General features: G+C 53.0%; 42 protein-coding genes. 18 read left to right on the top strand and 24 right to left on the bottom strand.

Annotation, left to right across the window (positions count from 1 at the left end):
- Positions 1-42: 42 nt before the first annotated feature.
- Positions 43-810 carry a ParA family protein gene (locus J4D97_RS20240; RefSeq protein WP_208309152.1) on the bottom strand — a complete coding sequence of 256 codons (768 nt, stop codon included), beginning with the start codon at positions 808-810 and terminating at the stop codon, positions 43-45.
- Positions 811-1,435: 625 nt separating this feature from the next.
- On the opposite strand from J4D97_RS20240, the gene J4D97_RS20235 reads away from it, so the two are divergent.
- The 5 genes from J4D97_RS20235 (at position 1,436) to J4D97_RS20215 (ending at position 8,672) form a co-directional block, all read left to right on the top strand.
- Positions 1,436-1,756 (top strand): MobC family plasmid mobilization relaxosome protein, encoded by a 321-nt coding sequence (locus J4D97_RS20235; protein WP_208309151.1) that lies wholly within the window; start codon positions 1,436-1,438, stop codon positions 1,754-1,756.
- Positions 1,753-2,703 (top strand): relaxase/mobilization nuclease domain-containing protein, encoded by a 951-nt coding sequence (locus J4D97_RS20230; protein ID WP_208309150.1) that lies wholly within the window; start codon positions 1,753-1,755, stop codon positions 2,701-2,703. Before J4D97_RS20235 ends, J4D97_RS20230 begins: the two co-directional genes overlap by 4 nt.
- 124 nt (positions 2,704-2,827) lie before the next feature.
- Positions 2,828-4,843: a conjugal transfer protein MobC gene (gene mobC, locus J4D97_RS20225; RefSeq protein ID WP_208309149.1), complete on the top strand. Its 2,016-nt coding sequence runs from the start codon at positions 2,828-2,830 to the stop codon at positions 4,841-4,843.
- A gap of 493 nt (positions 4,844-5,336) precedes the next feature.
- A complete protein-coding gene (locus J4D97_RS20220; protein ID WP_208309148.1) occupies positions 5,337-7,112 on the top strand; it encodes a DUF3945 domain-containing protein in 1,776 nt (591 codons plus the stop codon).
- Positions 7,113-7,241: 129 nt separating this feature from the next.
- Positions 7,242-8,672 carry a toprim domain-containing protein gene (locus J4D97_RS20215; RefSeq protein ID WP_208309147.1) on the top strand — a complete coding sequence of 477 codons (1,431 nt, stop codon included), beginning with the start codon at positions 7,242-7,244 and terminating at the stop codon, positions 8,670-8,672.
- A 426-nt stretch (positions 8,673-9,098) separates the two neighbouring features.
- Here the strand turns inward: J4D97_RS20215 and J4D97_RS20210 are convergent, their stop codons facing one another.
- The 8 genes from J4D97_RS20210 to J4D97_RS20175 form a co-directional block, all read right to left on the bottom strand.
- Entirely contained in the window at positions 9,099-10,739 is a 1,641-nt protein-coding gene (locus J4D97_RS20210) for a hypothetical protein (protein ID WP_208309146.1), read from the bottom strand.
- A gap of 441 nt (positions 10,740-11,180) precedes the next feature.
- Positions 11,181-12,194, bottom strand: a complete 1,014-nt coding sequence (locus tag J4D97_RS20205) for a hypothetical protein (RefSeq protein ID WP_208309145.1) — start codon at positions 12,192-12,194, stop codon at positions 11,181-11,183.
- 27 nt (positions 12,195-12,221) lie between these two features.
- Positions 12,222-12,887: a hypothetical protein gene (locus J4D97_RS20200; protein WP_208309144.1), complete on the bottom strand. Its 666-nt coding sequence runs from the start codon at positions 12,885-12,887 to the stop codon at positions 12,222-12,224.
- Between the two features lie 10 nt (positions 12,888-12,897).
- Positions 12,898-13,959 (bottom strand): DUF3644 domain-containing protein, encoded by a 1,062-nt coding sequence (locus tag J4D97_RS20195; RefSeq protein WP_208309143.1) that lies wholly within the window; start codon positions 13,957-13,959, stop codon positions 12,898-12,900.
- Positions 13,956-14,066: a class I SAM-dependent DNA methyltransferase gene (locus J4D97_RS23785; RefSeq protein WP_208309142.1), complete on the bottom strand. Its 111-nt coding sequence runs from the start codon at positions 14,064-14,066 to the stop codon at positions 13,956-13,958. The genes J4D97_RS20195 and J4D97_RS23785 overlap by 4 nt, the downstream gene beginning before the upstream one ends.
- Positions 14,063-14,311 (bottom strand): hypothetical protein, encoded by a 249-nt coding sequence (locus J4D97_RS20185; RefSeq protein WP_208309141.1) that lies wholly within the window; start codon positions 14,309-14,311, stop codon positions 14,063-14,065. The genes J4D97_RS23785 and J4D97_RS20185 overlap by 4 nt, the downstream gene beginning before the upstream one ends.
- 80 nt (positions 14,312-14,391) lie before the next feature.
- Positions 14,392-18,390: an Eco57I restriction-modification methylase domain-containing protein gene (locus tag J4D97_RS20180; RefSeq protein WP_208309140.1), complete on the bottom strand. Its 3,999-nt coding sequence runs from the start codon at positions 18,388-18,390 to the stop codon at positions 14,392-14,394.
- A gap of 23 nt (positions 18,391-18,413) precedes the next feature.
- Positions 18,414-21,908: a helicase-related protein gene (locus J4D97_RS20175; protein WP_243900427.1), complete on the bottom strand. Its 3,495-nt coding sequence runs from the start codon at positions 21,906-21,908 to the stop codon at positions 18,414-18,416.
- 437 nt (positions 21,909-22,345) lie between these two features.
- Here J4D97_RS20175 and J4D97_RS20170 point away from each other — a divergent pair, with 437 nt between their 5' ends.
- The 7 genes from J4D97_RS20170 to J4D97_RS20140 all read left to right on the top strand — a co-directional run bounded on the left by J4D97_RS20170 (position 22,346) and on the right by J4D97_RS20140 (position 31,155).
- Positions 22,346-23,503, top strand: coding sequence for an AAA family ATPase (locus J4D97_RS20170; RefSeq protein WP_208309139.1), 1,158 nt, complete (start codon positions 22,346-22,348; stop codon positions 23,501-23,503).
- Between the two features lie 6 nt (positions 23,504-23,509).
- Positions 23,510-25,888: a S8 family peptidase gene (locus J4D97_RS20165; RefSeq protein WP_208309138.1), complete on the top strand. Its 2,379-nt coding sequence runs from the start codon at positions 23,510-23,512 to the stop codon at positions 25,886-25,888.
- A gap of 293 nt (positions 25,889-26,181) precedes the next feature.
- Positions 26,182-26,403, top strand: coding sequence for a DUF2188 domain-containing protein (locus J4D97_RS20160; protein ID WP_208309137.1), 222 nt, complete (start codon positions 26,182-26,184; stop codon positions 26,401-26,403).
- A 116-nt stretch (positions 26,404-26,519) separates the two neighbouring features.
- A complete protein-coding gene (locus J4D97_RS20155; RefSeq protein ID WP_208309136.1) occupies positions 26,520-27,518 on the top strand; it encodes a hypothetical protein in 999 nt (332 codons plus the stop codon).
- A complete protein-coding gene (locus J4D97_RS20150) occupies positions 27,511-29,631 on the top strand; it encodes a ThiF family adenylyltransferase (RefSeq protein WP_208309135.1) in 2,121 nt (706 codons plus the stop codon). Before J4D97_RS20155 ends, J4D97_RS20150 begins: the two co-directional genes overlap by 8 nt.
- On the top strand, positions 29,628-30,368 hold the full coding sequence (locus tag J4D97_RS20145) for a DUF6602 domain-containing protein (RefSeq protein ID WP_208309134.1): 741 nt from the start codon (positions 29,628-29,630) through the stop codon (positions 30,366-30,368). The genes J4D97_RS20150 and J4D97_RS20145 overlap by 4 nt, the downstream gene beginning before the upstream one ends.
- A 124-nt stretch (positions 30,369-30,492) precedes the next feature.
- Positions 30,493-31,155: a recombinase family protein gene (locus tag J4D97_RS20140; RefSeq protein ID WP_208309133.1), complete on the top strand. Its 663-nt coding sequence runs from the start codon at positions 30,493-30,495 to the stop codon at positions 31,153-31,155.
- Positions 31,156-31,386: 231 nt separating this feature from the next.
- On the opposite strand, the gene J4D97_RS20135 is transcribed toward J4D97_RS20140, so the two are convergent.
- Positions 31,387-34,995, bottom strand: coding sequence for a hypothetical protein (locus J4D97_RS20135; protein WP_208309132.1), 3,609 nt, complete (start codon positions 34,993-34,995; stop codon positions 31,387-31,389).
- Positions 34,996-35,505: 510 nt separating this feature from the next.
- Here J4D97_RS20135 and J4D97_RS20130 point away from each other — a divergent pair.
- The 5 genes from J4D97_RS20130 (at position 35,506) to J4D97_RS20110 (ending at position 40,529) form a co-directional block, all read left to right on the top strand.
- Positions 35,506-35,868, top strand: coding sequence for a hypothetical protein (locus J4D97_RS20130; protein WP_208309131.1), 363 nt, complete (start codon positions 35,506-35,508; stop codon positions 35,866-35,868).
- A 307-nt stretch (positions 35,869-36,175) separates the two neighbouring features.
- Positions 36,176-37,150 (top strand): ArdC family protein, encoded by a 975-nt coding sequence (locus J4D97_RS20125; RefSeq protein ID WP_208309130.1) that lies wholly within the window; start codon positions 36,176-36,178, stop codon positions 37,148-37,150.
- A gap of 766 nt (positions 37,151-37,916) precedes the next feature.
- Positions 37,917-38,222, top strand: coding sequence for a hypothetical protein (locus tag J4D97_RS20120; protein WP_208309129.1), 306 nt, complete (start codon positions 37,917-37,919; stop codon positions 38,220-38,222).
- Between the two features lie 168 nt (positions 38,223-38,390).
- On the top strand, positions 38,391-39,389 hold the full coding sequence (locus J4D97_RS20115) for a hypothetical protein (protein WP_208309128.1): 999 nt from the start codon (positions 38,391-38,393) through the stop codon (positions 39,387-39,389).
- A gap of 825 nt (positions 39,390-40,214) precedes the next feature.
- On the top strand, positions 40,215-40,529 hold the full coding sequence (locus tag J4D97_RS20110) for a hypothetical protein (RefSeq protein ID WP_208309127.1): 315 nt from the start codon (positions 40,215-40,217) through the stop codon (positions 40,527-40,529).
- A gap of 12 nt (positions 40,530-40,541) precedes the next feature.
- On the opposite strand, the gene J4D97_RS23780 is transcribed toward J4D97_RS20110, so the two are convergent.
- Positions 40,542-40,667 carry a hypothetical protein gene (locus tag J4D97_RS23780; protein ID WP_279592467.1) on the bottom strand — a complete coding sequence of 42 codons (126 nt, stop codon included), beginning with the start codon at positions 40,665-40,667 and terminating at the stop codon, positions 40,542-40,544.
- 6 nt (positions 40,668-40,673) lie between these two features.
- Complete coding sequence (locus J4D97_RS20105; protein WP_208309126.1) at positions 40,674-40,847, bottom strand: hypothetical protein; 174 nt, start codon at positions 40,845-40,847, stop codon at positions 40,674-40,676.
- A 386-nt stretch (positions 40,848-41,233) separates the two neighbouring features.
- Between J4D97_RS20105 and J4D97_RS20100 the strand changes: the two genes are divergently transcribed.
- Positions 41,234-41,764, top strand: a complete 531-nt coding sequence (locus J4D97_RS20100) for a hypothetical protein (protein ID WP_208309125.1) — start codon at positions 41,234-41,236, stop codon at positions 41,762-41,764.
- Positions 41,765-42,066: 302 nt separating this feature from the next.
- Here the strand turns inward: J4D97_RS20100 and traN are convergent, their stop codons facing one another.
- From traN to J4D97_RS20040, 12 genes are all read right to left on the bottom strand, one after another.
- A complete protein-coding gene (traN, locus tag J4D97_RS20095; protein ID WP_208309124.1) occupies positions 42,067-43,050 on the bottom strand; it encodes a conjugative transposon protein TraN in 984 nt (327 codons plus the stop codon).
- On the bottom strand, positions 43,047-44,354 hold the full coding sequence (traM, locus tag J4D97_RS20090; protein ID WP_208309123.1) for a conjugative transposon protein TraM: 1,308 nt from the start codon (positions 44,352-44,354) through the stop codon (positions 43,047-43,049). Before traM ends, traN begins: the two co-directional genes overlap by 4 nt.
- 12 nt (positions 44,355-44,366) lie before the next feature.
- Positions 44,367-44,984 (bottom strand): conjugative transposon protein TraK, encoded by a 618-nt coding sequence (gene traK, locus J4D97_RS20085; RefSeq protein WP_208309122.1) that lies wholly within the window; start codon positions 44,982-44,984, stop codon positions 44,367-44,369.
- A 21-nt stretch (positions 44,985-45,005) separates the two neighbouring features.
- Complete coding sequence (gene traJ, locus J4D97_RS20080; protein WP_208309121.1) at positions 45,006-46,091, bottom strand: conjugative transposon protein TraJ; 1,086 nt, start codon at positions 46,089-46,091, stop codon at positions 45,006-45,008.
- Positions 46,092-46,099: 8 nt separating this feature from the next.
- Positions 46,100-46,741, bottom strand: coding sequence for a hypothetical protein (locus tag J4D97_RS20075; RefSeq protein ID WP_208309120.1), 642 nt, complete (start codon positions 46,739-46,741; stop codon positions 46,100-46,102).
- A complete protein-coding gene (locus tag J4D97_RS20070) occupies positions 46,741-47,394 on the bottom strand; it encodes a hypothetical protein (RefSeq protein ID WP_208309119.1) in 654 nt (217 codons plus the stop codon). The genes J4D97_RS20075 and J4D97_RS20070 overlap by 1 nt, the downstream gene beginning before the upstream one ends.
- 38 nt (positions 47,395-47,432) lie before the next feature.
- Complete coding sequence (locus J4D97_RS20065; RefSeq protein WP_208309118.1) at positions 47,433-47,990, bottom strand: hypothetical protein; 558 nt, start codon at positions 47,988-47,990, stop codon at positions 47,433-47,435.
- A gap of 47 nt (positions 47,991-48,037) precedes the next feature.
- Positions 48,038-50,506 (bottom strand): TraG family conjugative transposon ATPase, encoded by a 2,469-nt coding sequence (locus J4D97_RS20060; RefSeq protein ID WP_208309117.1) that lies wholly within the window; start codon positions 50,504-50,506, stop codon positions 48,038-48,040.
- Positions 50,503-50,823 (bottom strand): DUF4133 domain-containing protein, encoded by a 321-nt coding sequence (locus J4D97_RS20055; protein WP_208309116.1) that lies wholly within the window; start codon positions 50,821-50,823, stop codon positions 50,503-50,505. The genes J4D97_RS20060 and J4D97_RS20055 overlap by 4 nt, the downstream gene beginning before the upstream one ends.
- Before the next feature lie 4 nt (positions 50,824-50,827).
- Positions 50,828-51,094 carry a DUF4134 domain-containing protein gene (locus tag J4D97_RS20050; protein ID WP_243900428.1) on the bottom strand — a complete coding sequence of 89 codons (267 nt, stop codon included), beginning with the start codon at positions 51,092-51,094 and terminating at the stop codon, positions 50,828-50,830.
- A 134-nt stretch (positions 51,095-51,228) separates the two neighbouring features.
- The gene (locus tag J4D97_RS20045) at positions 51,229-51,882 is read right to left on the bottom strand and encodes a hypothetical protein (RefSeq protein WP_208309114.1); all 654 of its coding nucleotides are present in this window, start codon (positions 51,880-51,882) and stop codon (positions 51,229-51,231) included.
- Positions 51,883-51,974: 92 nt separating this feature from the next.
- Positions 51,975-52,436: a DUF3408 domain-containing protein gene (locus tag J4D97_RS20040; RefSeq protein ID WP_208309113.1), complete on the bottom strand. Its 462-nt coding sequence runs from the start codon at positions 52,434-52,436 to the stop codon at positions 51,975-51,977.
- Positions 52,437-52,482 lie beyond the last annotated feature (46 nt).

Here is a 52,482-nt window from a genome sequence, read left to right as displayed (position 1 = left end):
TGCGCAGGTTGGGAGCTGGTTTAGTGGCCATTGGATAGAACGTTACAGGGCTTCGTTGGTAGTTGAGGCAGTATCTTCAGTGGCTGGGCTGGGAGCTGAATCGGGAAAAATGATATGCGCCATTTCTTCAATAAGGTTGCTGATTCCCAGGCGCATATACTCTTTAGCGAGTGGGAACATGGTGGAGCGCATCGTGTCTTTCTTGTAGTTCACACTCTGTTCAAGCCGGCTTTGCAGGAAGGGAATGCCTTGAGTCGCGAAGACCGCTTCCGTACGGGCGTAGAAATCCTGTTTCTCGCTCTTGTTATGCTTGTTCCAAAAGGCGTAATACTGCTTCAGTCGGCTACCGGGTTGACCGATGATAAACTGTTGCAAAACAGAGGCATACGTAAGCGTAGCCGATATGCTAACCTTGTCAGCTTCTACCGGAATGAAGATGTAGTCCATCTTCTTCCACAACTCAATGATGCCTGGTACATTGATGGTGCCCGGTGTATCAATGAAGACCAGATCGAATTGCCCCTGCATCTGCTGGGCAATGTCTAAGGCGTCCTTTACCTCGCAAGCGACCACTGGATAAGCCTGCCGGCCAAGCGCCTCAAAATCAGCGGCCCGCTGCTCATTTTCCTGCAACAGGGTGAGGTCTTCGTTGCGCAATCCTTCTAAAGAATGCTGGGGGTAGTCGCAGTCGATGACGGCTACTTTCTGATTGGCTAGGAAGTGGAAAGCTGAGGCAGCCAGTATGTTGACTGTCGTTTTTCCGACCCCTCCCTTCTGAGAAGAGATAGAGATGTACTTGGTAGTGCTCATGAGAAGGAAGGGATGATTAGTGGAGAGTAGGCCAACTGTGTAAGCGTGGACCCAACAAAGAAATCTTGTGACTCTTTCACTGTTTACAAATTTAAGTTGTTGATTGAATAAAGCAATAGCTAAAAAAATAAAAATGCATAAATCACTTTACGTGTTTATGTCTTTTCTTAGCTTTGGCCATGCGTATGCATAGGAATACACACTATTATACAGGTTTGGCAGCTTACAAATTTGCTCGCTTACACAGGCATGGAGTTACACGCACATAAAATTATAAAAGTACACACATGTCTAAATGCACAAATAAACAACTGTACAATTGTGCAATTGTGCAATTGTACAGTTACATAAATATTTGTTTGTGCATGCGTACAGTTGTAAAAGTATTCACAGGAAACGGATGGCGTCAGCCATAATCAACGGCATTTAGCGCCAGTAGCACCGGGTGGTTTTTCTCCCGTTTTGCCAATTGTTTTAGATTGACTTTACTACCTCCAACATTGTTCAGCAAGCCATGACTTTGTAGCCACAAACCCTTCGGGTTCGCGGCTACAAAGTCAACGGGGAAATTGACGCAAGCTATTTCCCCTTGTCTTGCTGGGCACAGCCCAAACCAAGCCCCATCATGTTAGAGTTAACGCCGCAACCACCTGAAGAAAGAGAAAATATGCAGGTGGTAAAACGCTTTCGTGCTACGCCTTCGGAAGTAGAGAAGATGAACGAAAAGGCTGCCAAAGCCGGGCTTACCTTCTCCGAATATTGCCGCCGCGCCGCGCTGGATAAGCCAATAGCGGAGGTGCTGCCGCCTGCCGTGCGCCGCGAGATTGCCGCAGTGGGCAACAATTTGAACCAGTTGACGCGCCTGGCCAACTCAGGAAAGCTAGGGCCAGTGGGGCTTGGGATGCTCAACGAAGTGCTGACGCGCTTACTTCAAACGCTCAAATGATAGCCAAGACAGTTACCGGAGCAGACTTCGTAGGTGCCCTGAAGTACGGCGCGGGGCTGCGTTCTGACCGCACTAATAAGCAGGCTGAGCTAATAAGTGTCGCTAATCTGGGGAGTAATGATGCAGTAGGGATAGCAGCGGAAATGCAGGCGGTAGCTGCCCTGAGTCGTCGGACCCAGCAGCCCGTATGGCACACGGTATTGTCGTGGGCTCCCGGCGAGAAGGTAAACCGAGAGCAGAAGATGAAGGCGGCGGCACTCTATTGCGAGTTAATGGGCGCCAGCTTGGAGCGCCACCAGGTGGCGGTTTACGAGCACAAGGACAAGGATCACCCACACATTCACATCTACATCAATCGGGTGCCTACCGATGGTGGGGCAGCCCTTGATACGGCGCAGAATTACGCCCGCAACGTGAAGGTTACGCGTCAGATTCGGGAGCAGCTGGGTATGGCCCCGTTACCGTCACGGCGGCAGAGCACCAAAGACCTCGACCCGCAGAAGCAGGTAGCCCGCGGCTATGTGCGCGAGCAGCTGACGGCTGCGATGCAGGATGCCGGCATTCGCTCCCTCGACCAGCTGATAGCCCGCTTCAACGAAAAGCAGATTGACGTGCACCTGAAGCGCGATGCCAAGGGGGTGCTCGTGGGCACGAGCTTCCGCTACCAGGAAAATAACGTGAAGGGTACCGACGTAGGCGTACGGGCCAAGCAGCTGCGCGACCATTTCAACTCCTACGGCCGCGAGGCCCTACGCACCAGCGACCAGCTTACAACTGCCCGCAATGGTAGTGGCCGTGCCGCAGCCAGTGCTGTCGACGGTGTATTAGGTGGCAGTATGGTTAGCCTAAGTGATGAATCCGGCCCGGTGGATAATAGCCCTGGTCTCGATGATGCCGAGCGCAACGAAAATGAGATACGCCGGCGCCGGCGTAGGCCAAAGCTATAGGGTGCTTCCAGTACACGACGTGCACATAGGAAAGGGGCTATTAGAGTTAAAGAGCGCTGCTTTTACCCGGCCAAATCACATAACAGTCATATAAGTATCCACGCATTAATTCAAATCAACAGTCATGGAAGAAGAAAGAGGCTTGAAGAAGATCATGGACTTTATGCGCCTGATCAGCGTGTTGCTGGTGTTGCTGCACGTGTATTACTATTGCTACGGCTTTTTTACCGAACAGCACCTGACGGCAGCGTGGTCAGGGAAGCTACTGGCTCGCTTCAGCACGAAAACAGCGCTGTTTTATGCCCCCTACGTGACGAAGATAGCGGCAGCAGTCTTTCTAGTGCTTTCGTGCCTGGGTACGCGTGGCAAGCCTAAAGAGGGGCAAACCTGGGCACCTATTCTACTTGGCTTGGTGCTGGGGTGCACGCTGTTCTTTGGCAGTGGACTGCTGCTGGACTTGCCTTACTCTGCGGCCGTGCTCACTAGCTTGTATGCCGGTACTACCGCCGTCGGCTTTCTACTGCTGCTGCGTGCCGGCAACTCGATTAGCCGCATGCTGAAAGTGAACCTGATGGGCGATATTTTCAACGTGGAAAACGAGACATTCCCGCAGGAAGAACGCCTGATGAAGAACGAGTACTCGGTGAATCTGCCGACTACCTACCAGCTAAAGGGCAAGCAGCGCAAAGGTTGGATCAACATTGTGAATCCGTTTCGGGCGACGGTAGTATACGGCACCCCTGGCTCGGGTAAGTCCTTCGCGGTCATCAACCAGTTTATCAAGCAGCACCTGACCAAGGGGTTTGCCATGTACGTGTACGACTTCAAGTTTCCCGACTTGAGCCGTGTCGTCTACAACGAGCTGTTGAAGAATCAGGATAAGTACAAGAATCCGGTTAGCTTCTACGTGATCAACTTTGATAACCCCAGCAAGAGCCATCGGTGTAACCCGCTCATGCCCGCGATGATGACGGATATTGCCGATGCGATGGAATCGGCCAGCAATATTATGCTGAACCTGAATCGGACGTGGATCAGCAAGCAGGGTGATTTCTTCGTTGAGTCGCCCATCAACTTCGTGGCGTCCATTATCTGGTTTCTGAAGCTTTACGAGAAGGGCAAGTACTGCACCTTTCCTCACGTCATTGAGTTTTTGGGGCGCGACTACGAGGAAATGTTTCCTATCCTGCTTTCTTACACAGAACTGGAAAACTACGCCAAGCCTTTCGTGTCGGCTTTTGAAGGGGGCGCAATGGACCAACTGGAAGGGCAAATTGCCTCGGCGCGTATAGGCTTGGCGCGCCTAGCATCTCCCGCGCTCTATTGGGTGATGAGTGGCAGTGATTTCACGCTCGACCTCAATAACCCCGACGCGCCCAAAGTGCTATGCGTAGCTAATAACCCCAACCGCAAAGGGATTTACGGGGCAGCGCTCGGGCTCTACAACGCCCGAATCATTAAATTGATCAACCAAAAAGGTAAGCTCAAATCATCGGTCATCGTCGATGAATTGCCGACCATCTATTTCAAAGGGCTAGAAGACTTGATTGCTACGGCCCGTAGCAACAAAGTATCTACTTGCTTGAGCCTACAAACGAAAGCCCAACTCGATCAGCAATATGGCAAGGCCGAGTCTACCACGCTACAAGAGTTATTTGGTAACCTGATTTCGGGACAGGTGACTGGCGACAGTGCCGAGATGCTGAGTAAACGCTTCGGCCGCATCCTGCAAAAGCGCCAGAGTATAAATATCAACAGCCGCGACACCAGTAGTAGTATCTCCACGCAACTGGACAGCATGATTCCGGCCAGCAAGATTTCCAATCTGACCCAGGGAACCTTTGTGGGGGCCGTAACTGACAATATTGGGGAGGCTATCAGTCAGAAAGTATTTCACGCCGAAATCGTAGTAGATGCTGTTCAGGCAAAAGCGGATGAGGCTGCTTATGAAGAGATTCCCGATATTACTAGCTTCATAGACCCGAGTACTGGCGAGGATAAAAGTGAGGAAGTCATTCGCCGGAATTACAAATCAATCAAGGATGATATAGCTTTGATTGTGAAAACGGAACTCGACCGTATTGCCGCCGATCCTGACCTACGACACCTGATTAAAAACAACAAAGCCAAGCCCAAATGAATAGAGACTTGATAGGCAAGCGACTAGCTCAGTTACGTGACGAACTGGCCTGCCCCGGAGAAGCCAAGTGGAGCCAGGTGCGCCTCGCCACTGAACTAGGGTTGACCCAAAACGTTATCGCTCGCCTAGAGAAGTCAGCCGCTGGCAGTACAGAGTCTCTATTGACCTTGTTATTATTCTACCATCAGCGAGGATATAATATCAGTTGGATTGTGCTGGATGACAACAGGGGCGTATCGAAGCTGCGCATAAACGATACTACTCCTACCCTCGATAAGCGAAGTGTCTTGGATGGACTCGCTGGTTTCAAGGACACGATGAATAAGGGAATTGAACGGTTAATGGAAGTCATAGCAGAATAATTTTTATTGATTTAAGAATTAAGGCGATTTATGCTAGTAAAATAATGAGTTAAAATCGGGCAAATTATTATATTTGTTTATGCTGGCCCTACGCAAGGTGCGAGTGGTATAACTCACTTACTAACAAGAATATGCTTGAGCAAAATCAACCAAAATCCGTTGAGGCGGAGCCCCAAGCTACCCAATCAGTAGGGCCCTCCGTGGTCCCTAAAAAGCCCGCCGCAATAAATGTCGATGAAGCGCGGAATGAGTTTATCAAAAACGCGCAGCCAGTGGCCGATGCGCTACGCAAGAAGGGTAGGGAGCAGGAGGCTACTCAGTTGGAGCAGGCCGCTAAAATCATCGGACTAGCCGTGGGAACCCAACCGCAGCAATCCATTCCAGGCGACGTCTTAAAGGGGGAATCGGTCAGCAACGTGCTCAAGAACATCTGGGACGTGATTGACAAAGATCCAGAGTTGAAGAACATGCCGCAGGCCCAGGCCTTACGCAAGTCAGGCAAAGCCCTGAATGACGCTTCCCTACTCAACATCACTATTCGGAACGGGGTAGTGGTCAGCTTCGTCAGCAACTTTGTTGAGAACTTCAGCTTGGTCCAGAAGGACGTGCCTAAACCAGCCGAAAAGCAGCCAACCGTAGTGAAAGAGTCGGCTGCGTCAGCTGCTCGTGCGCAACAGCCGGCAACTGAGCAGGTCCAGACTACGGCTGTTGTATCATCGGTGGCCACCGAGAAGCCTGCACCGACGCTTTCGTTCACGCAGTACGGCCCCTCCACCGAGACGGGCCGGCTTGAGACGCGGAAGCTGACGGGCCAGCCGCTACCCATTCTAAACATTGCCTTGACCGATACCGGACAATATGCGCTCAATCCTGCTGTCGATCAGAAGCGGTTGTTAGACGATGGTGCGCGGTCACTACGGGCCTTCTTCGACTATCAGGATGTCGGTACTGGCCTCGTGAAGATAGAAGTGGCACAACCCGGGCAGATGGAGCGAACGGCGGACGGGTGGCAAGTAGCGTCGAAAGGTAAACTCAAGCTGACCTACGAGAACGGCTTGACTACCGTGCCCGGCCAGGAACTCCGGCTGCCGGGGATGCCTCCCGCCCAACAAAGTGCTACGGCGCCGCAGGCCCAACCCACGGCCGCACCTGAAGTAAAGCCTGCCTCCCTGCTCGTGCCGGAGGCGTTGGAAAAGGTCAAGGCACTGTACGAGGAAAAAAATGCGGGTGTAACCCAGCCCGGCACCGGTTTTACCAAAGCGGATCTGCCAGTGCAGCTGCTGACTAAAATGGGTATGCAGGTAGACGAGTTGGAGAAGTCAGGGCAGTTGCAGAAGTTGTTGAATGGTCAAAAAACTGACCTCCTTTCCTCTTTCTCCCTACGCAATGAGCAAGGGGAAGCCGTGCCATTTGCCGCGAAGCTAGTGATGCGCCGCGATGCCGCAGGTGCCCCCAGCCTGCAATTTGACCTGCCGAAGCACAAGCTGGTGATTCCAGAGCAGATTCTAGGCAAGGAGCTTACGCCCGCTATGAAGGAGCAGCTGACCAAGCACGGCGTTGTACCATTGGCGGAAGGCTTCCGGGATGGCCAGGGCCAGCCATTTGCTGCTTACGTAGCCATCGACAAGGAAATGAACCGGGTGGTAGCCGTGCGTAAAGAAGGCATTGCTATCCCCAAAGAAGTGTTGGGCGTGTCCTTGAATCCGCAGCAGAACAAAGCGCTACTGGAGGGCCGCCCTACCAAAATGGAGGCCATGCGCAATGACAAAGGCCAACTCTTTGATGCCATGGTGGTGCTCGATCCGGTGAAGCGCCAACTCACCTTCCGTGACGCGAAACCACACGTTACTCAGCAGGTCGAAAAGGTGGAGCCAGTGATTGCCACCCGACCAAAGATGCGTATGTAGCCGATGCGTTTACCTTGAAAATCAGTTTCCGAGCGTTTCGGGAGCTGATTTTCTGTTTATTAGCACTCCACTCTGACTTCCAAGCTTACACACCTCATTTTATGCAACACTCCGAACTCTCTCTCATTTATGCAGCAGCCCAGTGAACCCGAACTCAATTTTAGCCAAGTCAAGAAAGAGATTAATCTGGTAGACTTAGTACTCACTTTGGGGTATCAGCACAATAAGGCAAAGAGTGGTCCTACGCTCGATAAAGGCAAGTTTCACGTCTTTGACTACCGGGGAAATCCGAACCTGGACCAAGTGATTATCTACAAGGCTCCTTCGGGTGACTTTCTGTACTTCAACCGGGCTGACGACCACGACAAGGGCAGTGTGATTGACTTTCTGAAAAACCGGATTGAAAACCCGCGTATTGATGGTATTCAGTCTACCCCCGGCAAGAACATCTGGGCCAGCGTGATTGAGAATGCCCGCAACTTTTTAAACCTCCCCGCCCCGAGTAGGGTCAACACTAGCACTCTGCAAGCAGCTATTCCGACCGTAGAAAGAGGGGATCAATTCGTGCCGGACTTCCTGCGCAAGACTACCCAGCTCACCGATACACGCTACCTCAACAACCGAGGAATCACAGCGGAAACGCTCTCGAACGGATACTTTGCCGGCCGTGTGCTGAATCACGTGCACGAGGGTAAAAACAAGGACGGCCAGCCATACAAGTTCGTGAACACTGCCTTTCCCCAGGTGTACCAGGATAAGATTGTTGGGCTGGAAATAAAGGCGAATGGCTTCAGAGGACAGGCGGCCAATTCGCTCAATTCGGCGGCCCTATGGCTATCGCACAGTGACCCTAAAACCAAAACGCTCATCATCTCGGAGAGTGCCATCGACAGCCTTTCGCACTACCAGTTGAAGCAACCGGCTAACACGATGTATGCCTCCACGTCGGGCAATCTAACTGATAACAAGATAGCAGAGGTGCAGCGGCTGATTGAAAACCTTCATTTGAAGACGGTAAAGTTGGCGTTCGATAATAACATGCAGGGCCACCTATTCGACACGCAGCTGATTGCGGGCCTGGCCCATGCCTCTACCCCAATGCGTATTGAGCGCAACTTGCCTGGTTTCGTCACATTAGGTATCCACTCCGGCCAGGAACAGTACTTTACCCAATTACACAACGCCACGCGCAGCTACAATGAGCAGGTAACAAATGGCTACTATCAAGCTGGCGGAGCCTACCCGGCCATGAGCGCTACCTTGAACACCGAGCTGATTACAGCGACTCGGGATGCAGCGAATAGCTACAAGTTTCACATTCCGAAACGACTGCATGCCCTATCTTTTTTCAATCAGGCATTGATTCAACACTACCCAATGACTGTGAAGCTGGAAATGGAAAAGTCGCAGGCCAACGATTGGAACGACCAGTTGAAGGAGAGCCTGCGGAGCAAGAGCCAGACCGTGGCCACGTCGCAGGTGCCAGCAAAGGCCCAGGCTCCAGGGGTAGAGAAAGAGCCGGTTCAAGAGCCGGCCGTACGGCGGGGCCTCCGGCGATAAGCGGGCCAACGCCTACCAGAAAACGTTCACAAATACTACCAGAACCCCGTTTCCGTGAGGGAGGCGGGATTCTCTTTTATTAGATCATTTCGTGTCTGTACTCCAAAGCCAGGTAGTAAGGGTAGCGAAAGATTAAAAACAGAAATTTCCATTAGGCGGTCCAAACATCAGAACTTAGCATGGAGCAAATATTTTTGTCTCGATAAGTCACGTTTTGCGGCTGGTAAGAACCATTGATTAGCGAGATAATCAAACTAAACAGAGTTGTAGGGCCAAAGCCGCCTGCTGTTCAAAATTTCCCTAGTAGCGTTAAAACGTCCGTTTTGTGAGACGACCGGCCCGCGCAAAGTTTCTTTACTGATACTGTTCTATCCCTGCTCTCGTACTACCCTTTGATCGGACGAAGAAGGATAAGCTAATAGCTGCTTAGCAATAGCTCCGCAATGACTCGACAATTTTCTGCACTTGTGGTGTCCTATCAGGCACATCCAGTACAGTGTAGCCCCCATAGGCTGGATGTAATACGACTAAGTGCATACTCCGTACTCGGCATCCGTACTCAGATTCCAGCAGCCATTTGTATAGGTTCTGTTGAATAGAATACCGGTTAAATCGGCAATCATCCAGGTCATTTAATGGCCCTTCATTGGTCTGGTAGACATTCCGTTGAATACTACTATCCGGATAAATAACTTTTTCACTGCGCTTCCAGTCATAAATCGAAACCGAGCCATCAGCGTGTTGAGCCACGAAATCGACTGTGCCGGCTATCATCAATTCTTCGTTGAATACTCGCCACTCTGTCCGGTGTGGCGTGAGGTGCCCGTGGTCGGCGTGAAAATCTAGAAACTGCCTAAATTCTGTTGTTTTAAAATGAGTAGCGCCGTTGTTGTAGAACTCCTCAATGTGTTCGTGCAGCTGGGTACCCAGGGCAGCAGACGTTTTGCCTTTCGCTTCCCATTCTAATAGAATTTCTTCCGTTGTCATGCCACGCTTTGATGCCGTGCGCGGAGCCCAGTAGTGCTTGTCAAACTCAGGAAAGAACCGGTCTACTAAAGTACTCACTGCTGTGGCCGGCTGGCCGTTGATGAAGTATTGGTGTGCTTCTGGGTCAAACTGCAAACTGGCATCTCGCTTATGGCTGTGGTTCTTCTCCAAGCGTCCTGCTGCACGGTTATGGACCAGCAGTAAAGCGGACTGATCCACCAGTTTTTCTATTTCTGCCTCCACCGCCAGTGCCGCCGGTGCCTGCCACCCCTCCATCTGTTCGCGCCGACCGAAGTTTGTTATACCAAGATATTGCTCCCGATAACGCTGCTTCTGCCACTTCTGGGCTTGAACAACATCCCAGTATTGCTCTGGCTTCAACTGCAGGCTCCGTAATACCGCCGGAATTTCGTAGCTCGGGTCTAGCCGGCTAATCAGAGCCGCCACATAGGCACAACATGCCTCCGGCTGCTGATGCACCTGAATTTCGGCGAAGCGCACCACAATCCAGCCGCGTCGGGTGAAAAACTCATCACGGGCATCATCTTCACCTTGGCAATGAATTGGCTGTCGATGTATGCCGTCGTAGGGCTCATCAATTTCGATGTTGAGAAACAAGTTCAGGCCGTTTGCCTCGTTTAGCAACACCAGGTCAGGCTCGTACGGGCTTTGGGCATTGGGCGTGGGCACGTGCCGGTCATTGTACACTTTCACTGACCCGTTACTTAGCAACCTACTAGCCACCTGCATAAAATCTGCTTCCTTGTAACCGCGACGCCCTGAACGACCTACCCGTGGAAACTTGATTACGCAGCCTGCTTTGGGCATTCTAACCAGTGGAAAGGCGCCCGTATCTACCAGGGCTGAGGGCTGGTAGCCAATGAACTTTGCTGTTGAAGATACCTTTTCTACTTCAGGTAACGGAGCTATTGGGGTGTTGCCTGCACCTGCTCCCGTTTGGTTCTTGCCTGATGCCGACTTAGAGCCAGTTGTATGACCCACTGCCGTGGACGTAGCCGGTGTACGTAGTGCCTTAGTCGTGGCCGTCGAAGCGGGATTAATTTCCAGACGCTTTTCCAATTTCTCCAACGATACTGGCGCAGGCGTTACTACCGGGGTTGGCGGCGGTACCATAGGCAACGCTGGAGTAGGTGACTGGGGGGCAGTCCTGATTGGGACCGAAGACGGTGCTGCCCCCATGCCTGCTACCGAGGACTTCGGCGCGGCTGATGGGGCAGGGGAGGGCGTTGCCGCTGGCGCTGCTGAAATAGTTGACTGGCGGGTCGAGTGCGAATCAGGTGCACCAGGGTCCGCAACTTTGCGGGACCGTAACACCAGCCACAACAAAAAGCCAACGATTGCAGCTCCACTTAGCAGCAAGGCAAAAGGCAGAGAGTCCGTTGATGATTCAGCTACAGCAGCTTGGGCCGTATCTAGTTGTAAGAGTAGAATAGACATGGAATAAAACGACTCGAAATACTTCTGCTAAACATGAATCTTCTATACAAGAAGAAATACTTTCTATTGTAGGTCACTCCAAGCCACGGCACGCAGCTTGGTGGCCAAGTCCTGCACGTCAGTGGGGGCTAGGTCGTGCACGGCGAAGTACCGCTTACTGCTCAACATGCCGCCGTGACTGTCTTTCTCAAAGTAGGTTTCCACGAGCGGACCCAGTACAAACACGCGGGTGGCCCAGTCTTCGTCAGGGTAAAGGGCGACGCGCTTGGCGCGGGCCAAATCTACCAACTCTTGTTCGGGGCGAGTGGTATTATTCCACCGAAGCTTGGCTTCGCCACCAGCACCTTCGGCAATGTCAACCACCGCCCAAACTTCGGCTACCTGGCGCATGGCTTTCCACCAGTACATGCCCAGGTATTGGCACCGGTCGTGCTTGTAGGCACCACCAGCGGCCGGGCAGATGTAGGCGCCGTGCTCCACCAGCTGTGCATGAAAAGCGCCGCAGTTGCACACGTCGAGCCAGTTCTTCCAATTAGGAAGCAGGTTAGCGCCGTTCAAGTATTGCTTAAAGTCCTCAATGGTTTCGCGCAGAGCAGCTGGGAGCGTAGGTTGCTGTATGGCCGCTAGGAAATCTTCAAACGTGACGGCCGCAAACAGAATGCGCCCGTCGTACTTGGTGCGAATGGTTTCTTCAATGCGCTCAAAATCGCGCAACTCCTTGCTCTCGAAGTTCGATAGGGCCAGCAGCACCTTCACCCCGACTTGCTCTTGGTCAAGGTGCTTCATGTAAGTTTCGAGCTGCTGGTCGTAGAACCAATCCCAGCGCTTGGTTTCGACGTACACAGCAAAGGCGGGCTGCATGATGAGGCCGTCGATGACGCTGCCATTACGGCCCACCTGCTGGCGAAAATCGACGCCGATTTGCAGGCCCGAACTGTCGCCGATAAGGCTGGAGAGGGCTGTCGACAGCAGCTTAGGATTCTCCTGGTACAGCATGCGCAGCACGAGCAAGCAGTAGTTGGTGGTGCGGTTCTCGGCTTGGTCGTAGCCGGAGAAGAGGCTGATTTCTTTGCCCATGAGTGGAAGGAACGAACTGACAAATAATTATAACTTGGATTTTGGTGCGCCAGGTAGCACAGGTACTTTCTGTTCGCGTAGTTCGCCCAGGGTAATCCCCAGTTCGGGAATGTACATGGCCTCGAAGGCGCTCCGGCCGGGGGCGCCCGCATTCTGGAAGTAATGCACGTAGGTGTTTTTGATGAGGCTGTTGAGCGAGCGAGCATACACCGGCTCGAAGTACAGCAGGCGGTCTGGAGCGTTGTCGTAGCCGTGGCTGGTGCGCTTGGCACTCACCACCCAGCATCGGCTGTCGACCAGGCTGCCGGGGTCGTCGCTTTTGCCAGGCTTGGCCCGATGGTACACGAACAGCGGCTCATCGAGCACTACTTGGAAGGTGTACTCGGCTACGGCGGCCTCGGGCACCGGGGGCTTCGGCGGGTGCAGGGCGAAACGTAGCTCGGTGCCGGCGGGCAGCAGCAGAAAACAGGCTCCTACTTTGGCATCGTGGGCTAGCTCGCGGCGCATGGCATCCTCGGTGCGCACAGCGTGGGATGGGTAATAGTCGCCGGCGGGCTCGAACTCCAGGAAGGCGCCAGGCGAAGCCGTCAGCTGCAACTCGACTCCGTCGCGCAGCACCGTGCGCTGCCTAGTTTCAGGGTCGTAGAAGTGGCCGTTGTGGTAGTGTAGGGAATAGGAATGTTTGGCGGGCATAAGAATGATATTATTCCTTTTCGTACTCGTCAATCAGCAACTGGTATATCACGTCGCTGTACATTTTTTTGTGAGCTCCACTGTTTTTCTTGGGGTCCAGATAGCGAATGCGCAGGGCATTGGGGTCCGCACCGAGGCGCTTCAGCACCTTCCAAAAATCGTTGTTCAGCGTAACCTGCGGCAGACGCTGACGCATGAAAGTCGTGACATCCTTGGTCGTGAGGTTGAAGATGTCCCACACTTTATCATCTTTCAAATGGACCGCTGGGGCATTCTGGCTGGGAGTTAGCCGCACGGTATCGGCCAGCGTCACGTGCTTCTGCACGGTTAGGGTGGCAGCCTGCGGCTCGGCGTTGTTTACCCCTACTACCACGTCGGCGCGTTTCAGCTTTTTCGCGTCTTCCAACGCGACACTGAACGACACCATCATGGAATATTCCGGGGCCACCCCGGCCTCGTGCAGACGGACGCCGGTATCGTGTAAGGCTTTGAGAAATTGCTTGACCTCGGCCGGAGCGGTGGCGCTGGCGGAATGGTCGCTTAGGAAATCCTGTGGGATTACGGGGCGGCCAAAACCTACCGGGAGCACGCCCAGGTCTCCGGGCGGCAGCAGTTCCCGGTCGAAATGCTGACGGATAAACAGGGCAAACTTGGCGACGCATTCGGAGAAAAGTCCGTGTAGCACGGCATTCATAGACTGGCCGTAGAAATGGGCGCTCTGGTTGCGGTATTCATACGTCAGTTCCAGGTTGGCATGGGTAGCAATAAAGCCGGTATCGGTTGGCTGCACCAGCGCCAGCACTGCATTGCGGCAGGTATTGAAGTCTTTGGTTTTGCCGTCGGGGTAGAAAATGTTGTGCTTGGCCCGGTGCAGGTAGGCTTTCAGCAGCTTTTCCCAGGCGGCCAACGCCAACTCGGCCGCAATTTCGTATCGGTGCGGCTGGGTGGGGCGATTGAAAAACTCTACAGCTGTGTGCATGTGCGACACGGCACTTTCTAGCAGCGACTTCGTCAGGGGTGGGCGGCGCTGCCGGATGGCTACCGGCCGTGCTTTTCTAGCCGGCCGGTTCACGCGCTCCGCCCCTCCACCAGCGCAATTTCCTCATCCGTGAGGTCGTACAGCTTATACACCAGCGCATCTACCTGCCGCTCCAGCGCCGTGGTACCGGGCCTACTCATGGCATCAAAGTGGCGCGAATAGCCACAACCCGGTCATCGAGCACACCAACCCGAAATTCTTTGCGAGACAGAATATTGCCTCTTAAGCGCGAAGCAGGCTGTAGCCTTGTAATGCGCCACGTAGAAGGCTCAAGGGTGGTGCCATTGTCGAGAACTGGGGTAAGCAGCACCCGGCCAACTCGAATAGCCTCGCGCTGGAAAACGGTTTCATCCTGTGGCTGAAACTCAAAAGCTATGTTGCGCATGAGCAAAAGAGAGAAAGGGGGTAGGGGTTGAAATAAGGGCTGTAAACTGATTGGCGAACCAGTTGCGGCAACTGCCCTGACTAGCGGCTGGCAGCCTTATTGAGCCGCTGCTGTACGAGTTCGGCCACGGCCCAGTACACTTCCTGGCGTTCGGGGGCGCTCAGGCCTAGCGCATCAAAAATAAGCCCATCGAGGGCTGCCCGGTCGGGTAGCGGGTTGGGCGTTTGGGCACGGATGGGTTGGGTGCGGTCAAAGCCGAGTTCAGTGAAGATGGAACCGATTGGCCGCATGTTGATAAGATGTTTGGCCGCTTTTGGAATTTCTTGGAGCAGGGCGGGTAATACTGCAAACTCAAAAACCTGAATCTTCTTACCGGTTATAGAGCCAGTCATTTCCCTACCGGTCATTTCCATAAATAGTCGAAATGGGATAGAATTAAAAAACACTGCATTTGTAGCAGCTAGTTTTTTATCAACAAAGGAGATTCCGCCCAAGTTATCACTGATGGCAAACTGGTTTTCAAGATTGAATACCAAATGTCTATCTCCGTTCAAAATGGAGTAAAACAGGTCGAAATCATCTTGTTCTGGCAAGTCATACCAATTTGCTCTGCTTGCACAAGAAGTCCGTTCATGGAAGCTGCCATGCTCTTTGCCTTTGAAAGAAAACTTCGTTTGACCAAATTCAATGTACTCTTTAATTTTTTTACCCTTGACGTTACGGCCTTTTGTGTAAATAATTTTCAAATGCCGATGCGCCGTACTCATGTTGCTCACATCTTTCAGCGAAAGTAATGTGTCACGTGTGAACTCCTTTTCAACCTTCAAGTTATTTGGAAGGTCTTTGTACTTCGGAAGTAGACGATAAAATTCGCCTTCTTCTGTAATGTCAAAGAATGAATTGGGGAGGTAAAAAAAACTATTCGCCCCAGTCATAAAACCTCTTTTGACAGTGGCCAAACTCTCAAGCGGTGTCAAAATAGCTTGAGCCTTATTTAGCATGGTGTAATAAATTTCAGGGGCTCGTAAGTATTTGCCCCCCCATTTGTCGCCACTATAGGTATTAGTCTCTGAATCATACCCGGCTTCGTAAATAGCCTTTTGAGTAATCGGTATGAGACGATAGTGGTCGTGAAAGGTATTGGTTGTCCGCTTTTCTTGGTCTTCCAGCAAAGGTGCATAAGCAGCTAACTCGAAGTCAATCTTATTCATTATAAAAGGCACCAATCGGTTGGGTGGCAATAAGGTGCGATAGTCTACCCGGATACCATCATCCCCTAATGCCGTGCTATCTGCACTAAGTAGTTTGGCCGTATTTATTGGTGCTGAATGCAGGTAAATAATGGTATTGATAGAGGCATCAAATGAGCGAACATTGCAGTCGTAGAAACCATGCAGGTTAGTGTGCTTCAATAGAAATTGCTGCACGAAAGCGCCATATTCTACATCAAGCCATGCACTAGCAATAATGAAACAAAAGGTGCCTTTATTATTCAGGTAGCTTGGACAAAGCAACTGGAAATAAGAATACAAGTCGGAACGTCCTGGCACCTTAGCTCCATAGACTGAAACGCTTTTAGTCTTGGGTTGTCCGTTGGCTTTCATTACGGGCTGTCCCTCTTCGTCTAGAGAAGCAACTAGCTTAGTAGCTCTTAGAAAAGGGTATGTTTTATATACCTTCTCGCTCAAATCCTCCTTGAATTGTTTGTTGGCTTCAGCACGCCGTTCTTTATGCTGAAGTAGCTTTTCCAGCACCTGTCCATCTTCTGACGGGAGCATTGCAATTTGACTGACGTAAGGCGGGTTGCCAATCACGAGGTCGAAGCCGCGGTCGGCTTCGTCGTCGGGAGCCAAGAAGACTTCCATGAAGTCGATGTCATAGGAAAACGGCAAGCGGCTTTGCAGGCGTAGCTGGGTCAGGAGCTGACGGAGCTGAGTGGTGTCGGCCCTGAGGGCGGCTATTTCGCCCGCGTCGAGTGGCAGCGGTGCCTGCTGGCCCCGGCCGGTGTTGAACAAAGCTCCTTGCTGGGTGCGCTGCTGCACGCCGAGTTGCTGAATGCGCTTGTTGTTGGCGTCAATCAACTCATTGAGGAAGGCATCGAATACGGCCAGCTCCTGCGCTTTGAGCTGCTTGGCAGTAGTGCGCGAATCGGGGTCGGCACCCGTAACGAAGGCATTTTTGGCCTGAATAAACTCGCGGAGCTTGCGCTTGGCCCCGGTATTGCCCTTGCGGGAACGCATGAGGTCGGCCACGGTGAAATCGAGCGCACCGAATTTTTGGAGCAGCGAATTGCCCTGGCGCAGCTTGAAATCGAGGTTGGGCAGCAAGGGAGCCTTGCGCAGCACCTCGGCCGGAAAATCAGCCTCGGTTATCATGTAGAGCCAGAGGCGTAGTTCGGCAATGCGCACGGCCCATTCCTTAATATCGACCCCGTAGATGCACTTGGAGATAAGCTGTTTTTTAATGTCGTAATCGTCGGTGCCGGTATGCGGGCGGCCCAGGTAGGTATCGAGGGTGCGCAGCAGCTCCATCTGCACCGTAATTACGCCCAGCAGCATGGAACCCGAGCCGCAGCTCGGGTCGCAGGCTGTGAAAGTGGCAATGGCTGTGCGTAGGGCCTGAGCATCGAAGCCGGAAACCAGCCGGCTTTGGCGACGCAGCAACTCCAACTGCTGGTCGGGCTTATCGAAGATGAAATGGTAGAGAAAGCTACGGTCGTAGATGGTGGGGGCAGCCAGCTTCTGGTCGAGCACTTCCACCAGTGAGCGGCGCACCATGAAGTTAATTTCGGGCCGCTCGGTGTACACAATGCCGTGTTCGGCGTCCACGTCGTCGAGGTCGGTGGCATTAATCATGCCCTCGTACATCTTGCCCAACAGCTCAGGGTTGATTTCGAGGCTCACGTCGAGTGGGGTATCTTCCTGAATGGTGAAGAGGTAGCTCTCGAAGTAGTCAAAGATGGCCGCAAAATCTTCATCGGGCAGCAGAAACTGGTCGTAGGTATCGTGCCGGGCAAAGAGGCCACCGTTGAGAAAGGGAAAGTTGACCAGTGCCGCCTGATAGGACTGGGGAATGTGGGTGAGGCCCTTCACCCCCTCGGGTGAGTAGAGCTTGCCGTTGAAGGCGGCGAAGAATACCGGGTTGAGCCAGTGTTCGTGAAAAGTAAGCTTGTCGGCCTGGGCGGCGGGAAGGGTTTTGCGATGTTCGCGGTAGGCCTGCCAGAAATGGTACAGGAAGTTTTCATTCTCCATCAGCCAGCCTTTCTTCTGCACGAAATACACGAACATTACCCGGTTGAGCAGGTTGAGCACGCCCTGGTGGGCATCAAGCTTGCTGGGTACCTGCGACGGATGCAGACGGCGGATGAGCCGGCGCGAGAGGGCCGAATATTCGCGGTAGAACTGCTGGTTGAGTACATCGGTGCGCATCACCTTGCGCCAGCCAGCCTGCAAGTCGCCGAAGGTCTGGAGGCGGCGGCCCGGGAGTTCGGCCCGAATGGCATCCTGCGAGAACATGTGCAAGATGCGTAGGTGAGCCGTGTGGGGTTGTTGTTGCCGGATGCCGTGGACGTGGGTCACGGTTTCGAGCACGTCCCTGTCCATAAACCGCCGGTTGGGCCGCCGCTGAATAAGTGACAGTGTGAGGCAGCCCCCGTAGCGGAACAGCACGAATACGTGCATGGGGAACGGCTTATTGACTTCGCGCACTATATCGGCCAGTTGGGGCTTGGTATAGTGATTACCGCTCAGATCAATGGCGAAGAAGAGGTAAGAATCGGGGTCGGCTCGGTCAACAGTGGGCTCAAACAGGAGGCCTGTGGCCTGCATTTCGACTGCCGTAAGCTGAAATAGCAAATGAACGGCCGTCCACTCCTGCACCCGCGCTTTGGTCGGATTAAAGTGAAAATCCGGATTGGTAGCATCAAACGCCTGCTCAAAACCGGCGTAAGAATCAGCGGGCAATTCAAGCTGGCGGCTGGTATTGTAGCCTAGTTCCTGAAATAGCTTGGTAGCAGCTTCGGTTAGCGGGGAGGTAGCGAAGGCGCGGAGCGCATCCGCTAGAGCAGGATAAGTAGCCATTAGAAAACGGGAAAGGAGAGCAGTTATTTTATGACCAGCCAGGTCACCAATTCAAAATCGGCCAGATTAGTGGGCAAGGCGCTGGTGGGCAGCGCCACCGCCTGGCCCCTACCAGCCTGTAGCTGACGCAGGTTGGTGTGAGCAGCTTCGGTAGTGGTAGCTTTTATGCCGTTTTGCAGCAGCTTGAAATGAGCATCCATCTGCTGTCCCTCATCGGTTTCTTTGTTGAAGATGTCGCACAGCTCTTGGTCGGCCTCGGTCTGGCCCTGGCAGAGCAGGCGCATGACTTCTAGCACCTGCCGGGGCTGGCTGTAGCCGAAGCGCACGGCCCCGTCGTCGTAGAGGTACACCAGGTAGTAGGGGTGCAGGCGGTTGAGGGTTTCTGGTTTCTGGTTTCTAGTCTCTGGTTGGTCTCCTTGCCCCAGGTGGCTTAGGCAGTAAAGCACGCCGGGGCGGATGGTAGTGCGCTCGGTTTCCTTTAGCTCGGCGTATTCGGCGGCGCGGCGGTGGGCGTGGGGGCCGGTGGGGGCGGCGGCTACGGCGTGCAGGCCCAGGGGCAAGGCGGCCAGCATGGCTTCGTTTTGCTGGAGAAAGCGTAGTAGGTCGAGGCGGAAATCTTCGAGAGAGAAGTCCTGCAAGCTCACGCCGCCCGAGTCGGCCAGCAGGTCTTCGAGGTCGGGAGTTTCGTCGCGCAGGCGCTTGAGCTGCTGGTCGCGGTACTTCAGCTCCTCGGTTATCAGCTCCTCAATCTCGCTACCGTCGGGACTGGCGGGCGTGTGGGCCAGCAGGTTGTCGTCGCCGGTGGCGGTCACGTCCACCAGGGCCATACGGGCTTCCACGCGCACTTTCAGCTTGAGGTAGTGGTCGAGGTCATTGGTAGGCCAGAAGTTCACCATCTGCACCGTTTCGTTCACCGAACCCAGGCGGTCGATGCGGCCGAAGCGCTGAATGACGCGCACCGGGTTCCAGTGAATGTCGTAGTTGATGAGGTAGTCGCAGTCCTGCAGGTTCTGGCCCTCCGAAATACAGTCGGTGGCGATGAGCAAATCAATTTCGCCCGCCCCTTGCGGCATACCGGCCAGCGCGGCGCGGCCCTTGGAGCGGGGCGAGAAGTTGGTGAGGATGGTATTGAAGTCGGTGGGGTGGCGCAGGCCGGCGGGTTGAAAGGTGGTTTGGTTGCCGTTGGTGCCGCCCGTCACGAGGGCGGTGTACAGCTTATTCGATTGGTTTTCCCACTCGTGCGCGTGCAGCTGCGCGTAGAGGTAGCGGGCCGTGTCGGCGTAGGCCGTGAACACGATGACCTTGCGGTTGCCGGGGTTCAGGGGCTCATCGAGCTTGGCCTGAATAAGTTTTTTCAGCTCCGTCAGCTTCAGGTCGCGAGCGGGCACCACGTGGGTAGCGCGCAGGTGCAAAGCGGCTAAGGCTTTGCGGTCGGCCAGCAGAGCTTTGCGCCACTCGGGCAGCTTGAGGTGAGCGAGGTTGAATTTCTTTTTGCCGCCCACGTTGAAGGCCGCGTCCAGGGCCTGTTGCTCGTCGGTCTGGGCCTCGTTCTGCTCGTCGTGGCCGGTGGGGCTGTCGGCCGGGGCCGCGCCGGCCAGGTCGGTGCCCGGGTCGAAGTCGCCGCCGCTACGGCTGGCCTCGTAGGCATCAATGCGGGCCAGCAGGCTATCAATTTTCCCTATCACCCGTTGCATCGACTCTTCGAATGATTCAACTGAGCTTTCCAAGCGCTTGAGAAAGCCCACCTTCATCATGCCGATGAGGAAATCTTCGCGCTTGGCCTGGGAGAAGTTCTGGGTTTTCACGTTGCGCACCCGCTCTTCCTGGTACAACGATTCAAAGGCAGGCTGCACAAACCGCGACGGGTTGTAGAGGCTAAGCTTGAATTGCAGAATGCTTTCGTTGACCTGGTCGTAGGTTGGAAACTCGCCCTTGGCATCGAGCGGCGTCGAAACGGTGAGCGGTGGCCGGCGCGTGGGAAAGCGGCCGATGGCGGCCATATCGTAAAACTGCTGAATCTGGCGGCGCGAGCGGGCAATGGTGAGCTGGTCGAGCAGGCCAAAGAAGCCGGCATCCAGCTTTTCGAGCAAGGCCCGCACCGAGCGGTCGGCGTTGCGTGGGTCGGCCCACTGCGTGAATTGGCGCTGGGCCACGGCCAGCGTGTTGCCGAGGTGGGCCACGCCGGTGCTGCCGTGCAGGGCCGTGTCGGAGCTGCCGCTAATCAGGTACAGCTGGTTGCGCAGGTCTTTGAGCGAGTTGTTGACGGGCGTGGCCGAGAGCAGCAGTACTTTGGTGGTAGCGCCGGCGTTGATGATTTTTTGGGTCAGCCACTCGTAGCGGCTCAGGGCGCGAGTGCCGTCGTCGAGCAGGCGGCCAGCGGCATTGTTGCGGAAGTTGTGGCTTTCGTCCACCACCACCACATCGTAGGCCGCCCAGTTGAGTTGGGTGAGGTCGAGACCATCGGCCCCGGTGCGGCCGTGGCTGCGGCCCAGGTCGGTGTGGTACATCACGGTGTAGCCCAGCCGGTCACGCTGCAAGGGATTGAGCGTGGAGTTCTTTTTAGCCTGATAGATGGTCCAGTTTTCCGACAGCTTTTTGGGGCAAAGTACCAGTACGGTCTTGCCTTTCAGCTCGTAGTATTTGATGACGGCCAGCGCCTCGAAGGTTTTACCCAGGCCCACCGAATCGGCCAGAATGCAGCCGCCATGCTGCTCCATCTTCTGCACCGCGCCCTTCACGCCATCCTTCTGGAAGTCGTAGAGCTTTTGCCACACGGCGCTTTGGGTGAAGGAAGTGGGCAGGTTGTCATCGAGCAGGCTGAACTCCTTGAGCTTGGCCAGGTCGGCCCGCAGCACTTCGTACAACGTTTTATAGTAGATGAGCAGCGGCGAATTTTCGCGGAATAGCTGCTTCAGGTAGTCCAGCACTCGGTCTTTCACGTCTTCCACCAGCCCGGTTTCGTCGTTCCAGAGGCCGTCGAACCATTCCAGCAGCTCACGTCGCTCCCGGTCGGAGTCGACTACCAGGTTCAGCTCGATATTGGGCACATTACCAAACCCCAGCCCCTTGGCGGTGAAGTTGGAGGAGCCCGCCAGCGCTTTGGTCATGCCGCTGGGGTGGGTGACGTGGTAGAGCTTGCCGTGCAGGAAGCGCGGCTTCACCATGGACCGGATTTCCGCTTTCTCTTTTAGCCAATCGTAGCAGGCGCGGGCCACCTTGTTTTGCGGCAGCTTGTCGCGCAGTCCCACGGTGTCTTTGGTCAACTCGAATACCCGCTGGGGCTTGCTGGGGTCGAGCACGAAGTTGGGCTCACCAAACAGAAAGCGCAACTGCTGAATATCGCCCAGCTTTTCGGCCAGGTGCGCGTGGGCGTAGATGGAGAAGTAAGCCGATACAATAGCTAGGTCGGAGCCGGCCATGACGGTTTCGGCCAGGTAGTCACCGACTTTGCCATAGGGTCCATCGGCGCGGTTGTCTCGGATCGTTGAATGAGACGCTAAAACAGAAGTAGAAGGCATAAAAACTGCCGAATATGAAATGAGAATTTTGGGTTGGTGCCTGCTTCAGTGCAGAAGGTCCGCCCTGCTATGTTGCACCGAGCTAGCAAAGTCATGGAACCAAGTGCGCAAAATCGGCGAGTCGCACGAAGCATCTGAAGCTGGGCGGCTTATTAGGCAGTTAATGACGCTACTTGGGCTTAAGCTATTTAAAGAAAGATAAACTGATGTCAATAGGTAGTAACCAAAGTCAAAGCTGTAAATCTATCGAAGCTCATCCGCTTTTCCACACGGTGTAAGCAGCTATAAGCTGTCGAGTACCTTTTTTATCAAAGCATCAATATGATTGAATGATTTACTAATAACGTTGGATATAGGTTGATGTGTGAACCTATTATGTATTATTGTATCTAAAAATGAAATTTTTGATTATAAAAACTTGACTTTTGATATCAAATATGCGTATTTTGATTTTAAATGATACGCAAAACGACTCAAAAACCATTGTCATGTACACCGAGCTGCTAAAAATAATAGAGGGTGGCTTGAATAAAGACCCGCGCAAAGTTGCCAACTATGCCCGGCTGCTGGCCGAAAATCTGTCAAAAGACGGTGAAGCCAAGACCGCTGAGCGTATACTCAAAGTTTTGCAGAGCAATCAAGCTCAACCTGTCTATCTCGATCAGGTTTTCACTCCTCCGGTTGATCAGGAAACGCGTCTTAATATCGCCGATCTTATCATGCCGGCCGCTACCGATGAGGTGCAGTTCATCTTCTCGGATACCATGCGCAGCAAGCTAGATGCTTTCATCGGCCGGCTACAATTCCGTAATCAACTTCATGCGGCTGGCGTCGACCTAGCGGCCTCCCTTCTGCTATACGGCCCCCCTGGTTGCGGCAAAACGTCTCTAGCCTACTACATTTCCCAGCAGACCAAGCTGCCACTAGTAGTAGCCCGCCTCGATTCTATAGTGTCCTCCTTGCTGGGCAATACCTCCAAGAACATTCGCCGGGTATTTGAATTCGCCAGCCGACAGCCATGCATCCTGTTTCTTGATGAATTTGATGCCATTGCCAAGGCCCGCGACGATCAGCACGAACTGGGCGAGTTGAAGCGCGTGGTCAACAGCCTGTTGCAGAACATCGACGAGTTCATCCAGGCCAACCAGTCCAATATTCTCATTGCCGCTACCAATCATCAGGAGTTGCTCGATAGGGCGATTTGGCGCCGCTTCAACAGCATTATCGAGGTAGCCAAACCGGGTAGCCAGGAAATCAAGGCCTTGCTCTCCCTCTACTTACAAAAGGGAAACGTGGATTTTGAGCAGCAGTCCAAGAAATGGGACACGCTGGTTGATCTGCTTCACGGTTGCAGCCCCGCTGATATCAAAGCCATTTGTCAGAACACCGTTGCTCAGTCTATTATGAGTCAACGTAAGGCCGTCACCCATGCCGACGTGCTGCTGCAGTTCTACCACTTCAAGCACCACAACGCTTCCTCTGCCAAGGCTCTGGTCGAGTTCCTATCCCAGCACGACGTAGCGCAGAAAACTATTAGCGACCTAGTGGACATTTCGCTTCGTCAAGTCCAAAATTACCTCAACTCCAATAACTAAAATACCATGGCCGACGAGAAGCTGCCTATCAAGCTGTTCAGCAAGCGCGAAGACCAGGACGAACGACGCACGGAAGGCGGCGGAAGTGGTGACTTGCCAAATTGGGTGCTACCAAATGAGGAGCTTATAGCTAAGGCTGGTGCATTTCGTCAGGCACTGACTAAAACGGCTCAGGTCATTGCCACTCGTCCGCCCGAAAGGGAATTTATTCCAGCAGTGGTGCGGGTAGCGTTCAAGTCCGATGCTTTAGCAAAAGGACACCGCGCAGAAATCGGCCGGTTATTCAACCGCCGCAATGAGTACAATTTCATTGGTCTCTCCGAAGACCTGGAACTGCTACTCAGGGTTGACTCCGCTGAACACCTGGCTTTTATCAACCAGAACCTGGAACAGGCTACGGCATTTCCCGTTGGTATTTCAGCAATTGAAGAAATAGAAGCTTTTAGCCCCGAGGTGGAGCTTCCTGCTGATGCGGAAACTGCTTTGAAGATTAAATTGGTCAACTACCAGGACCGGCAGTTAAATAATGTAGTAGAACGTGTCTTCGAGCAAGATCTGGCTGAATTAGGAATAGAAGTTGTCCGCAAAACGAAATACTCATCGGGGCTGACAGTATTTAAAATACGTCACGTCCGGCCCGACGCGCTGGAACAGCTGCAGGAATTTGAAGCCCTCTATTCCATTACTCCCATGCCTAACTATTCGGTTGGGCTGGATGGTAGCGGGGAAGAACCCAGCGTTCCGGTGAAAGAACCCATACCGGGCCAGACATACCCGACTATCGGCATGTTAGATTCTGGTATTGCTCCTATTGCCCACCTCCGTCCCTGGCTCGAGGCCCGCCGCTTCACGGTATACGACGAAGAAGACACGCACCGCGGCCACGGCACATTTGTAGCCGGTGTTGCTTTGTATGGAGATGAGTTAGAAAGACAGCCATGGGTTAATACCGGCGCTGCCTATTTGCTCGATGCCACCGTTTTCCCCAATCCTCAGGTACCAATCGACGAGGATGAATTAATTGAAAACATTCAAAACGCGGTCCGTCGGCACTCGGATGTTAAAATCTGGAACCTTTCCCTGGGCAGTCGTACCGAATGCCACGCGCTTGAATTTTCCGACTTTGGTAAGGCCTTGGATGCTTTGCAGGAGCAGTACGATGTTTTGATTTGTAAGTCAGCCGGCAACTGCGACAATTTTAAGTACCGCCAACCGAAGCGCCGCATTCCTAACTCGGCTGATTCCATCCGTTCACTGGTTGTAGGTAGCATTGCGCATGCCCAACGGCCGCACGATTTAGCGCGGGTGGGTTATCCTTCGCCCTTCTCGCGCACGGGTTTCGGCCCGAACAACCTGGTTAAGCCTGATCTGACTCACTATGGTGGCAATGGCGGCTTACTACCCGATGGAACGGTCACGCAGACCGGGGTTAGTTCTTTCTCCATCACCGGCGGTGTGGTACAGCAGATTGGTACCAGCTTTTCCACGCCTCGTGTTACTGCTTTGCTGGCTGGGCTCAACCATCGCTTGGCTGAAGATTTTGACCCGCTACTGCTGAAAGCGTTGCTTATCCATTCGGCTAAATACCCCGCCGACTTGGATCTAGAACCTGCCGACCGGCTCAAGGAAATGGGCTATGGTCGCCCTGGGAGCTTGGATGAGATAATCTATAACACTCCGCATGAGATAACGCTCATCCTGCGCGACACCATCGTCCGCAGCAGCTTTATCGAAATATTCGATTTTCCTTTTCCCGACGAGTTGGTAAATGAAGATGGCCAGTATTACGGCGAAGTCATTCTCACGCTGGTAGCCGGCGCCAAGCTCGACGGCACACAGGGAGCGGAATACTGCCAATCTAATATCAAGGTAGCTTTTGGCACGTACGATACCCTGTCTGATCGGGACATGACCAAGCCCGGTATACTCAACCCCAATAAGCGTGAAGGAGGCTTAAACGTGCTGCTTGCGTCGAATTACGCCCAACGTTTTCAGCGGCATCTTGACAATCCTTTCACTCCTGAGCGCCAGTTGCGCAGCTATCAGGGTAAGTTTCACCCGGTTAAGAAGTATGCCGTTAATCTAGGTGAGATGACCGAGAGTAAGCGTCGTAATGGTCTGACAGCGCCGAAAAGATGGTTTCTGAAGCTGGAAGGCTTATTCGCTCAGGCAGCCGAAATTGCTGCTGATCAAGACGGTGAAGAACTTTCTCAGGATTTTGCACTCATCATTACCATTCGCGACCCACGTCGACAGCATGATGTCTATAGCTCAGTTACACGCAGCCTTGTCGATAACAACTTCCAACACAGCAACGTCAGGCTCCGCAATGAAGTGCAAATCAATTTGCGCAACTCGCTTGGCGACTCCGAAACCACCACGTAACATACCACACCAATGCTGTAATTAAGTACTCCAAAAGTAAAAATCAGCCGCCACGGGAGTGTGACGACTGACTTCCGAACTTAGTAGCTCAGCAAGAACCGAGGTTCCAATTCGCACTTGCTGGCTGCGTCCTGGGCTGTCGGGCGAATGCCCTTCAGCTGCTTCTCCACGGACTTTGCAGGCCGCGAAGGTAGCTACATTTTTGTACGCACCAACACCCCCTCCGTTGTCCGTCGACTTGATCTGTTCCATTCTCGGAGCCGTTTTCCACCTGTCTAAACGAGACAAATACCATGGGCAAGAACGTCCACATCACGCCCCGCCCCAACGGCTGGGCCGTCAAATCGGCCGGCGCCGAGCGCGCCGCCGTCATTGCTCCCACCCAGACCGCCGCTGCGGCTATCGGCCGCCAGATGGCCATTAACCGGGAGAGCGAACTGTTCATCCACGGCCGAAACGGCCAGATTCGCGAGCGGAACACCTACGGTTACGACCCCGAATTCAGTAAAGGATAACCCCTCATTTTCAGGCACAGCCCGGCATCACCGTCGTTGTGGTGTCGGGCTACTGCTACTGCTTTCTACAACTGCCGTGGAAAGAGGCTACCTCCTGTGCACCTATTGAAACCATCATGGCTGATTTAAACAAAGACGAATACCTGGGTTGTGTGCACCGTTCCTACGGCATCAACCTGGAAGAAGACCTCATCGAGGACAACGAAAGCCTGGCTGACCGCTACCGCAAGAAGCGTGATAAGGTAAAAGCCGCGTTGGAAAAGCAATATGGCTCCGACATCATCTGCATCCAGCATTCAGGCTCCTACGCCAAGCACACGGCCGTCAACATCAAGTTTGATATGGACCTGTGCGTCAACTTCAAGCGGAAGTCCTTCACAACGCTTCGCAAGATGTACGACGACGTGTACGAGTATCTGGACAGCGACGAGTTCGGCGACGAAGTAGGGGACTTGACGGAAGTTCGCCCGCAAAAAGTATCCATTGGGCTGTTTTTCCTGGTGGATGACGAAGTACTCAACTTCGACATCACGCCCGGCCGACGCATCAGTGACGATGACCCGGATTGCTACGATCTGAACTTGTGCCTCAACGACGAAGATTCGTCCGGGCGCATGAAAACCAACATTGCCAAACAGATCGAGCACATCAAGGGCCGCAAAAAGGAGCGCGAAACCATCAAGCTGCTTAAGGCCTGGAAGTTTGCTCATTTTCCCAAGCTGAAGTCGTTTCTGCTGGAGCTGCTGACCATCGAAGCTTTTGATGAGCAGGGTGAAGGTAACATCCCAAACAGTCGGTGGGAACGGGTAAAGTTTACGATGGAGTTCATCCGCGACAACATCGAAACCATCAACCTGCACGACCCGGGCAATTTGGGCAATAACGTAACCAATAGCCTCACCGACCGCCAGAAAACAAAGCTGGCCAAGGAGATGAAACGGGCGCTGAAGCAGATTGACAAGGACAGCAACAAGCTAAAGTTCTATTTCCCCGTCAATCCGAAGTTCCCCTGTAAGGACGAGGCGAAGGAAAATGAAGAAGCGAAGCCGTCGAACCGCTACGAGCAGAACGCGAGCGTGAGGCAAACCAACTACCCGCCCACTACCTATGGTTGATCCAACTGCGGATGTGTGGTTTTTTAACCAGTTTTTCGCGGCCGAAACCGGCGTGACATTGCTGAAGCCCTTCGTGTTCGAAGCGGCTTCAGCTCACCACGCCGGTGCCATCGGGGTGAGCACGGCCAAAGGGGAAGTTTCAGTGACTGTGCACATTCCCGACGCTTATCCGCAGGGAGAGGCGCTGTTTTATCCGTGGACGCTGGCCGGATACCCGCACCAAAACATTCCTACCCTTAAAGACCACGGCGGTTCACTTTGCTTGTCGACTCCGATTGTGAACCATCTGGCTACGCGTCTGCAACTGGAAATGCAGCAGCTGCACGGGTGGTTGGAGAAGTACTACGTGCGCGAAGACGTAGACGAGCATTATGAGTACGTTCCTGTACGCAGTGCCAAGGGAGCCCATCTTCTGTTTGACGAAGAACCGCAGGATTACACTGCAGAACGTTTCGCGCTGCAGCAAAGCGGTACGTTTACGTACAGCCTGTTGCGCTCGGTGAAAGGTTCAGCACCTGCCTGCCTATGCTCCGGCCTTGGCAATCTACCAGCCCGGTGGGCGCCTGCGGCAAAGGCTGACAGCTATACTGGAATTTGGACGCTACTGAAGCAGGAGCCCGTGTTGCAGCGGAAAGAGCGGATAGAATGTTGGCAGGATCTGCTGCCATTGCTACCCGCCGATTTCTTCGTTCAGCTACGCCAGCTCGGGCTAAGCCATCAGTTCCGTCGCCAGTCGCCACCGGCATTGAGCAATCGTTTCTTACTTGCTGTCGGGTACCCCATACCAAATCAGGAAGGACAGGAGATTACGTGGGATGCCTTGTTGCTGCCGCTTAACCTGCTGCGGCGGGATGCCTCCAGCGTGAAAGTGCAAAATCGTTTCGATGCATTGGGCAGGCAACGGCTGTTGTGGGGGCAGGCTAGTAATGCCGCGTACTCCCGTTTCTTCGGCCGGGGTCAGCTACCCGAGTTGTTTACCAATTGCCGAATATTGCTTCTCGGGGTTGGCGCTATCGGCAGCTGCCTAGCCGAAACCCTGGTGCGGGGTGGCGTGCGCGACTTGACGCTGGCTGATTTTGATGCCGTAGCTCCCGGTAATATTTGCCGCAGCCGCTACCGCTTTCGGGATATTGATGCACCCAAAGTGGCGGCTCTGCAACAGCACTTACAGAACTTGTCGCCCTTCGTGTCGGTGCATATAAGTAGTAGCGTGCCCGCCACCTTGCCTAGAGCCAAAAACTGGGAAGGAACAGTTGAGTTGCTTGGGAAATACGACTTAATCGTTGACTGTTCGGCTAATAACCAGGTGCTGACTACCCTCCGCCATGCCGTGCCTGTCGGGAAGGTCATTCACCTTTCAATCACGGAGGGGGCAGAGGAGTTGATAGCGGTAGTTGATGACGACATATGTCCGCTACAGGAACGCCGTGAGCAGTTGCTGGCGCACATCAGCCGGGCCGTGTATCCTGACTTCCGTGAGGGGGCGGGCTGCTGGCATCCAACGTTCCGGGCGTCGGGCGCCCAGATTGAGTTCATGGTTGGACTTGCCATCAGTGAATTAGCCGAAATGGCCCGTCAGAAAAAAAGATTCCGCACGTTCAGCCTACAGCAGGCAGTGGGGCGTGGCATCCAGGTTAGCGTCGATCAGCAGTATGAGCAGTTGGAGACCGGCTTGAAGCTCCTCGTCACCAGCGAATGCCTCGACCAGATACGGGAGCAGACGCTCCTGCACTATCCGAAAGAATTTGGTGGCGTGCTGATCGGCAATTATTCGGAAGACGGCAGCTGTGCCGTCGTCAGCCGAATCATCATTCCTTCCAAGTACAGGAACTCGCCTACGTCCTTCACGCCGGACCCAACCTGCATCAACCGGCAGTTGCGGCAATTGCCTGACCAGCTGCAATACCTGGGCGACTGGCATTCGCATCCTGATGGTCCTGGTACGCCCAGCCCAACAGATAAAGCTGCCATAGCCAAACTAGCGGCTCACCCCGATGTGCGCACCCGCAGCCCGTTGCTGCTCATTGCCCAAACGCGACGCCACCAAGTAGAGCCACATTTTTTTGTACAACATCAGAGCCAGCTTCTGGTATACTCACCCGCAACAACATGAATCATTTTGACCTGAAAGGGGCATTCAACGCGCTGCAGAAGCAGATGTCGTTAAAGCTCACTGCCAACCGCCAGCTTGTATCCCATGCGCCAACCATGGGAGATGTCACGGAAGAGAGCTGGCGGTTGTGGCTGCAGGAATACCTGCCCAAACGGTACTGCGTCAGCAAAGCCTTTGTTGTAGACCACAACGGCTACATGAGTGACCAGATAGATTTAGTTATCCACGACCGACAGTATTCGCCTTTCGTCTGGACCGTGAATGGAGCTGATCATATTCCGGCCGAGAGCGTCTACGCGGTATTTGAGGTAAAGCAGAACCTCGATAAAGCCATGTTGGAATACGCCGCCAACAAAATAAAAACTGTCCGCCTGCTTAACCGGACAAATGCACCCGTTTACCACGCCGATGGTTGCATCACGGACCCGCGTGAACCCTTCAACATCATTGGTGGCATCCTAACACTGGATTCGACCTGGAGCGACCCCTTCGGCGAACCATTCATCAAGGCTGTTGACGCTCTTGAGCCCCGAAGCCACATTGATATTGGATGCGTGCTGGATAAAGGCGGATTTAACATTTACTATAATGCCGACTCAGGCCACACCCGAGAAATCAGTACCCCGGAGGAAGCACTCATCTATTTCTTTCTCCGCCTTCTTTCTCGCTTGCAGCGACTAGGCACTGTTCCGGCTATCGACATCGAGCAGTATGCCCGCGCTTTAGACTCGATATAGTTGGAGGTGGTCTCTATAAGCTAATCAGAGGTATTTGACGCCTTGGACATTTTCTAAACGGTCGTTTGGAAAATGTCCAAGCTGCTTATCTTTGCTCCATTTCCTTCTCCAACTGCCCCTGCTTATGCCCTTCGTTGCCTACTACCGTGTCAGTACTCTGCAGCAAGGTAAGAGCGGGCTGGGCCTCGCCGCGCAACAGCAGATGGTGAAGTCCTTTGTCAAAGAAGAAGGCGTGGTGGGAGAGTTCGTCGAGGTCGAGAGCGGCAAGACGGCCACGCGGCCCCAGCTGCGAGCGGCCGTGCAGCTAGCTAAGAGCCGCGGGGCGGTGCTCGTGATTGCCAAGTTGGATCGCCTCTCGCGCAACGTGGCCTTCATTGCCTCGCTGATGGAGTCGGGGGTGGAGTTCGTGGCCTGCGATCAACCTCAGGCCAACAAGTTCACCGTGCACATCTTCGCGGCCCTCGCTGAGCAGGAGCGGGACATGATCAGCGAGCGCACCCGCCGGGCCTTGCAGGTACTCAAGGCCCAGGGGAAGCAGCTGGGTACCCCGGCCAACTTGACGCCGGCGGCCCATGCGCACGGCCTTGCCAGCCGGCAGCAGAACGCGCGCACCCACGAGGGCAACCGCCAGGCCACGGCCTTGATCCTGGCCCGGCGGGCGCAGGGGCATGGCTACAATCAGATTGCCCAGGAGTTGGAGAGCTTGGGCTTTCGCACCCGCCGGGGCTGCCGCTTCACCCACAAGCAAGTGCAACGCCTGGCGCAACGTGCCACCGAGCAGGCATAATAAAGGGCTCGTTTTTGTGCTCCCTGCTTGGGGTTCAAGGCGAGGCGATGTAAACGGCGGGTAAGCCACTTGGCCAAGCCAAACAGCAGAAGTAGGGAGCTGAGGTTTGTATATAAAATATTGTCGATCAATATTTTATATGCTTAGCGTAATTCTTTGTCCAACTACTAATGCAACCCCACTATCTTTTAAACTAAGCTTTGTATCCACCAGTATCCAATCACCCAATGATTAGACATCTTCCTCAGCTAACTTCTTTCGTCGAGCAACCTCAATATGCACCACGTCTAGCTTGTACTCAACACTACAATCAGTGCAAGTATAATTGGCTTGCGGGTGCCGTTGCTGCATCGGTTTTGTGCATTTGTAGCAAAAGACACGCATTCTTTCCCAATGGTATAGTTTGTTCGCTAAATTTTCAGCGATGAGTTTGTACTGCGGGTAATTTATCAGTATCTCGGGTAGGTAGGCTTTTTCCAGGTTTTCTTTCCGGCGAACCAGCGCTTGCTTTGAGCAGCAGCCACCACAGTGCCCGCAGATGTACATCCCTTGCTTGTCTGGTCTGCCCTCGGTTCGGTATGAGCACCTATTAGAGTCCCTGCTATCAATCACTGTCATACAATGACCATTTAAACAGTGACTTAAATATATTTCTCGCTTCCGCTCCTCACATTCCCAATTAGTACATTTGAAGCGGTTAGCTCGATAGAAGTTGAAGTCAGATTGTCCGATAGGCCGCAGAATGTGCCCACAACACCGGCATTGCAAGCGCACCAGTAACCTATTTACCCGGTTTATCAACCCAACGAAAGCATAGTAGGAGTCCGCATCGTACTCCAATCCCAAGATACTTATGAAGTCCATCAGGCTATACTGCTGCCAGTCATCGGATATTCTTTTGCTTTGATTGGGCTTAAAGCATGGTCGATTGCAACACCACCAAAACGGCAGTTGCGATTTGACATCCTCTTTATAGGCGAGTCGTCCTTCACAAAGCTCAATTCCAACAGGTTTTAACTCAGGATTATTAGAGCTTGGCTGATATTCATACCCAGGAGTGACAATCCAACTGACGGGCCAGTGCTTTCCAGCTAGTTCAACGTTATTGTTCGCAACTTCTACCGCAACGCCTTCTACGAATACTGTTTTCCTATCTATAGAAGCCGGATACTCCGATCCTTCTATTCTGGCTATTACGATGTCCTTACTTGGGTCTTTAGTTTTTTTTACTTCAGAACGTCCTGGACACGATGCAAAAAATTCCTTGCCTACGGGCGTCAGTGCTGTTGTATCTTCCTTAAGGTAACGGCAAGCAATTTCTATAATGCCGTCCTCTCCTGGCAAGGAGCCACCTCGGGACAGCGAGAGTAGCACTACTAGAGCTAAATCGAGTGAATAGTCAAGAGCTGCTCCCCGGCCTAACTCGTCTTTACTAAACCTAACAATGGTGTTCAATTGACTCGCGTTCAATTGCAGCGTACCAACGGCCAGCAATTTGAATGTCTTGCGCAGAAACAGCATTTGGTCAGCTGGCGAGAGCGTGAATACCAAGAGGCGGTAAGCATCAAAGTCGTAGTGCTCTACAACATCGGCCAACCATAATTTCAGCAGGGCTGGCGTAGTCAGCGCAGCCAACAGACGGGTCCAAATTTCTTGTTCTTTAACAGCCCCCGGTAGGCCATTAAGCCATTTATGCAAAAGCTTGCTACTCCAGCCTGCTACTTCGCTGATATGATTCCACTCCAACATCCAATCTAGAAAAGCCAACCGCTGGAACTCATTCAGCGACCTTATCAATTCATACGCTGGCTCCCAAGCGGTGGTATCACCCGACCGGTCAAACCCATCGGCGTAGAAGTTTATCGCATTATAAATTCGGTCGAATGCGGGTGTTTCAATAACTCCTGCTTTCCATAGATAGTGTTGCAATCGAGTATCACCTCTATCCAAGATACTTCTCACCAAGGCAGCGAAAGATGCTTGATTTAGCGGCGCTTTTTGCCAATTCCATCCGTTAGGATTCCAGATGACGTGCGGGTTGACAGAAGACTTTCCACTTAATTGATGTAGAAAAGTAAATACATAACTGTAAGCAGTAGACGAATCCAATAATTCTAAATCGATTACGCGATGCGCCGCTGCCAGCCTCAAACTGTCTTTATTGTTGCCATCAAATGCTACTATTCGGGCGGATTCTATTTCTAGACAGCCTGTGATTTCTCGCCAATCTAGATCGGGAAGAAATCCTGCGTTCCATAGATTCAAGCGATACACTGATGAGCAGGCTTCATCTACCGCCACCATCACTGCTCTCATCCATCCAGGGTTATCTGTCTGTAGTGGTTTGATTCTGCTAAGCCACTCACGTAGGCTCTCGTAGGTAGCCTCTGTATCTATCTTCCCCAACCGTCGCAATGCTACGGCTAATGCCAGATAGCCTGCTTCTCCACCATCCCGTACTAAATCCAATAATGCCTTTTTAGGAAGCTGTTCCACTTTTTCCCGAATCAATTCAAGGACAGGCAGCAGTACGCCAGTTGCTTCGTATATCGCAGCTCCAAGTGTAACGCCACCCACCACTGCGAAATGTGTTCGTAGCATGTTAGATAATATTCGCCAGCGTTCTAAACACGTTATGCGTCCAGAGGGTGTCAGGTCACAAGCTGAAAGAAATCCATGCCATTCGCGCAGCCACTTGAAAAGCGAGCTAACCACTTCTATTCGCTCTTCATCTGGTATCCTCTCAATTTTTTGAGCCGGCCACCATGCTTGAATTATTGCTTTAGCATTAGCCTGTCCTTTGCTAAGGTCCAGTAGGCTGAGCATTTCATTGCGAGGCATTTCAGCAGCTTGCAGATTTAACGTGTTTCGGTAAACGTCATTCAGCGTCGCTACAAAAGATGGTGCGTCTGCTGTATTCCCAAATTGCACCCACAGTCGCAATTTACCTATGCTCTCTAAATCTGTAATAAGCCGCTCGTAGGCGTAGTTTAGTTTCTGCGGTAGAAACCTTTGGACTTTTTGCAGCAATGCTTCTCCATTCGGGATGTGTGTATCGTCCTTAGATGCTAATAGCCGCTCAATGCGGAAATTCAGCACCTCGTCAGCTAATTGCTGGTCACCCAACTGGAATAATTCATCCAAAGCGGCCACACTGAATGTAGTGTAACTTTTTCGCAGCCAAGGTAAGGCTTGTGCTGGCCTTTGCGCCCACGACGCCCTACCATCGCTCCCTACCGCGAATACTAGCCATTCATTGATCTTGGGCTCAAATCTCAAGTTCTTGACGTGTGCAAAAACTTCAGATTTACCCTTTCCTTGCTCTTTCACAAATCCAAACCCTCGGTCAAACTCGTGCCTTACCAACTGCCCAAACCGTAGCGAGTTGTCTGGTGGGACTGACCGCTCACTTCTATTCTGCTTCGCGCTCATGCTAATTGGCTGCCAATCTGCCAAAGCATTAATCTGTATGATAGCGAGCAGCGTTTCCCCTGTCTTCCCACAAATTGCTAATGATTTACTATTTAGCTTGGCTCTAATAACTTGAGATGGAAGCCGATAAATAGCAGCTACTACTTCTAAAGGAACTAATGGCTCATCAAGGCTATAGGTCGTAGTGCTTTCCCGCACTGAGTTAGCCGCCGCAAACTCTTTTCCTTCTTGAGTCGCTCCCTCTCTGAAATCGACCGCCGCGCCCAATTCAGGTTGTGCAGACCCTTTAAACATTCGTTGCTCGTTCACAAAGAATATGCACTTCAGAACCGGGCAATATATATAGCCAAGCCATCGCGGGAGTGACCCATCTAATTGCTTCATGAAAAAGACCACTCCGGTGAGCATAAGAAAGAATTTTACTGGTTACTTAATTTTGAATAGACGTCTCCTTTTGGCCATCATACCACTAGCACCGCCCCCTAAGGGTTTACTCCTCCGAAAGAATTGATTTAGACGCTAAGCTTGAAAATAGTTATTTATTAAAAAAGGTAGCTGAAAACACCTGTAAAAAGTGCAATTGCGAACTGCTTAATAGATGATATCAACTCTTCACAAAGCAAATACCTTTTAATTTGATACTGCTGGCCTATAAAATCTACGTTTTATGAGATTGACCGCTAACTCAGGATTTCTTAGCGTTGTTTTCCGTTCCTAGTTTAGTGCGACCCCTGTAATCTGGTTGACCCACGCTTTTTGATCCAATCCTTAGAGTAACTTTATCCCCCCGTTGCTATGAGAAGGCCTAGTCATAACAGATGGAGAAGTGAAAGTCAAGTTTAGGCCAGGCGTAACTGAAGACGAGGCGATGGTCACCAACGTGACGGTGTGTGCCGCTATGATTAAGAGCTACCAAGCATGGAAAAAGAAGAACACCGACAAGAAATAGCTCCCCGAAGCTTTCCCAACCTACAACTACTCGTTCCTTACAACGAGGCGCTTTATTATGTACAGGGCCGCTTGGGTATGTTTGGGCGAGGCGAGTTGAAGCCTTTTTGTGAGGCGGGGGGATTTTCTTATACAGCCGTTATTAACCTCAAAAACGGGAAGTTGAAACGGGAAGAACCCCACTTGCTCCAACGGGTACTTCGGCACCTAGCGGTACCTACAGAGTTGATACGCTATCCGCTTGATACTCTAAGTAATGGCTTTATATTACCCGATACTGCTGCACTGGCCGCTTTTCAAGAACAGATTGCCTTTTTCAAATCCTGTCAGTAAGCTACTACTTGTCTTTTCTCCCTTTCATCACGGTATTTTCAGTTCCTACTATTGTGTGATCCCTAAAGCAAAGCTTATGGCATCTCGAAGAATAAGAATAAGAATAATACCCCAGCCTCGGCCCTCCAGTCGAGGCTTTTTTGTGGCCATAACAGAGATTTAACGAAAGGGAAGAAAAAGGCAGTAGGGGACCAATAGAGGGACATTTTTTATAAAAAAGTTGGCTTTTATGTTCCTATTTAGGAACATAATTTGTATCTTTATATCATTGAAAGAGCAACGAAGCTCAATCTAAAAACCACTTTTTATGACGACTGTTCGCAACACGTCCGCAGGTAACGGCTCTACTAAAGCCGATGCCTACCAAGTCATTACCGACCGCATCTTGGAAAAGATGGAAGGCGGTCAAATTCCGTGGCAGAAGCCGTGGCACACGTTTGGCGCCCCCCGCAACTATGTCAGTGGCCACGTGTACACCGGCATCAACGCCTTTTTGCTGCATTTCCTGTGTGATGGAATGCCGCTGTTTATGACCTTTCGCCAAGCCAAGAAGCTAGGCGGGTACATTCGCCAAGGGGCAAAGGGTTTCCCCATCATTTTCTACAACGTTATTGAAAAGGAAGCACCCGAAGGGGGAGAGGCCAAGCGCATACCCTTTGCCAGCTATTCCACCGTGTTTAACATTACCGACGTGGAAGGCGTGAACCTCGTGCTGCCCGAAGGGGAGGAGGTGCAGCACCAACCAATTGCCGCAGCTGAGGCAATCGTGAGCAGTTGGGCCGACCGCCCCAGCATTAGGCACATGGATCAGGAGGCGTATTACGTGCCCTCAGTGGACTACGTGAATATGCCGATCCTAAGCAGCTTCCGCAGCGTTGAGCAATACTATCAGACGCTGTTTCACGAGTTGACCCACGCCACCGGCCACCGCAACCGGCTCAACCGGCCCGAATTGGCCGAAAACATGGCCGTAAAGGGTGCCGCAGGATATGCCCGTGAAGAACTGACCGCAGAGATGGGCGCGGCTTTTCTGTGCGGTGCCGCAGGTATCAGCCCCGAAGCCACCGACGATAATACCGCGGCTTACCTGCAATTTTGGTTAGGTAAACTCAAAGAGGACAAGACGCTACTGGTGAAAGCCGCCAGCCACGCGCAGAAGGCTGCAAACCTAATTCTAGGTATCAGCCCCTACTCACCGAAAAGCAAGGAGCTGACTGAGCAAAATAGTGACACGGTAGAGGCCGCAGACGCGAAAGAAGAAGCGACAAAGGCAGCCGCCTAGCAGCCCCGAAAGGCACCGGATAGAAACCCTGTCCGGTGCCGATAGGGCACCGACCTACAACTGTTTCAACCTATAAAATTTCCGTTTACGATGTTATCTAAAACTGTCACCAACGAAATCGCCGCGCCCCTGCTGGGTGCTGAGTTGCGCCACCTCTCACTTGATGAAATCTATATTAGGGGCAATTGCTGTTCTGCTATGAGCTGCGAAGGCAGTGCAGTTGTTAGGGCTGGAAACCTTAGCTGTAGGCCTAGACGAAGCAGCTCAGGAGCAACTAGCTAAGGAGTACGACCCTGTAACCCTACGCGCCCGTAAATCGGCTGCCAGTACCGCGACCCCGGCCCAACTCATGCAGTAGGTCGGGGTTAGCCGGTGCCGTTCTCTTTCTTCCCTTTAGTTTGCTTCTTGGCCTAAAAGTCTGGTACAAATGTTACATCGCTCCCACTTACGGTATTGATTTACAAGATATAGTCACGAAAACGGGCCTAATGAGTTACAGGAGTTATTATTACCGCTTCGGTGCTGGTGTAGCCTGATTTGCACGGCAAACTGGTAGGCTACCTAACTAAAAATGAATTATAGCGCTAGGCGGCCAGTAATACGCGGCTAGCCACTGCATTACTTACCAGAGTTGTTGCCGGTAGAAACTTAGTTAGATGACAAAATCGGCCCGCAGTCCGGCGATTTGCTTCAGGTAAAAGGTGGCCCCGAATTTTAAGGCAACTCAGCATCCCCTATTTTTGCCAAATATCAAGGTTCGCACCACATGAATAGCACGGACACACCGCAGACATTTAGCCAGTTGCTTCGAGAGGGTGATAAATTCACGGAGCGCGACTTTAAGAAGCTATTGAATGTCGGCTATGAGTCGCTGAAGCGCCGGGAGATGGATCCGGCGCTTTTTACGATGGGCGAGCTGCTGCTACTGTCCAAACTGATCGGCAAGCCGATCAAGGACGTGGTGAAGCTTGTGCTGGAAGAAATTAGCCGAAATACGGAAGCGGCAGCCAAGCGGGAGGAAGCGGTGGAGCAGGTGGTGGGGCGCCAGCGGCAGCCCAAAGGAAAGCAGTAGGGAAATGCGTAAACTGCTGGACTTTCTAAAAAAAACTATGTTTCTATTTAGGAACATAGTAATGAAAATCCTACCTTTCGGCATCAACTACGCAGGTTGGTATTAAAAGACAACGGGAGCCCTTGCTACTAACAAGGCCTCCCGTCAAAATTTGTGTTCGCAACACGTATGGCAAATATAGAAAAAATCTACTTGGATTCTAATATCTGCCGGTATCCACACGAGGTGCTTCAGTATGGCCCCTACGGTGGATTGGCAATTGATTTGGTAGTCTGGGTGGCGCGGGAAACCTTCGTGCCCAGCTTCCGCCAGAATCTAGCGCTGCTACTTGATACGCCGAACGTGACCTTTCACGCGGCCGATTTCTACTCCGTTTTCGGGCACCGCCGAGGAGCCCTTCTTAGTGCCCTGACCAAAGGCGGCGAAGTTATCTTTGCTATGCGCCCTAAGCACCGCGAGACATACGGCCGCACTATCCTGGATGCCACGCTGTATAGCATGTCGATGCACTCAATGGGATTTGAGAGCAGAGAGTATCGGGTAGCTGGCCCACGTCGGGAGACGCGCTATACGCTGGATACGCTGAAGCTGTTCAAGCAGCTGGTCATCACGCGCAAGGACCGCTCTTTCGTTCGTTACAATATGTCGGTAAACCCCGACTTTGTACAGAACAACCATTTTTTGAGCCAGGTCATTGATCTAGGGGATTATGTAAGCCTGCGCACGGCCGGTACTGAGAACGACCCAGACGGTAGTAGCTGGACAGTCGGCCGATTTCTGTACCTGCGCATGCGGTATGCCTGGGGCCTGTGGTGCACTAAGGACAACAAGAGCAAGAGCAAGTTCATCGAGAACTTCAATGAGCTAAAAGAAATTGCCGGTTTCTACAAGACGACCAACAAGAAAGCGGCCAGCTTGCTACGGGGCTATATCGCCCGAGTATGCGCGCTGGAGAGCATACCCTTTACCGCTGAGGTGATCAAAATTGAATCGACTGCCAAGCGCCAAGTAGATGGTAGTATTGAGGACGCGTACCAGGTAGTCCTTGCCAAGAAGCCCAGCCAAGAAAAGGCTGAGAAAGAGCAGCTGAAGCACCAGCAGGAGCAGGCCCAACGCCAACAAATCCGTATGCAGTTCCAGGATCAGCCAACGCATAAGCGTAGCTAACGCCACATTACTCATTAGCAACAGAAAGCCCATCCAGATAACGGATCGGGCTTTTTTTTGGCTTTGAGAACTCTGTCAGATTTCGTTCACCATCTGTCAGATTTCGTTCACCATCTGTCAGATTTCGTTCACCATCTGTCAGATTTCATTCACCTCTGTCAGATTTCGTTCACCGGCATTGTCAGATTTCGTTCACCATTCTGTCAGATTTCGTTCACCGACTCCTTATAGTATAGAATAAAAGAAGATTAAGAATAGTATCTGACGACCACAGAGAAGCGGTAGAAAAAAAGCTTTTAGGGTAGTGAAAGCCGGGCGAACGACGTGAGAATGGCCCAGATATGCCCAGATTTTACGCCTGTAGCACGAACAACCCTAACGACAACAAAGTGTACCACCCAAAACCTACTAGCGCCACAACGGCTAAAAAGACACGCCCTATCAATGGCAGGCAAAGCGACCGACACGGAAAAGTAGAACGGCTTCGCACACTAAGGCCGCTGGTTTACGGCCCGAAGGCAACGCTAATGTAGCAGCGAGCAAACTATGCTTGTAAGTAGTAGCGTATATTGGTAGCCTATTACCCTAGATCATGCAAGCAGACGAGCGCGAGTTTTTGGAGGAAATGATTGAGAGTGCCGAGCTACTCAATTGCGCCACATGCTTGGATGACACCTTGCATGTGCATGAGGAAGTGCTTGCCAGAATAGGGGAGCTGACGGAACTGAAAATGCGGTGCACTAGGTGTATGAGTTGCCGCACGTGGCTTCAGTTGGAGAGTGAGTAGGGGTAGTTCGGTACCTTTGGGCTTACCCTCTACCCTGCATGAGTTCCAAAAAGCTTTCCGGTCCCACTGAATTAGCTCCTTACCAGGGCAACAAGGCGTATATCCGCATTTTTAAGTACACACCGCTCAATCAGTTCGACCACTTACTCTGCATCCACGGCGACCGTGGCCAGGGCACAACAGGAGAGGTGGCCCACCTGAAGATTTCGAGAAGAGCCTACAACGCTATTGCACAACGCTTTCCAGTTGCAGAACGGGAATCAAATCTATTTCGTAGCGAGTATTTCACTACGGGAGAAGTGCTGCCTGACCTACTAGATGATGCAGCTGATCAACCAACGCCAGCCGAGTAGGTTGGGGTAGGCCTACTTCTTGCGACGGCCCACGTTGTAGCCAAATACTTCCTTCAGTACCAGGCATGTCAAGTAGCTAAAAACAAACGACCCAATCGTAATTTGGGCAAACAGGAAGGGGTCGAACATGGAAAACATAGGCCTTTAGTTATACTCTTCCTCTTCGTCGTAGTGATGGGGACGCGTGGGTAGGCTCTTGCCGTAGAAGCTAAAGATGCTTAGGACAACGGCCGCATTCACCACGAAACGGCCCCAACTAGGTCCGTAGGGGCTGTAGAGGAAAATAGCAAGCGCAAGAATGATCAGAAACTTTCGCACAGCTAAGCTGGGTAAAGCAGGATAGATAAGCAGACCACGCGTTGCCTTTAGAGTCGTAGCTAACATACGAAATCTATTAATAATGATCTTGTAGTAGTCTTTGTCCTATCTAACAGAATACATGATAAGCTCTCCAATAGCACGTCATCGGATGGAATAGTACAGTAGCTCTAAATAGTAAGAAAAAGTACAAACTGCATAATTGATACTTATGCTTTTTTATACTTAATTTACTGACATACAGATAGTTATATAGTAAATAATTTTATGTTTATTCTGATATCAAGGTAGCCTAAGAAGCGGTGGCAGTTGTCGGCATTTAGAGCCGCTACGGCGACTGTTTCCGTCGATTCCAGCGTTGGCTAAAGTTTTGCAACTGTGCCAGCATGAAAAAACTGATTACTATCCTAGCCCCGTTATTCTGCACCGTAGCGGCTCACGCGCAGCTCGCCGCGCCTTGGGTAGCGTTTCCCGTTGATGCAGCCATTACGCTCCGCGTACCGGGTAAGCCCCAGCCGGTGGACATTACCCGTCTAGAGCCGAGTCTATCCGCCAAACAAGCGCGTGGTTACCGCTATACCGACGCGGCCGGTACCTACATTCTGATGCGGCTGGAAAAGCCGATGGATAAGTTTTACGCGAAAGACTCAGACCATGAGTTTTACAGCCAGGCCATCGACCAAATGATGCACGACGCGCACGGCACGCTGTTGGACGAAGCTATTTTGATGAATGGCCCATATCAGGCTGCTTGCGCTCATTATACCATTCCAGGCGCAGGTCCGCGCTACATGGGTATTGCGCTGCTGCACCATGTCAGCTATGAGTTTCAGTACATGCCCAGCAAGCCATTGACAAAAGACCAGGACGCCAAACTATGGGCGCAGTTTCAGCAGTCTATTGTGAGCTTGAAGTAGCGCGTTTTAAACAAATAGAGTAGAACCTTCGACTTGGTGGCCACCGGCTACTAATTAAAAGTTTGGTACAAATGTTAAACGGCCTCCCGTAGCAGCGGGGGAGAACAATTACGCTAAGACATTGGCTAAAAGTCCGGTATCAAAAGTCGCATTTGCCAGCCGACGAGAGTAGGAACGGAAAATAACTATAAGCCGCTTAGCGTGTAATCCCGCCCTTTAGAAAGAGGAACCCTCTATCATAGAAAACAAGTAGGGGTAGGGCGCGTTGCCCTACCCCTACTTGTTTTACGGCAGAATGCCCGCTACCGCTTCAATTTGCGGGCTTTGAGAATATCTTCATTGGTCACGTTGAACGTCAAGTGACGGCCTCCACCACGTTCGAACATTTCCACCACCAGCGTCTTGTCGTCGGGGATAGTAAACTTGCGCAGCACGTACACCTGATCCATTGACCCTGGACCGGGAATCATCGTTTGGGTGGCATTGTAGACGAACACCGGAGAAAGCTCCGACTCCTGAATAGCCGTGCGTTTAGTCACCTTCTTATCCCGAATGTAGAATTTGATAAAGTCTACGTCGTAGTTGATGTTGGACTTGTTGTACATATACAGCGGCAGGAAAAACATGTCGTCCTTGGTGTACATACCCTGGAGGGCAAATGTGATATCGTCCTTGACCTCTTTCGTGCGCAGCATCTTCTTCTTTTTGAGCACGGAGCGCGAGTAGTTCTCCATCTCTGTCTGTGTCATGCTCAGGTTGGAAAACATGGCCAGCGGCATGACGGGCGATGCGTCGCCGGCGCCGGTGGTCAGGTTGTAGTTCAGGACGCGGGGGTCTTTCTCGTAGTCGATCAGGAAGGAATACAGCCGCCCGTCAGCTGTTACCACTGTCATATTGGTTTGAGGAAAGCCTTGCAGGTTGGCCTTCAACTTGACGATGTTCTCCGCGCCTTGGGCTTTGTCTGCAATGATGCCGCTGTTGCCCAGGTCTACGTAGGTCACGGCGTAGGGAAACACCAGGTGGGTCGTCTTTTGAAAGCCCACGCTCAGGTGATAGGAACCGATGAAGTTCTGCTCCCCCAGGCTGAGCATCTTCGGTCCCAGTGGCGCCGGTGCCACAGCCGCAGCCGGCTCCGCGGCTACGGACGATTTTGGGGTAGAGAAGTCGCCCAGCAGCTGAGCTTTGGTCATAGACCCACGAGCGATAGACTTTTGGGCCGTAGCCGGCAGCGCCGACAATGAGAGAGCAAACAGGCCCAGACAAGCGAGGTTAAGGGATAATCTCATGACTTGAGTAGTAGTTTGTAGTTGGCTTTGAGATGGATTTTCACCAGCTTGATCTTGCGGCCGGCCAGCGTTTTGCCGGTCTGCAACGCAATGCCAGCCGCTTGGGCGCCCAGGCTGGGGGACATGGTGAGCAGGTCGGCCGAGCTGGCCCCGTTGGCCATGCCCTGCTTAGCCGCGTCGCGGTTCACGGAGCCGGGAATACTCAAGCCTTCCCCACCATCCATATCGTAGGCGTGCAGGCTGAGGGGAATCACACTGTTCTGATACTGTACCGAGGTAGCCTCAATCGTGAGGCGGTTGCCCGATATGTCGCAGGTGCCATACAGAAAGCTATTGCGCGGGATAAGGCGACCTTCTACCTGCACGTCGGAGAGCAGGCGCATCTTCACCGTCGAACCCTGGCTCACTACCTGGTCATCGTGAATCACGGCCGGCACAGCGTTGAGCTGGCCAGCGCCATTATCACTACCCAGGCCGTGAAAGGCATTGCCTGAATTTACGACTACTACCGCCGTACCCAGAGTGGAGCGGCCACCCAGACTAGTTACCACCGACTGCGGTACTTCTGTTACCACGCTCATACCTTCCTGCTTGGTAAGAGCCGCACTCGTGGCTATCGGTGCCGGTGCCACGGCCGCCGCTGGTGCAGCAGGGGTAGGCGCGTTGAGGGCCTGCAACCGCTTCTCGTACTGTTGCCGCAGATCATCCAGCTCCCGCAGGGTTTGTTCCATCTGTACGTCTTTGGCGGAGGGTGCCGGCGCGTAGTTCGCCGCGCTGCTATACCCACCATTCGCATAGCCCCCGCCCGAACGAGGGTAGGAAGGCTGCTGGTGGGCAGTCTGCTGCTGCTGAATCCGCTGCATGCGGCTCTGCACGGCGGCCACGTTGGGGTCGTAGTTAGGGTTGTAGCGCTGGGGCGACTCGCCCGGCTGCACGGCGTAGTTCATACCGCCTGGTGCCGGCTCCGCAGTGCTACCCATGGACTCTGGGGCGGCGGCGGCATCTGTCGGCTGCGTAGCGTCTCCCACTGGGGTAAAGGCCAGGCCGTTGTAATGGCTGCTATCCTGTGGGGCTTTATAGGCATCCATCTTGTTTTCAAACAGCGCACTTTTGCCGGCTGAAGGCAGCGACGTGTTGATGCCTGCTTCGTTCGTTCCAGTGCTGGCCATAGCCGTGGGTACGCCCTTGCCCCCACCACCCAGGAAGAAGAGTAGGGTGAGGCAAATAACGCCCGGTATGGGAATGAATACCATCAATTGGCGTTTTCTGATGAATTCCTGCGTGTGCTTCAGTGCTTTGCTCATCGGGGTAGGGCTTTAGCGGCGCTCGGTGCGCAGGTCGTTGTTTTGGACTACCCGCCACCGCTCCATCAAAAAACCGTGAGGATTATTCGTCGAGCGCGATACGTCGCGTAGATAGCACTCGGAAACGAGCAAGCGGGAGGTAACCGACGAGGCCCGGATAACCTGCTGATGCGCGTAGCACCGGGCATAGTAGGGGTAGTTGGCTGCGTTGATGCTGACGCTATCGACCTTGATATCCTGGCTGATGTTGGCCTGAATCAATTTATTGTAGTAGCCGCTCTCTTTCAGGTTCTCGTAGGCCCGCTGGGCGCTTTCATCGGCCAGAAACAGCGACTGGCTCACGTTGTACTCAATGGCTTTGGCGTCGGGGTCGAGGGTGAAGAAGAACTCGTGGAAGCGCTTGACGTGATCTTTGGCTTCTACCGGGCGATTTTCCTTCACATTGTGCGAGACGGCCGCCAGTAGGTTGCCCTGGTCGAGCACGTAGATGCGCCCCTGGGCGGCCGTAGCCGTTTGCCGGGCCGAATACACGGCGTAGGCCGCCACGGAGAAGCAGAGCAGCATGAACAGCAGGGCCAGGGTCTTGGTCTGCTGATACGCCGAGTCGATGTTTTTAAGGGATCGGAACATAGGGTTAGGGGCTGGAAGTGATTAAGCAGTTTTCGTGTTGCGGTAGCCGGTCGGATTTGCCACGGAGGGCGCATCGGGGGCCGAGCCCAGGGAGCGCCCCACGGCTACGGCGCGGCCGGCTACTTGCCCCGCAGCGCCACCGGCCATGCTGGCACCTATGCTAGCTGCTCCAAGGCCCCTAGCACTGGCAAAGCGGGTTATGTTGCTCATGCCACTCGCGGCGACAATCCAGTTGGCGACCGAGGGCACCGTGAAGTAACCGGCAATAGCAATCACCAGGAAAATCATGTAGCCGTAATCGGCTTTTTCCAGATCGGCCCCCGCCTGAATCTGTTGGATATCCAGGTTGAGCATCATCACCTGAATCTTGGCGATGATGGCCCCGAAGATGTTGGCAATGGGCAGCCACAAAAACACGTTGATGTAGCGCGAAAGCCAGTTGGTTAGCGTGCCCTCGAAGCCCGGCCAGATGGCAAAGCCGAAGCTAATTGGGCCGATGATCGAGAGGATGATCAGAAAGAAGGTCCGAATGGTATTGATGACCAGGGCCGCCGAGTCGTGGGCCAGCTCCAGGGCATTGCGAATCCACTCCCGGAAGTCTTTCTGTACGCTGTAGGCCATGCGGTTGAAGTAGAGCGACGCCTTACCGCCAAAGTCCAGCACGTCTTTGCTCTCCAGCTCTTTGTCAAAGGCTTCATCCGACTCATAGGCGGCATTTTCGGGCCGAGCAGCCAACAGGGCTTTTTTGCGGTCTTCCAGCTGAATGATATTCTGGTTCTGCACCCGCACTACGGAGCTAGTGGCGGAAGAGACACCCCCCATCACGCCATTCAGAACAGTCAGCATAGTAGGAAAAAACGTGATGACCAAGCCGATAGCGAAGGGCCGCAGCAGCGGGAATACGTCGATAGGCTCGGCCGCCGCCATGCTGCGCCACACCTTGCCGGCAATGAACACCAGGGCACCTAACCCTCCCAGCGCACGGCCGATGTTGATCATATCGGCGCACAGGGGCAGCATCTCATCGTAGAGATTATCAAGTAGCTGCTGAAGGGAGGCAACCGGAATGGACACCTGAAGCAGCAAGGAAGAGAGGAATAGCAGCATGGCAGTGGTTAGTTGGAAAGGCCGTAGAGTTGTTTGAGAAGTTGACTGTCGCGGGCTGCTTTTGATTGCTGGGTAGCAATAGCTTGATTGCGCTTGGTGAAGTAGGCCACCAATTCATATTGATGCGTTACCTTATCGGAAATGCGGTTGATGAACTTCAGTCGCTGGGCATCGGTCATCTTCGCGGCGTCGGGGGTAAGAATGGTAGTCAGATCATCGAGTAGCCCGACGTTCTCCGTCATGAGCACCGTGTAGCCCTTCACCATGCCCTGAATCTGGTTCGGGGTCAGGTAAGGATTCTGCCGCAGCTGACTGATATTCTGCGTGTAGAGATTCAGGATGCGGTCCTGATAGGTCCAGATGGTTTTTACCCGGCGATAGTCGCGCACCACCGAGTTGATTTGCAGCAGGCTCGTGTACCATTCCTCGTGCATCAAAGCCGTTTGGTCGGTCATCGTTTTGATGATGGCCTGGGTGTTGGTGCCTTTCTTGACGATGGTGTTGCCCAACTCGCGTAGGGTAGTCAAGAAGCCTTGGTGAACAGCTTGCTTGGAGGCCTGCTTTTCGGCAATAGGCATCCAGACAATGGCTTGAGCGCGGGCCTCGGGGCGGAACAGCATCAGCAGTAGTAGGGGTAAAAGCTTTCTCATCACTTAGTTAGCCCGTAGAGCTGTTTGAGGGTTTGCATATCCTTATCGTCTTGCGCCTGTTGCAGGGAGATGGCCATGTTGCGGCGGGTGAAGTAGCTGACCAGATCGTATTGATGGGTCACCTTGTCGTCGAGCTGGTCAATCAGCTCCATGCGTTCGGCATCGGTCATCTTCGACTTCAGCGGCGAGACGATGGCCGTCAGATCATCTAGGTAAGAAGCCGACTCCTGGATCAGCACGGTATAGCCGCGTACCATACCCTGCACTTGCGCCGGGGTCAGGTGCGAATCCTGCTTAAACTTGCCGATGTAGTTGGAGTAGATCGTGATGATAGCCGTCTGCCGCTCGAAAATGTGCTGCACGCGCCGGTAGGTTTTGATGGTGTTGCTGACCTGCAGTAAGCCGTCGTACCAGTTCTTGGCCAGCAGCATGTTCTTCTCGGTGAAGCCCTTCGTCAGTACTTGCTCGACTACGCCCTCATTCACGAGGGTATTAGCCTTGGTGCTGAGAGCTTTCAATGTGGCTTGCAAACCAGTTTGGATGAAGTTGGTGCCTTCCAGAATGGGCGCGGAAACCACTGCCTGGGCGTGCGCGGCGGGCGTACCAAGAAGGCAAAGCGCGGCCATACACAGGAAAATCTGTGTCTTTTTCATACCCTGAAATGTGCTTAGTGACTTTTGTTAAGGCTGGGCTATTCGTGGCCCCACATATTGCGCATCAGCCGTTTGTTGGTGGCCGTTTGCTCTTTTTGGGCCAGTGCCGCGGCCGTTCGTTTACCGTAGTATTTCACCAAGGCCAGTTGATGCGTTTCCTTGTCGGCCAGGTCAGAGACGTATTTCAACTGCTCCGCTTCGCTCATGCTCGTGCCTGCCGCCAAGTTGGATAGCTCCTGCACGTTGGCGGTACTTTCGTCAACCAACTTTTTATACCCGGTTCGGATGCCTTGAGCTTGGTCTACTGACGCCATTGGGTGCGCAACCAGCTTGGGTTCCTGAGTCGCCACTTCCTGTAAAATCTCGGCGTGGGTACGGTAGATGCTTTCCGTTCTGGGATTGAGCTTGATCGTGTTCGGTACGTCACTCTTATACCAAGTGTGCACTACCTGCACGTAGGAAGAATCACTAGTCTGCACGAGCAACTGCTTGATGGAAGCTGTAACGCGGGCCTCGGCCTCTTTGGAAGCAGCATCTTGCCCGCAACTGGAAAGCAGCAACAGGCCGGATAGAAGAAAGGAATAAGGCGTTTTCATAGTCGTAGTAGGTGGTATTTTGGGTGGTCAGGGACTTCCTTTCCGGTTTACCCTGCTTCGCGCAGCTCCTGGGCGTAGGATTGAATGGCGGCTTCCATGCTCAGCCCAGATTTTACTTTGTTGAAGAGTACTATTTTTTCGGCCTGCTCCGTGGTGTAGGTAACGTACTCTTCCTTGGATACCTCTACCCCGTACACCGTCGCGACAGTGGTACCCAGGCCAATATACACCTCGTTGTAGCGCACGTTCTGGCGGCGGTCCTGGTTGATGCTGAGCACCAAGGCCTTCTGCTTCTCCGACAGGGCCAACACTTCCTGAATCTCATCGAACTTCCCCATGAACTTGCGCAAGTCCAGTAGGATCATGCAGTCGGACTGGGTGATGATGGTGTCCTTCACGACGGGGTTATCCAGAATGTCTTTCACCTCCTGCGTCACCACCACGGCTTCACCCTGAAACTTGCGCACCGTTTTGAATAGATACTTCAGGTAGTCAGCCATCGCCGGTGTAGCAATGGCTTTCCAGGCCTCTTCAATCAGAATCATCTTCCGTACGCCCTCCAGCTGCCGCATCTTTTGCAGGAAGGTATCCATGATGACCAGCGTCACCACGGGGAAGAGAATCGGGTGGTCCTTGATGTTGTCGATTTCAAAGACGATAAACGACTCCCGCGTAAGGTCAAGCTGCTGCTCTGAGTTTAGTAGATAGTCATACTCCCCGCCGCGGTAGTAGGGCTTAAGCACGTACAGGAAGTTGTGCATGTCGAAGTCCTGCTCCCGTACCTTTTCTGTGTCGAGGTAGCTCTTGAAGGGCCCTTGCAGAAACTCGTAGAACGTGTTGAAGCTGGCCTGGATATCGGTATTAGCAGCTAGCCACTGGTAGTACTGGGTGAGCGCCGACGAGATGGACACGTACTCGGATTGCGAAACATCTTCGTTTTCCCGCTTCCACAGCATCACCAGCAGGTTATGTAGGCTCAACCGCTTCTCCACATCGGGACTACCCACTACAAAAAAGGGGTTGAAGCTGATCGGCTTCTTTTCTTCGTAGGTGAAGTACACGCCCTTACGCAGTTCACACAGACCCTTATAGCTGTTGCCGGTATCGACAATCAGCACGTGCGACCCTTGTTCGTGGTACTGCCGGACCATGCCGTTGGTGAAGAAGGATTTGCCACTACCGGAACCACCCAGCACGAACTTGTTGCGATTGGCAATGATACCTTTTGTACGGGGCTCATCGGAAATATCCACGTGCACCGGCTTACCGGTGATGCGGTCAGAGAGCTTGATACCGAACGGGCTGCTGGAGTTACGATAGTTGGTTTCAACGCTCCACAGGCAGCAGGCCGGTTCGGCAAACGTGTAGAAGGTTTCCTCGCTGGGGAAGTCGCCGGCGTTGCCCGGAATTCCGGCCCAAAACAGCGCGCCAATGTCCACGGTGTTTTCCCGCGCTTTGCACCCCATCAGCGTAATGCCCCCCCCTACCCTCTCCCGCAGTTCCTTCAACTCGGCTTCGCGTTCTGTCCAGGCGAAGACATTGGCGTGCGCCCGCACCGGGAGCTTCTGCTCCGAGTGCGCCTCGTTCAAGTACTGGTCGTAGAATTCCTTGTTGATGGCGTTCTGCCGCGAGTAGAGCGATAAGGCGTTCAGGTTGTCGCGCTTCTTCTCGAAGGTCTTGAGCGTCTTGGCCGGATCATCGACAAACAGATACTGATTGTAGAGGTGGTTGCAGTTGAGGCTAAGGCCGACGGGGGAGGAGAAGCCCACGAAGAAGTTCGTGTAGTCGGTGCTCAGGTTGCTGTGCCGCGCGCTGGTGCTCAGGGCCATCGGCAGATCATCCAGGTTGCCCAGCGAGTAGCACTGGCAGATCTTGTGTCCTACCTTCAGCCCTTGCGTGAAATCTAAATCGGTCATGGGAGCCACGTCACTCATGTTGAGCGAGAGGTACTTTTCCAGCAGACCGGTTTTCTTCTCCGTGCCGGTCAGCTCCTCATCCGTCAACTGGGTAAAGCCAATACCAGCATCCGACAGCACACGCACAAACTGCCCCACAGCATTGAAAAAGCTACTCAAGAGCTTCTCGTTCATCATCTCCTTCGGAACGATCTTCGAACGCGAAAGCAGGGTAGAAAGGCTCGTCCAGTTTTCGCGGCTGCTGGGCGTTTTGGTCAGAAAGAGGTAGCAGTAGTGATTGAGAAACGGCCGCTCGTTGAAATTACGCTCGTAGGCGTGCGAGAGCATGGTAGCCTCTTCTTCGAAGGAGGCCGTGTACTTGTCCTCTACAAACCAATCCTGCTTGTGCACCACCGTATGGTTCGGTAGCAGCCGCACCGCTTTCACGAAGGCAGAATGCAGCGCCTCGTAATCGTGCTGGGCCAAGGTGTAGATTTCCGGAAGGTTCAAGCGGAAGGCGACGGTTACGTCCCCGTTCTTGCTGATCAGACAGTCCGATTCTATTTTGTAGATGGGCTGCTTTTGCTCCAGGGTAGCCGAGGGTAGAAGGAGGTTGCTCATGGGCGCTGTAAATCTTTAAACAGGCGGGTATTACGACTCACGATACGCAGGGGCTGGCGGCCTTTTGCCTGTTGCTTCATGGCGCCGTGCTCCCCGTACTTGGCACTGAGGGCAAATACTCGGGTGATCCAGAAGAAGGCAAAGCCAATAGCCAGCGGCAACGTCAAGTAGGAACTGACGCCGGCGACGTGCAGGGCGATGTAGCCCAAGAACACGCCGCCGAGTCCACCCAGGAGCATAAAGATGTAGCGAGAGCCGACCAATCCCTTGAATTCGACGGGCTTGTTGACGCCCTTGTTCAGCGGGTAGTGGCTCATCGGCTTACAGGAAGAAGGCCCGTAGAACGGTGGCCACTACTACCAGGAAGATGCAGCTGCCAAACCAGCTCATGGCAGTTTTCTGCGTATCCTGGTCGCCGCTGTTCCACTTCGAGAATACTTTCACGGCACCTACTAGGCCCACCACGGCACCAATGGCGTAGATGAGGGTTGTGGCCGGATCAAAGTAGCTCGTTACCTGAGCCGTGGCCTCCTGAATGCCAGCGGCGCCGTTGCCCTGGGCAAGCGAAGCGGTGGTGGATGCCAGCATAACAGCGGCTGTGCATAGGGCGGTAAGACGGGCACGCAGGCGAGAGCGAATGATTAAATGGTTAGCCATAACAAGAAAGAAGAAGGTGAAAAGAAGTTGAGGAATGGTGAAAAAATACTAAATCATTTAGTCCGTTATCCGGCCGGCATATCTGCAAACAGAGCGGCCGTTATTTGCTGAGAATTCTGGTTACTTGTTTTATAAAATGCAGCAATTAGCTCAGTGTTTGCGAGTGCTGGTACTTCCTTGATAAGCTCTTCCTGGGTGATTTCTCCATCTGCTGCCAAGCTTAAATAGTCGTTGAGCTGCGTTACGCCTACTGTAAAGTCTTGCTCTAAATCATCCTGAGCCGCTTCGGCGGTATAGGGCTGTTCCGCCTCAGTAAATTTAGTGCTTTTTTCATTTGCATCAACAAAGCTAGGATTAATATCAATTGATATTTCTACTTCTTCATTCTCCCCATCTTCAGTTTCAGTAGTGCCTACTTCGGCTGACTGCTCAGCTTCTTCCTCGGCAGAATCCTTTTCTGAGGTTTGCGTTTCGGACTCGTCGGTAGTGAGTTCCGCTGGGGAAGTAAAAAGTAGGGTAGCGGGCCGTGGGATCAGGGGGCCTTTACTGGGCAACCGATTGGACGGGCTTAGCGCAGAAGAAGTGTCTACTACTGGCTTCCTGCTTACCAATGCTTTCAACTCCTGACGGTAATAGATTGCGGCCACATACAGGTAGTACAGCACCAGTAGGGTGGCCACAACGCCCAGATACTGCGGCCAGGTGATCATTTTGAACATGGTAAAGAAAGTTACTAGTGGATGAAAAAAGCAAAGCAGTGGCTAAGGCACTGGGTTTTAGTGCCTGAAAAGCAATTAGTTATACAGGGGTGTTAGTAGGGCAGGCGTTTCTTCTTCTGGTTCTCTACACTGTCGAGAAAGCCGCGAATGTCCTTGCCGTAGATTTCGAAATGATGGTTGACGATGTTGATGATCAGATCGGATAGCCCAACGCCATCTACCGACTTGGTGATGACGGATAGCGCCTCGTGGGTGTCCTCATCCACGTAGATGGTTTTTGGCTTGCGGCCTCGAACCGGCACCAGAAAGGCTTCGGTATAGTTGGCGTGCTCTGTTAGGGGTTCGGCCGCCACGCGTGTTTTTTTTCCCTTTGGTTTACGTTCTGTATCAGGGTTCTTATGAGCAGGAGCTTCCGCAACTGCCGGAGGCTCTTTCGTTTCTTCTGCCGGTTGCGTTGGGGTTTCAGCAGTGGGCGTGGGTTCCTCGGCGGGGGTAGGGCGGTTAGCAACGAATGCCATCACGTTGCGCAGGTTGGGAGCTGGTTTAGTGGCCATTGGATAGAACGTTACAGGGCTTCGTTGGTAGTTGAGGCAGTATCTT

The organism is Hymenobacter defluvii, assembly GCF_017589435.1.
Lineage (GTDB): Bacteria > Bacteroidota > Bacteroidia > Cytophagales > Hymenobacteraceae > Hymenobacter > Hymenobacter profundi.
Note: the sequence above shows the minus strand (reverse complement) of the source record. Positions and strands in the feature narration are given on the sequence as shown.

Excerpts from the sequence above, each read along its gene's own strand:
- J4D97_RS20240 (WP_208309152.1), bottom strand. The coding sequence starts at position 810 with ATGAGCACTACCAAGTACATCTCTATCTCTTCTCAGAAGGGAGGGGTC.
- J4D97_RS20235 (WP_208309151.1), top strand. The coding sequence starts at position 1,436 with ATGTTAGAGTTAACGCCGCAACCACCTGAAGAAAGAGAAAATATGCAG.
- J4D97_RS20230 (WP_208309150.1), top strand. The coding sequence starts at position 1,753 with ATGATAGCCAAGACAGTTACCGGAGCAGACTTCGTAGGTGCCCTGAAG.
- mobC (WP_208309149.1), top strand. The coding sequence starts at position 2,828 with ATGGAAGAAGAAAGAGGCTTGAAGAAGATCATGGACTTTATGCGCCTG.
- J4D97_RS20220 (WP_208309148.1), top strand. The coding sequence starts at position 5,337 with ATGCTTGAGCAAAATCAACCAAAATCCGTTGAGGCGGAGCCCCAAGCT.
- J4D97_RS20215 (WP_208309147.1), top strand. The coding sequence starts at position 7,242 with ATGCAGCAGCCCAGTGAACCCGAACTCAATTTTAGCCAAGTCAAGAAA.
- J4D97_RS20205 (WP_208309145.1), bottom strand. The coding sequence starts at position 12,194 with ATGGGCAAAGAAATCAGCCTCTTCTCCGGCTACGACCAAGCCGAGAAC.
- J4D97_RS20200 (WP_208309144.1), bottom strand. The coding sequence starts at position 12,887 with ATGCCCGCCAAACATTCCTATTCCCTACACTACCACAACGGCCACTTC.
- J4D97_RS23785 (WP_208309142.1), bottom strand. The coding sequence starts at position 14,066 with ATGAGTAGGCCCGGTACCACGGCGCTGGAGCGGCAGGTAGATGCGCTG.
- J4D97_RS20185 (WP_208309141.1), bottom strand. The coding sequence starts at position 14,311 with ATGCGCAACATAGCTTTTGAGTTTCAGCCACAGGATGAAACCGTTTTC.
- J4D97_RS20180 (WP_208309140.1), bottom strand. The coding sequence starts at position 18,390 with ATGGCTACTTATCCTGCTCTAGCGGATGCGCTCCGCGCCTTCGCTACC.
- J4D97_RS20175 (WP_243900427.1), bottom strand. The coding sequence starts at position 21,908 with ATGCCTTCTACTTCTGTTTTAGCGTCTCATTCAACGATCCGAGACAAC.
- J4D97_RS20170 (WP_208309139.1), top strand. The coding sequence starts at position 22,346 with ATGCGTATTTTGATTTTAAATGATACGCAAAACGACTCAAAAACCATT.
- J4D97_RS20165 (WP_208309138.1), top strand. The coding sequence starts at position 23,510 with ATGGCCGACGAGAAGCTGCCTATCAAGCTGTTCAGCAAGCGCGAAGAC.
- J4D97_RS20160 (WP_208309137.1), top strand. The coding sequence starts at position 26,182 with ATGGGCAAGAACGTCCACATCACGCCCCGCCCCAACGGCTGGGCCGTC.
- J4D97_RS20155 (WP_208309136.1), top strand. The coding sequence starts at position 26,520 with ATGGCTGATTTAAACAAAGACGAATACCTGGGTTGTGTGCACCGTTCC.
- J4D97_RS20150 (WP_208309135.1), top strand. The coding sequence starts at position 27,511 with ATGGTTGATCCAACTGCGGATGTGTGGTTTTTTAACCAGTTTTTCGCG.
- J4D97_RS20145 (WP_208309134.1), top strand. The coding sequence starts at position 29,628 with ATGAATCATTTTGACCTGAAAGGGGCATTCAACGCGCTGCAGAAGCAG.
- J4D97_RS20140 (WP_208309133.1), top strand. The coding sequence starts at position 30,493 with ATGCCCTTCGTTGCCTACTACCGTGTCAGTACTCTGCAGCAAGGTAAG.
- J4D97_RS20135 (WP_208309132.1), bottom strand. The coding sequence starts at position 34,995 with ATGCTCACCGGAGTGGTCTTTTTCATGAAGCAATTAGATGGGTCACTC.
- J4D97_RS20130 (WP_208309131.1), top strand. The coding sequence starts at position 35,506 with ATGGAAAAAGAAGAACACCGACAAGAAATAGCTCCCCGAAGCTTTCCC.
- J4D97_RS20125 (WP_208309130.1), top strand. The coding sequence starts at position 36,176 with ATGACGACTGTTCGCAACACGTCCGCAGGTAACGGCTCTACTAAAGCC.
- J4D97_RS20120 (WP_208309129.1), top strand. The coding sequence starts at position 37,917 with ATGAATAGCACGGACACACCGCAGACATTTAGCCAGTTGCTTCGAGAG.
- J4D97_RS20115 (WP_208309128.1), top strand. The coding sequence starts at position 38,391 with ATGGCAAATATAGAAAAAATCTACTTGGATTCTAATATCTGCCGGTAT.
- J4D97_RS20110 (WP_208309127.1), top strand. The coding sequence starts at position 40,215 with ATGAGTTCCAAAAAGCTTTCCGGTCCCACTGAATTAGCTCCTTACCAG.
- J4D97_RS23780 (WP_279592467.1), bottom strand. The coding sequence starts at position 40,667 with ATGTTTTCCATGTTCGACCCCTTCCTGTTTGCCCAAATTACGATTGGG.
- J4D97_RS20100 (WP_208309125.1), top strand. The coding sequence starts at position 41,234 with ATGAAAAAACTGATTACTATCCTAGCCCCGTTATTCTGCACCGTAGCG.
- traN (WP_208309124.1), bottom strand. The coding sequence starts at position 43,050 with ATGAGATTATCCCTTAACCTCGCTTGTCTGGGCCTGTTTGCTCTCTCA.
- traM (WP_208309123.1), bottom strand. The coding sequence starts at position 44,354 with ATGAGCAAAGCACTGAAGCACACGCAGGAATTCATCAGAAAACGCCAA.
- traK (WP_208309122.1), bottom strand. The coding sequence starts at position 44,984 with ATGTTCCGATCCCTTAAAAACATCGACTCGGCGTATCAGCAGACCAAG.
- traJ (WP_208309121.1), bottom strand. The coding sequence starts at position 46,091 with ATGCTGCTATTCCTCTCTTCCTTGCTGCTTCAGGTGTCCATTCCGGTT.
- J4D97_RS20075 (WP_208309120.1), bottom strand. The coding sequence starts at position 46,741 with ATGAGAAAGCTTTTACCCCTACTACTGCTGATGCTGTTCCGCCCCGAG.
- J4D97_RS20070 (WP_208309119.1), bottom strand. The coding sequence starts at position 47,394 with ATGAAAAAGACACAGATTTTCCTGTGTATGGCCGCGCTTTGCCTTCTT.
- J4D97_RS20065 (WP_208309118.1), bottom strand. The coding sequence starts at position 47,990 with ATGAAAACGCCTTATTCCTTTCTTCTATCCGGCCTGTTGCTGCTTTCC.
- J4D97_RS20060 (WP_208309117.1), bottom strand. The coding sequence starts at position 50,506 with ATGAGCAACCTCCTTCTACCCTCGGCTACCCTGGAGCAAAAGCAGCCC.
- J4D97_RS20055 (WP_208309116.1), bottom strand. The coding sequence starts at position 50,823 with ATGAGCCACTACCCGCTGAACAAGGGCGTCAACAAGCCCGTCGAATTC.
- J4D97_RS20050 (WP_243900428.1), bottom strand. The coding sequence starts at position 51,094 with ATGCTGGCATCCACCACCGCTTCGCTTGCCCAGGGCAACGGCGCCGCT.
- J4D97_RS20045 (WP_208309114.1), bottom strand. The coding sequence starts at position 51,882 with ATGTTCAAAATGATCACCTGGCCGCAGTATCTGGGCGTTGTGGCCACC.
- J4D97_RS20040 (WP_208309113.1), bottom strand. The coding sequence starts at position 52,436 with ATGGCCACTAAACCAGCTCCCAACCTGCGCAACGTGATGGCATTCGTT.